The sequence below is a fragment of the Pseudomonas sp. KH_024_B2 genome (assembly GCF_057839965.1).
This window is the reverse complement of record NZ_CM174502.1, coordinates 2431015-2488247: the sequence shown is the minus strand read 5'-3', so window position 1 is coordinate 2488247 and position 57233 is coordinate 2431015. Positions and strand designations below refer to the sequence as shown.

51 protein-coding genes and 3 pseudogenes (2 of these 54 only partly in view) are annotated in these 57233 nt (G+C 60.0%); 31 read left to right on the top strand and 23 right to left on the bottom strand.

The features are described from left to right. A protein-coding gene (locus AC3I0A_RS11690; RefSeq protein WP_489377939.1) for an acyl-CoA dehydrogenase family protein crosses the window boundary here: on the bottom strand, nucleotides 1-80 show its 5' portion. It extends 1114 nt beyond the left edge of the window; 80 of the gene's 1194 nt are visible here — the first part of the coding sequence; the start codon lies at nucleotides 78-80; the stop codon falls past the left edge of the window. Continuing rightward, on the bottom strand, nucleotides 77-1249 hold the full coding sequence (locus AC3I0A_RS11685) for an acyl-CoA dehydrogenase family protein (protein ID WP_489377938.1): 1173 nt from the start codon (nucleotides 1247-1249) through the stop codon (nucleotides 77-79). Before AC3I0A_RS11685 ends, AC3I0A_RS11690 begins: the two co-directional genes overlap by 4 nt. A gap of 647 nt (nucleotides 1250-1896) precedes the next feature. Here AC3I0A_RS11685 and AC3I0A_RS11680 point away from each other — a divergent pair. After that, nucleotides 1897-2226 (top strand): hypothetical protein, encoded by a 330-nt coding sequence (locus tag AC3I0A_RS11680; protein WP_489377937.1) that lies wholly within the window; start codon nucleotides 1897-1899, stop codon nucleotides 2224-2226. An 82-nt stretch (nucleotides 2227-2308) separates the two neighbouring features. Here the strand turns inward: AC3I0A_RS11680 and AC3I0A_RS11675 are convergent, their stop codons facing one another. Then, entirely contained in the window at nucleotides 2309-4912 is a 2604-nt protein-coding gene (locus AC3I0A_RS11675; RefSeq protein WP_489378484.1) for a bifunctional diguanylate cyclase/phosphodiesterase, read from the bottom strand. A 355-nt stretch (nucleotides 4913-5267) separates the two neighbouring features. On the opposite strand from AC3I0A_RS11675, the gene AC3I0A_RS11670 reads away from it, so the two are divergent. Next, nucleotides 5268-6314: a class I SAM-dependent methyltransferase gene (locus tag AC3I0A_RS11670; protein WP_489377936.1), complete on the top strand. Its 1047-nt coding sequence runs from the start codon at nucleotides 5268-5270 to the stop codon at nucleotides 6312-6314. A gap of 77 nt (nucleotides 6315-6391) precedes the next feature. Here the strand turns inward: AC3I0A_RS11670 and AC3I0A_RS11665 are convergent, their stop codons facing one another. Further along, a complete protein-coding gene (locus AC3I0A_RS11665) occupies nucleotides 6392-7012 on the bottom strand; it encodes a hypothetical protein (protein ID WP_489377935.1) in 621 nt (206 codons plus the stop codon). Between the two features lie 165 nt (nucleotides 7013-7177). Between AC3I0A_RS11665 and AC3I0A_RS11660 the strand changes: the two genes are divergently transcribed. The 11 genes and pseudogenes from AC3I0A_RS11660 (at nucleotide 7178) to AC3I0A_RS11610 (ending at nucleotide 19750) form a co-directional block, all read left to right on the top strand. Continuing rightward, nucleotides 7178-7600, top strand: coding sequence for an anti-virulence regulator CigR family protein (locus tag AC3I0A_RS11660; RefSeq protein WP_489377934.1), 423 nt, complete (start codon nucleotides 7178-7180; stop codon nucleotides 7598-7600). 158 nt (nucleotides 7601-7758) lie between these two features. Next, complete coding sequence (locus tag AC3I0A_RS11655; protein WP_489377932.1) at nucleotides 7759-9708, top strand: DNA topoisomerase III; 1950 nt, start codon at nucleotides 7759-7761, stop codon at nucleotides 9706-9708. A 25-nt stretch (nucleotides 9709-9733) separates the two neighbouring features. Next, nucleotides 9734-9829: pseudogene (locus tag AC3I0A_RS11650) on the top strand (CPBP family intramembrane glutamate endopeptidase); the annotation flags it as partial. A gap of 471 nt (nucleotides 9830-10300) precedes the next feature. Further along, nucleotides 10301-11077, top strand: coding sequence for an ABC transporter substrate-binding protein (locus tag AC3I0A_RS11645; protein ID WP_489377931.1), 777 nt, complete (start codon nucleotides 10301-10303; stop codon nucleotides 11075-11077). A 92-nt stretch (nucleotides 11078-11169) separates the two neighbouring features. After that, nucleotides 11170-11859: an ABC transporter permease gene (locus AC3I0A_RS11640; protein WP_489377930.1), complete on the top strand. Its 690-nt coding sequence runs from the start codon at nucleotides 11170-11172 to the stop codon at nucleotides 11857-11859. Between the two features lie 14 nt (nucleotides 11860-11873). After that, nucleotides 11874-12572, top strand: a complete 699-nt coding sequence (locus tag AC3I0A_RS11635; protein ID WP_489377929.1) for an ABC transporter permease — start codon at nucleotides 11874-11876, stop codon at nucleotides 12570-12572. 8 nt (nucleotides 12573-12580) lie between these two features. Next, nucleotides 12581-13693, top strand: coding sequence for a succinylglutamate desuccinylase/aspartoacylase family protein (locus AC3I0A_RS11630; protein ID WP_489377928.1), 1113 nt, complete (start codon nucleotides 12581-12583; stop codon nucleotides 13691-13693). 18 nt (nucleotides 13694-13711) lie between these two features. Continuing rightward, nucleotides 13712-14476 carry an ABC transporter ATP-binding protein gene (locus AC3I0A_RS11625; protein ID WP_489377926.1) on the top strand — a complete coding sequence of 255 codons (765 nt, stop codon included), beginning with the start codon at nucleotides 13712-13714 and terminating at the stop codon, nucleotides 14474-14476. A 312-nt stretch (nucleotides 14477-14788) separates the two neighbouring features. Beyond that, nucleotides 14789-15697 carry a MurR/RpiR family transcriptional regulator gene (locus AC3I0A_RS11620; protein WP_489377925.1) on the top strand — a complete coding sequence of 303 codons (909 nt, stop codon included), beginning with the start codon at nucleotides 14789-14791 and terminating at the stop codon, nucleotides 15695-15697. A 591-nt stretch (nucleotides 15698-16288) separates the two neighbouring features. Next, nucleotides 16289-16420 (top strand): annotated as a pseudogene (locus AC3I0A_RS11615) (double zinc ribbon domain-containing protein); the annotation flags it as partial. A 147-nt stretch (nucleotides 16421-16567) separates the two neighbouring features. Then, complete coding sequence (locus AC3I0A_RS11610) at nucleotides 16568-19750, top strand: adenylate/guanylate cyclase domain-containing protein (protein WP_489378483.1); 3183 nt, start codon at nucleotides 16568-16570, stop codon at nucleotides 19748-19750. A gap of 60 nt (nucleotides 19751-19810) precedes the next feature. On the opposite strand, the gene AC3I0A_RS11605 is transcribed toward AC3I0A_RS11610, so the two are convergent. The 3 genes and pseudogenes from AC3I0A_RS11605 to AC3I0A_RS11595 form a co-directional block, all read right to left on the bottom strand. After that, nucleotides 19811-21256 (bottom strand): SulP family inorganic anion transporter, encoded by a 1446-nt coding sequence (locus AC3I0A_RS11605; protein ID WP_489377924.1) that lies wholly within the window; start codon nucleotides 21254-21256, stop codon nucleotides 19811-19813. 158 nt (nucleotides 21257-21414) lie between these two features. Then, nucleotides 21415-21867: pseudogene (locus AC3I0A_RS11600) on the bottom strand (GNAT family N-acetyltransferase); the annotation flags it as partial. A 101-nt stretch (nucleotides 21868-21968) separates the two neighbouring features. Then, entirely contained in the window at nucleotides 21969-22832 is an 864-nt protein-coding gene (locus AC3I0A_RS11595) for a phosphotransferase (protein WP_489377923.1), read from the bottom strand. 327 nt (nucleotides 22833-23159) lie between these two features. Here AC3I0A_RS11595 and AC3I0A_RS11590 point away from each other — a divergent pair, with 327 nt between their 5' ends. After that, nucleotides 23160-23528 carry a DUF5064 family protein gene (locus tag AC3I0A_RS11590; protein WP_489377922.1) on the top strand — a complete coding sequence of 123 codons (369 nt, stop codon included), beginning with the start codon at nucleotides 23160-23162 and terminating at the stop codon, nucleotides 23526-23528. 16 nt (nucleotides 23529-23544) lie between these two features. Here the strand turns inward: AC3I0A_RS11590 and AC3I0A_RS11585 are convergent, their stop codons facing one another. The 5 genes from AC3I0A_RS11585 to AC3I0A_RS11565 all read right to left on the bottom strand — a co-directional run bounded on the left by AC3I0A_RS11585 (nucleotide 23545) and on the right by AC3I0A_RS11565 (nucleotide 28660). After that, nucleotides 23545-25335, bottom strand: a complete 1791-nt coding sequence (locus tag AC3I0A_RS11585; RefSeq protein WP_489377920.1) for a SulP family inorganic anion transporter — start codon at nucleotides 25333-25335, stop codon at nucleotides 23545-23547. 49 nt (nucleotides 25336-25384) lie between these two features. Beyond that, nucleotides 25385-26206 carry a polyphosphate kinase 2 gene (ppk2, locus tag AC3I0A_RS11580; RefSeq protein ID WP_489377919.1) on the bottom strand — a complete coding sequence of 274 codons (822 nt, stop codon included), beginning with the start codon at nucleotides 26204-26206 and terminating at the stop codon, nucleotides 25385-25387. Between the two features lie 175 nt (nucleotides 26207-26381). Next, nucleotides 26382-27044 carry a hypothetical protein gene (locus AC3I0A_RS11575; protein WP_489377917.1) on the bottom strand — a complete coding sequence of 221 codons (663 nt, stop codon included), beginning with the start codon at nucleotides 27042-27044 and terminating at the stop codon, nucleotides 26382-26384. An 83-nt stretch (nucleotides 27045-27127) separates the two neighbouring features. After that, nucleotides 27128-27433: a panthothenate synthetase gene (locus tag AC3I0A_RS11570; protein ID WP_489377916.1), complete on the bottom strand. Its 306-nt coding sequence runs from the start codon at nucleotides 27431-27433 to the stop codon at nucleotides 27128-27130. Nucleotides 27434-27628: 195 nt separating this feature from the next. After that, nucleotides 27629-28660 (bottom strand): GlxA family transcriptional regulator, encoded by a 1032-nt coding sequence (locus AC3I0A_RS11565; protein ID WP_489377915.1) that lies wholly within the window; start codon nucleotides 28658-28660, stop codon nucleotides 27629-27631. A 26-nt stretch (nucleotides 28661-28686) separates the two neighbouring features. On the opposite strand from AC3I0A_RS11565, the gene AC3I0A_RS11560 reads away from it, so the two are divergent. Further along, complete coding sequence (locus AC3I0A_RS11560) at nucleotides 28687-29526, top strand: MBL fold metallo-hydrolase (RefSeq protein WP_489377914.1); 840 nt, start codon at nucleotides 28687-28689, stop codon at nucleotides 29524-29526. Between the two features lie 196 nt (nucleotides 29527-29722). Further along, complete coding sequence (locus AC3I0A_RS11555; protein ID WP_489377913.1) at nucleotides 29723-30124, top strand: hypothetical protein; 402 nt, start codon at nucleotides 29723-29725, stop codon at nucleotides 30122-30124. A gap of 26 nt (nucleotides 30125-30150) precedes the next feature. Here AC3I0A_RS11555 and AC3I0A_RS11550 read toward each other — a convergent pair whose 3' ends face one another. Further along, the gene (locus AC3I0A_RS11550; RefSeq protein ID WP_489377912.1) at nucleotides 30151-30345 is read right to left on the bottom strand and encodes a hypothetical protein; all 195 of its coding nucleotides are present in this window, start codon (nucleotides 30343-30345) and stop codon (nucleotides 30151-30153) included. Nucleotides 30346-30549: 204 nt separating this feature from the next. Here AC3I0A_RS11550 and AC3I0A_RS11545 point away from each other — a divergent pair, with 204 nt between their 5' ends. Next, nucleotides 30550-31176, top strand: a complete 627-nt coding sequence (locus tag AC3I0A_RS11545) for an eCIS core domain-containing protein (RefSeq protein WP_489377910.1) — start codon at nucleotides 30550-30552, stop codon at nucleotides 31174-31176. 17 nt (nucleotides 31177-31193) lie between these two features. Here the strand turns inward: AC3I0A_RS11545 and AC3I0A_RS11540 are convergent, their stop codons facing one another. From AC3I0A_RS11540 to AC3I0A_RS11525, 4 genes are all read right to left on the bottom strand, one after another. After that, nucleotides 31194-31742 carry a cupin domain-containing protein gene (locus tag AC3I0A_RS11540; RefSeq protein ID WP_489378482.1) on the bottom strand — a complete coding sequence of 183 codons (549 nt, stop codon included), beginning with the start codon at nucleotides 31740-31742 and terminating at the stop codon, nucleotides 31194-31196. Nucleotides 31743-31938: 196 nt separating this feature from the next. Next, nucleotides 31939-33222, bottom strand: coding sequence for an NAD(P)/FAD-dependent oxidoreductase (locus AC3I0A_RS11535; RefSeq protein WP_489377909.1), 1284 nt, complete (start codon nucleotides 33220-33222; stop codon nucleotides 31939-31941). Nucleotides 33223-33275: 53 nt separating this feature from the next. Further along, a complete protein-coding gene (locus AC3I0A_RS11530) occupies nucleotides 33276-34766 on the bottom strand; it encodes an aldehyde dehydrogenase (protein ID WP_489377907.1) in 1491 nt (496 codons plus the stop codon). 200 nt (nucleotides 34767-34966) lie between these two features. After that, a complete protein-coding gene (locus tag AC3I0A_RS11525; RefSeq protein ID WP_489377906.1) occupies nucleotides 34967-36343 on the bottom strand; it encodes a glutamine synthetase family protein in 1377 nt (458 codons plus the stop codon). A gap of 277 nt (nucleotides 36344-36620) precedes the next feature. Here AC3I0A_RS11525 and AC3I0A_RS11520 point away from each other — a divergent pair, with 277 nt between their 5' ends. The 6 genes from AC3I0A_RS11520 to AC3I0A_RS11495 all read left to right on the top strand — a co-directional run bounded on the left by AC3I0A_RS11520 (nucleotide 36621) and on the right by AC3I0A_RS11495 (nucleotide 42762). Then, entirely contained in the window at nucleotides 36621-37382 is a 762-nt protein-coding gene (locus tag AC3I0A_RS11520) for a gamma-glutamyl-gamma-aminobutyrate hydrolase family protein (RefSeq protein ID WP_489377905.1), read from the top strand. Nucleotides 37383-37610: 228 nt separating this feature from the next. Further along, entirely contained in the window at nucleotides 37611-38753 is a 1143-nt protein-coding gene (gene potA / locus AC3I0A_RS11515; protein ID WP_489377904.1) for a polyamine ABC transporter ATP-binding protein, read from the top strand. Between the two features lie 29 nt (nucleotides 38754-38782). Then, nucleotides 38783-39664, top strand: a complete 882-nt coding sequence (locus AC3I0A_RS11510; protein ID WP_489378481.1) for an ABC transporter permease subunit — start codon at nucleotides 38783-38785, stop codon at nucleotides 39662-39664. Beyond that, nucleotides 39661-40545, top strand: a complete 885-nt coding sequence (locus tag AC3I0A_RS11505) for an ABC transporter permease subunit (protein ID WP_489377902.1) — start codon at nucleotides 39661-39663, stop codon at nucleotides 40543-40545. Before AC3I0A_RS11510 ends, AC3I0A_RS11505 begins: the two co-directional genes overlap by 4 nt. Before the next feature lie 235 nt (nucleotides 40546-40780). Further along, on the top strand, nucleotides 40781-41893 hold the full coding sequence (locus AC3I0A_RS11500) for a polyamine ABC transporter substrate-binding protein (protein ID WP_489377901.1): 1113 nt from the start codon (nucleotides 40781-40783) through the stop codon (nucleotides 41891-41893). 167 nt (nucleotides 41894-42060) lie between these two features. Continuing rightward, nucleotides 42061-42762 carry a cyclase family protein gene (locus AC3I0A_RS11495; RefSeq protein WP_489377900.1) on the top strand — a complete coding sequence of 234 codons (702 nt, stop codon included), beginning with the start codon at nucleotides 42061-42063 and terminating at the stop codon, nucleotides 42760-42762. Between the two features lie 96 nt (nucleotides 42763-42858). Here the strand turns inward: AC3I0A_RS11495 and AC3I0A_RS11490 are convergent, their stop codons facing one another. Then, on the bottom strand, nucleotides 42859-43506 hold the full coding sequence (locus AC3I0A_RS11490) for a Vgb family protein (protein WP_489377899.1): 648 nt from the start codon (nucleotides 43504-43506) through the stop codon (nucleotides 42859-42861). A 35-nt stretch (nucleotides 43507-43541) separates the two neighbouring features. After that, a complete protein-coding gene (locus tag AC3I0A_RS11485) occupies nucleotides 43542-44762 on the bottom strand; it encodes a helix-turn-helix domain-containing protein (protein ID WP_489377897.1) in 1221 nt (406 codons plus the stop codon). Nucleotides 44763-44958: 196 nt separating this feature from the next. Here AC3I0A_RS11485 and AC3I0A_RS11480 point away from each other — a divergent pair, with 196 nt between their 5' ends. Next, a complete protein-coding gene (locus AC3I0A_RS11480; RefSeq protein WP_489377896.1) occupies nucleotides 44959-45426 on the top strand; it encodes a hypothetical protein in 468 nt (155 codons plus the stop codon). On the opposite strand, the gene AC3I0A_RS11475 is transcribed toward AC3I0A_RS11480, so the two are convergent. Further along, a complete protein-coding gene (locus AC3I0A_RS11475) occupies nucleotides 45411-46355 on the bottom strand; it encodes a LysR family transcriptional regulator (protein ID WP_489377895.1) in 945 nt (314 codons plus the stop codon). The two genes, AC3I0A_RS11480 and AC3I0A_RS11475, sit on opposite strands and share 16 nt — an antisense overlap. Before the next feature lie 141 nt (nucleotides 46356-46496). Here AC3I0A_RS11475 and AC3I0A_RS11470 point away from each other — a divergent pair, with 141 nt between their 5' ends. Both AC3I0A_RS11470 and AC3I0A_RS11465 read left to right on the top strand, forming a co-directional pair. Next, nucleotides 46497-47960, top strand: coding sequence for an MFS transporter (locus tag AC3I0A_RS11470; RefSeq protein ID WP_489377893.1), 1464 nt, complete (start codon nucleotides 46497-46499; stop codon nucleotides 47958-47960). Nucleotides 47961-48010: 50 nt separating this feature from the next. After that, on the top strand, nucleotides 48011-49285 hold the full coding sequence (locus tag AC3I0A_RS11465) for a peptidase MATCAP family protein (protein ID WP_489377892.1): 1275 nt from the start codon (nucleotides 48011-48013) through the stop codon (nucleotides 49283-49285). A 5-nt stretch (nucleotides 49286-49290) separates the two neighbouring features. Here the strand turns inward: AC3I0A_RS11465 and AC3I0A_RS11460 are convergent, their stop codons facing one another. Next, nucleotides 49291-49809, bottom strand: a complete 519-nt coding sequence (locus AC3I0A_RS11460; protein WP_489377891.1) for an SgcJ/EcaC family oxidoreductase — start codon at nucleotides 49807-49809, stop codon at nucleotides 49291-49293. 172 nt (nucleotides 49810-49981) lie between these two features. On the opposite strand from AC3I0A_RS11460, the gene AC3I0A_RS11455 reads away from it, so the two are divergent. From AC3I0A_RS11455 to AC3I0A_RS11440, 4 genes are read left to right on the top strand one after another with little or no spacing between them, the layout of a single operon-like run. Next, nucleotides 49982-51163, top strand: a complete 1182-nt coding sequence (locus AC3I0A_RS11455; protein ID WP_489377890.1) for a sensor histidine kinase — start codon at nucleotides 49982-49984, stop codon at nucleotides 51161-51163. Then, nucleotides 51163-51813 carry a response regulator gene (locus AC3I0A_RS11450; RefSeq protein ID WP_489377888.1) on the top strand — a complete coding sequence of 217 codons (651 nt, stop codon included), beginning with the start codon at nucleotides 51163-51165 and terminating at the stop codon, nucleotides 51811-51813. Before AC3I0A_RS11455 ends, AC3I0A_RS11450 begins: the two co-directional genes overlap by 1 nt. Then, on the top strand, nucleotides 51810-54137 hold the full coding sequence (locus tag AC3I0A_RS11445; protein ID WP_489377887.1) for an ATP-binding protein: 2328 nt from the start codon (nucleotides 51810-51812) through the stop codon (nucleotides 54135-54137). The genes AC3I0A_RS11450 and AC3I0A_RS11445 overlap by 4 nt, the downstream gene beginning before the upstream one ends. Beyond that, nucleotides 54134-54598, top strand: coding sequence for a response regulator (locus tag AC3I0A_RS11440; RefSeq protein WP_489377886.1), 465 nt, complete (start codon nucleotides 54134-54136; stop codon nucleotides 54596-54598). The genes AC3I0A_RS11445 and AC3I0A_RS11440 overlap by 4 nt, the downstream gene beginning before the upstream one ends. A gap of 62 nt (nucleotides 54599-54660) precedes the next feature. Here the strand turns inward: AC3I0A_RS11440 and AC3I0A_RS11435 are convergent, their stop codons facing one another. Continuing rightward, nucleotides 54661-54990, bottom strand: coding sequence for a hypothetical protein (locus tag AC3I0A_RS11435; protein ID WP_489377884.1), 330 nt, complete (start codon nucleotides 54988-54990; stop codon nucleotides 54661-54663). Nucleotides 54991-55209: 219 nt separating this feature from the next. Next, the gene (locus AC3I0A_RS11430) at nucleotides 55210-56541 is read right to left on the bottom strand and encodes an aminotransferase-like domain-containing protein (protein ID WP_489377883.1); all 1332 of its coding nucleotides are present in this window, start codon (nucleotides 56539-56541) and stop codon (nucleotides 55210-55212) included. Nucleotides 56542-56630: 89 nt separating this feature from the next. On the opposite strand from AC3I0A_RS11430, the gene AC3I0A_RS11425 reads away from it, so the two are divergent. Then, nucleotides 56631-57233: the 5' portion of a DMT family transporter gene (locus AC3I0A_RS11425; RefSeq protein WP_489377882.1), read on the top strand. Its footprint extends 291 nt past the window's final position; the window shows 603 of its 894 coding nt (coding positions 1-603); it begins with the start codon at nucleotides 56631-56633; the stop codon falls past the right edge of the window.

The window sequence follows — 57233 nt, the reverse complement described above, 5'->3', positions numbered from 1 at the left end:
TCACCGCAGAGGTTAGCGGCCAGCCAGTCGGCGACCTCCTGACGGAAGCGCTCGTCCTCCTTGCTGAAACTGATCTTCATGGCTGCTCTCCAAGAATCGCCACAGCAATCTGCTCGCGATGCCAGGCAGGTAGCCCGAGAAAGCTTTCACTGGCTCGGGCGCGTTTGAAGTAAAGATGCGGGTCGTATTCCCAGGTGAAACCGACTCCACCATGCAACTGGATCGACTCCGCCGCGCAATGGAAGTAGGTTTGCGAGCAATGCGCCTTGGCCAGCGCCGCCGCCAGCGGCAGCTCGGCGGCAACCTGCGGGTCGCCCTGAGGATCGAGTGCTTCCTGGGCCACGCAGGCCGCGTAATAACTGGCCGAGCGTGCGCATTCGACTTGCAGCATCATGTCGGCGGCGCGGTGCTTGAGCGCCTGGAAGCTGGCAATCGGTCGACCGAACTGTTGACGTTCCTGCATATAGGCGACGCTCAGGTCGAGCACCTGCTGCGCGCCACCGGTCTGCTCGGCAGCCAGGGCGATGCAGGTCAGTTGCAGAACCCGCTCCAGGTGCGGCCAACCGGCGCCGAATTCACCGAGCAGGCCATCCGCGCCGAGATACAGCCCCTTGAGCTGGATCCGTGCCTGACGGCGGGTCTGGTCCATCGTTGGCAGCATCTGGCGCTCGATGCCGGCACTGCCAGCGTCCACGGCAAACAGGCTGATTCCGGCCTCCCCGGTCGAACCGGGAAGCCGTGCGGCGATGATCAACAGGTCGGCGCTGTGTCCGTCGAGGACATAATCGAGCGCTCCATCGAGCACGAAACCCTCGCCCTCGGCGACCACCGTTGCCTGAACATCTTTGGCCGTCCAACCGTTGCCACTGGTGAAAGCCAGCGTCGCGGTGATGCTGCCGTCGGCGATCCGCGTCAGCCAGCGGTGTTTTTGTTCGAGGCTGGCGGCCAGCAGCAAAGCTGGCGTGGCCATGCAGGCGGTGGCGAAAAACGGCGAGCAGAGCAAGCGCCGCCCCATCTGCTCCAGCAGAATCGACAACTCGACAAAGCCCAGGCCAAGGCCGCCGAACGCTTCGGGAATATGGATCGCCGGCCAGTACATTTCACTGCACAGACGTTGCCAGAGCGCATCGTCATAACCTTGCTCACTGACCATCGCCGCCCGCACGGCGGCACAGTCCGATACATCGGCGAGAAATCCCTCAGCCGATGCCCGGATCATTTCCTGTTCGTCGCTGAATGCAAATTCCATCGCGGCGCCTTCTGCTCGTCTGGCGGGGCGCGCAATGGTGCTACACCCCTTTGGCCATCGAGTCTGGCGCTACCCGCACACAGCAGAATCGTTAGCCTTGCCTAGTCCGAATGGGCGATGCCGGGGCCGATCCGGCTTGAGGAGCCCTCTAGTGAGCGGCTTCGCGAGGGAAGCCGCTCATAGGTACGATTTATGTAGTGCTTTAAAATATTCACTACAAAACTATTGACGACGCCATTCCCCCCTTGCATTATCCATCTCGTCTCCCCGATCGGGAGAGTTGGCATGAGTCTTCTGAATACGCTCGACGGACCGCCGAGCTGTTCCCCTGATGTGTACTGCCCACAAGGCAGATTGATGAAGCGACCCGGCTGAACCGTCCGGTACAAGGGCGAGAAGCGCTGGCGAAACGTTCTCATGATGCTTGTGGCTGACCTGTTTATTGTCGGCATGGGCATCCTGATTTTCGCTGCTTCTCCTCGTTGTGACACTACTGCGTAGTGGCTTTTCATCAATGCTACATGCATCAAGCTCAGGGCCGGATCTGCACCTGACGGACAGGTGCTTCAGGAAACGATTGGCTGAACTGGCGACAGGTTTCAGCGAACCAACCAGACAAGATCAACGAGTGGTCAAGGGGCTTAAAAATGAATTTGAACAATCAACCAACCATTGATGAACTGGCTCGACTGTTCGCATCGCACCAGGACAACCACGACAGCCACGTACTGTGGGTTTGCAAGTCGGGCGAAGTCCATATCGATTGCCTCGCGCCCCACTCGCAGGAAAGTGAATTCGAGATGGCCCATGACAGCATGCGTGCCAGGCTGAAAATGTACCGCCGGGGCCAAGGGTATGTCGGAAAGAAAGCTGCGGCTGACAAAGACTTCATTGGCCGCGTCCTTCAAACCCTGAGCCATGAATGGCAGCTGATGCAAGATCAGTCCGGGGTGTGTCGGGTAGACAAGTACTGCTGACTATGTAGGAGCAGCCGGTCGACGCTCGATTGCTCGCGATGGGCGTTAACGATAACGCGTGCTTTCTGAATAAACGCGTCGCCTATGAGTCCATCGCGAGCAAGCTCGCTCCCACAGGGGAGCGTTGGCCCTCAGCATTTATCAGCTCGCCGATCGCTCGTGCATCCATGGGCTTACTGAAAAAATACCCTTGAACCTCATCACACCGGGCTTGCTGTAACGCCTGGAGCTGCTCCTTCGTCTCGACACCCTCCGCCGTGACGGTAAGCGACAGCGCTCGCCCCAGCCCGACGATTGCCCGAATGATCGACTGATCATCACCGCTGGCCGTCAGCCCACTGACAAAACTGCGGTCGATCTTGAGACCATCGAAGGGAAACGAACGCAGATAGCTCAATGACGAATAGCCGGTTCCAAAATCGTCCATCGCCAGACGTACGCCAAGCGCTTTCAAGCCACGCATGATGTTCAGCGCGCCCTTGGCGTCGTCCAGCATCACATTCTCGGTCAGCTCCAGTTCCAGCCGGGCCGGGTTCAACCCGGTATCCGACAATACCGCCTGAACCCTGGCCACCAGATGCCCGCGCTGAAACTCTGTCGGGGACAGGTTGACGGAGACGAAGAACTGTTCAGGCCAGGTAGACGCGGCCATGCAGGCGGTGTGCAGCACCCAGTTGCTGAGCGGCAAAATCAATCCGGTGTCTTCTGCGATGGGAATGAATATGTCGGGCCCTAACAGCCCACGCACTGGATGCTGCCAGCGCACCAGCGCTTCAGCACCGACCATCCGCCTGCCTTCAATCTGGTAACGCGGCTGGAAATGCAGGCGCAATTCATCATGTTTGATGGCATGCCGCAGGTCGCGTTCCAGTTGCCGACGATCGATTATTCGAGCGTTCATGTCACCGGCATAAAAGCGCCAGGTGTTGCGTCCCGCCTCTTTGGCTTCATACAGCGCGATGTCGGCATAGCGCAGCAACTCGTCGGCCAGCGTAGCGTCGGCGGGTGCCATGGCGATTCCGATGCTGGCACTGATGAACACCTCATGTTCGCCGACCTGGAAGGGCTGCTCGATGCGGTCGATCAGGTGCTTGCACAAGTCCTCGACTTCATCCTCAGACGCCATATCAACCAGGACCAGTACAAACTCATCCCCGCCGATCCGGGCCACCAGATCATCATTGCGCAGACATTGCCCCAGCCTTTTGGAGACTTCATTAAGCACTTGATCGCCTGCGGCATGACCCAGCAAGTCATTGACCGGCTTGAAGCGATCAAGGTCGATGCTCAGCATGACCAGCGGCTCGTCCAGGGTAGGCGCGGCCTTGAGCTTGCCATCCAGAAACTCCTGCATGCGGGTACGATTCGCCAACCCGGTCAGCGCGTCGTGCTGCGACAGGTATTCGATACGTCGGCGGGCCGCCACTTCTTCGGTGATATCGCTCGCTGTACCGCGATAGCCCTGCCCGTCCATCTCTCGAACAGACAGACGACTGATCCTGGCTTGCCCGTCCACTGCCAGGTAACTGCATTGCAAAATGGCATTGGCACGTCGGGAGTGGTTTTTCAGCCACTGGGAAAGGGGCCCCTGATCAGATACCAGCAAGTCATCAATAGGACGATCCAGGCAATTGGCTCTGAGCAGTCCCGTCACCGCCTCGAAACGCTCTGACAGGTAGGTGAAGCGCAGATCGGCATCGATTTCCCAGATCCAGTCGGATGAAGCCTCGGCGACATCACGAAACCGGGCCTCACTGGCCGCCAGTGCCGATCGGCTGACTTGCAGGGAGCTGTAATTGGCATCCATCGCGCGTGCCACAGCCGTCGTGCGCCGCAGAATCATCCAGGTCATCAGCCCCATAATCAGCCCCGCCACGCCGATCAGGGGCAAGACCAACATCATCAACCGATGACCGGGACGCGCCGGCGTCCACTGCAGAATGCCTCCTGTCCCCGCCTCCCCCAGCCGTAAAAACGGCAAGCCGGGTACGGCGCTATCGCCCGCGACAGCGCGTAGCTGGTCAATACCAAAATCGCTCCCCAGGGTGCTCAGCCTGTTGGCATCCAGCCGGGCGACGAATAACAGGACAGAGGAAGGCCTGGAATCAGCTTCGACCTGAGGATCGGTTCCAGGCGTCAAGGGCGCTGCGGCGACCAGAACGGGGGTACCGTCGACATTGAGATAGGCAGTCGTTGCCGTCTCACTGTCAGCGCCCGCACGGGCGCGTTCGATCAGCGCGGCAACAGGTTGTTTCAACCACCCTTCAGCCACCACCGATTCAAGCTTGCCATCAATGACCGAGTACACCGTTCGATCGGCCGGATCGATAACAAACACCCCCTGAAACCCGAAGCTGTCATAAAGCGTAGGACCCAGGTTCTGCCTTACAAACGCCCAATCAATATCGACCTGCTTGTGCAGGTGCTCATAGGCATCGCCCCAGAATGCATAGTCCTTGATCGTCACGCTGACGGATCTCTCGAAGGACTGAACAGCCTTTTCGGCATAAAACCGGCTGCGTGTCTCGGCATCACGGTTTTGCTCGAAGGCGATATAGATGAGCAAGACGCTGGCCAGCAGGAATATCGACAGTAAAAGGCTTGAGAAACCCATCAGTGAAATGCGGGCAACGGACAGATTGGATGTTTGCCCCCTCGCATGGGGGCCAATATTATTATTTTCCATAGTGCTCCAGGCGGTGCAGCGAAATACAGGCGGCGCCTCATCCGTCCACGGTCCGAGAAGTTGACGGGGACCCGATAGACGGGAGTGCGCTTGCGTACGTGTATCGGCCTGAATTTCGAGGTCTTGACCCTTTGCCGGTTTGCGCCTCCCATTCTCTGAATCCAGCGTCGCAGACGACCGCGCACCGCATGGCGGCGTACTACACTGAAACTTCCCCACAGCTCGCGCAGCAGACGGCTTCCCGGCACACCGCGCCTGCGCTGTCGCTCTGGTCATCCACCCGACCACCACCGAGCCGGTTGCTGCCTCGACAAGCAACACCCGTCAACGGTGGCCTTTTACAGGAAGGCACGTAATGGACGAAAGCAAACTCAATGACTTCATGGGCAAGCTGATTTCCGACATGGGCGGAGCAGCGATGCTCGCGAATATGATCCTTGGCGAGGAGCTCGGTCTATACCGGGCAATGGCCGACAGCCAGCCCGTCACTCCCGAAGCACTCGCCAGCAAGACCGGCTGCAATGCGCGCCTGCTCCGTGAATGGCTCAGCGCCCACGCGGCATCCGGCTACATGGAGCACAGCGACGGGCAGTTCCGTCTGCCAGAGGAGCAAGCCATGGCCTTGGCGATCGAGGATTCCCCGGTCTATGTGGCGGGCGGTGCCGTGGTGGTAGCGGCGTTGTTCCATGACAAGGACAAACTGGTCGCCGCCATGCGTGGCAATGGCGCCCTTTCCTGGGGCGATCACCATCCGTGCATGTTCAGCGGTACAGAGCGTTTCTTCAGGCCTGGCTATCGGGCGCATCTGGTAGCCGAGTGGCTGCCAGCGCTTACGGGAGTGGTCGACAAACTGGAAGCTGGCGCCAAGGTGGCGGATGTCGGCTGCGGGCATGGCGCGTCGACAGTGATCATGGCACAGGCCTACCCGGCATCGCGGTTTGTCGGCTTCGACTTTCATGCGCCGTCCATCAGTACCGCGACGCAACGCGCGGAGGAAGGTGGCGTGGCGGATCGCGCAAGCTTCGTCCAGGGTACAGCCAAGGACTACCCCGGCAATGATTACGACCTGATCTGCTACTTCGATTGCCTTCATGACATGGGGGATCCGGTAGGCGCTGCCCGACATGCCTATCAGTCGCTCAAACCGGACGGTACGGTGCTGCTGGTGGAGCCTTATGCCAACGACACGCTCGACGAGAACATGAACCCGGTAGGACGGCTGTTCTACGCGGCATCGACCTTTATCTGCACACCGAACTCGCTGTCTCAGGAGGTTGGTCTTGGTCTGGGTGCGCAGGCTGGCGAGAAGCGCCTGCGTGATGTTTTCACCGAAGCCGGGTTCACGCAGTTCCGCCGGGCGGCGGAAACTCCGTTCAACCTGATCCTCGAGGCACGCAAGTAACCGGGGTGATCCACACCTTGGGCATGGCGGCCAACTGCGTCAGGCGCCATGCCGGGGTGCCCCGGTCAATTCAGTGACTAGCGATCGTTCTTGATCGATGATTCGACGGCGTTGCTCAGACCTTTGGTGTTGTGCTCGCCTGGCGTAGTGCCAGCGACCGCAGCGGCCTTGGCCAAGCCTTTGGTATCAGAGTGCGCGGCTGCAGAAGTGGCCACACCATGACCATTGTCATCATTACGTACACTTCCGTAATGGTTGCCGTTGAGGCCTCTATTCCTGACGGATTTTTCAGCGTGGTCCTTACTGAGTTTCTTGCTGACGGCCTTTGGGGCATGGTCCTTGCTGACGGCCTTCCCGGCATGATCCTTACTTAGACCCTTGCTGACGGCCTTCCCGGCATGATCGCTACTCAGCCCCTTGCCCAGGCCGCCGCCCAATCCACCGGAATGACCACCGCCATTACCACCACTGTGGCCACCGCCATTACCACCACTGTGGCCACCGCCATTGCCGCCGCCGTGACCACCGCCATTACCGCCACCACCGCCACCGCCGCCACCACCACCGCCGCCACCGCCACCGCCTTCTTTGGCATAAGCAGATGAGATAGGTGATAGCTCACCGGGAAGCATGGATGCTCCTGTGAGCATCAAGGTGCATGCAGCAACGACCATCAAATTTTTCTTCTTAATAAACATGATGCCTCCCGGCGCTTCGATTCATCCCAGTGAGACAGGCATCTTGAAGTTAGGTTCTCGGCTCACGATGAATGGCAAATTGACACAGTCCATTCATGAACTTATGAATCAGCCATAATCTAATGACATGCGGGGGAATCTCCCCTTTTCAGAGGGATCTACGTCATGTCGAAAACTCGTCCGTTAATCGCTGTTTTGACCTGTATTGCGCTTGTCACGGGCTCGCCGGCTCTGCTTGCGGACCCAGGCAATGGAAAAGGCAACCCGCATAAGAGCGAGCATGGCAACAAAGGGAAAGGAAACTACGGGGATCATGGCCCGACTATCGATGTGGGCGGAGTCCGGGTCATCTTTGACGATAATCGAGAATACTGGGGTAGCGCGCAACCGCTTCCACCAGGCATTCAAAAAAACCTGGCGCGTGGCAAGCCTCTTCCACCCGGCATTGCCAAAAAGCTTGATGGCCGTATGGTTCAGCGTCTGCCCCACTATGATGGTTATGAGTGGGTCCAGGTCGGCACCGATGTGATCTTGATTGCCATTGCGACAGGCATAATCTACGAAGTGCTGCACGACGTTCTCGATTGACCGGCGACACGTCTTTCGAGCAGAAACTCCCCCTTTGCCGCTGACTAAGCAATCAGCGGCAAACCTTTATCTGTATATCCATACAGATAAAGGTTGCCCAAATCCACATCTCTGCGCATTCTGTGCACCTTCCAGATCCGTAAGAAATGATGGTGGCTATGCGGCTGTTCCTCTGTGAAAAACCTTCCCAGGCCAAAGATATCGCCGCCGTGCTCGGTGCCAACCGTCGCGGCGACGGCTGCTGGCTGGGGCCGAATGTCACAGTGACCTGGTGCATTGGCCACCTGCTGGAAACCGCACCGCCGGATGCCTACGACGCCCGTTACAAGCGCTGGGTGCTGACCGACCTGCCGATCGTCCCCGAGAAGTGGAAGATGCTGGTGAAGCCGAAAACTGCCAGTCAGTTCAAAGCCGTCAAACGCTTGCTCGGCGAGGCCCGGGAACTGGTCATCGCCACCGACGCCGACCGTGAGGGCGAGATGATTGCCCGCGAGCTGGTCGAGCATTGTCGCTATCGCGGACCGATTCAACGGCTCTGGCTTTCGGCCCTGGACGACGCATCGATACGCAAGGCATTGGCAGCGCTCAAGCCCGGCGCCGAGACCTTCAGCCTCTATCATTCGGCGCTCGGGCGTTCGCGCGCCGACTGGTTGATCGGGATGAACATGAGCCGACTGTTCACCCTGCTTGGGCGTCAGTCCGGCTATCAGGGTGTCCTTCCAGTGGGTCGTGTCCAAACGCCAACCCTGCGACTGGTAGTGGATCGCGACCGCAGCATTGCCGATTTCGTACCAGTCCCGTATTGGGCCATCGAGGTACAGCTGCTGCACGACGACAGCACTTTCACTGCCCAGTGGCGCGCGGCGCAAGACGCTTGCGACGAGCACGATCGTTGCTTGAACCAGGCGCTGGCCCAGCAAGCTGCAACGGCGATGCGCAACGCCACCAGCGCCCGGCTGATCAAGCTGCGTACCGAGCGTGTGCGCGAAGCCGCACCGCTGCCCTTCGATCTGGGCACGCTGCAGGAAGTGTGTTCGAAGAAGCTCGGGCTGGGCGCCCAGGAAACCCTGGATATTGCCCAGGCGCTGTACGAAACCCATAAAGTCATCACCTACCCGCGCAGCGATTGCGGCTATCTGCCGCTGAGCCAGCACAGTGAGGCGCCGAAGATACTGGCGGCTCTGGGGCGTGCCGATCCAGGTCTGAGCGATCTGTTCAAACACATCGAACCACAGCGCCGCTCGCGAGCCTGGAACGATGCCAAGGTCAGCGCCCACCACGGCATCATTCCGACTGGCGCAAACAAGGACCTCGAACGCCTGGCGGGCAAGCAACGCGCCGTCTACACCTTGATCCGCGCGCGCTATCTGGCGCAGTTTCTGCCCAACCACGAATACGATCGAACCCAGGCCGACTTCGACTGTGCCGGGCAGGCCTTGCGTGCGGTGGGCAAGCAGATTGTCGAGCCGGGCTGGAAGCGTGCACTCCCCGAAGCCCTGGCGCCCGCCAAAGGTCGCGAAGCGCCTGCCCCGCAAACCCTGCCGACGCTGCTCGAAGGCCGCGATTACGCGGTGGCCGGCGTGACGCTGAAGGACCTCTGGACCCAGCCGCCAAAACCTTTTACCGAGGGCGATCTGATCAAGGCGATGAAGAACGTCGCCAAACTGGTAGAAGATCCGCTGCTCAAGCAAAAACTCAAGGACACCACCGGTATCGGCACCGAGGCAACCCGTGCCGGAATCATTCAGGGACTGCTGGATCGAGGCTATCTGGTCAAACACGGCAAGGCATTGGCGGCGACCCCGGCAGCCTTCAGCCTGATCGATGCCGTTCCCCGAGCCATCGCCGATCCCGGCACCACGGCCATTTGGGAGCAAGCGCTGGACATGGTGCAGAGCGGCGAAATGAGCCTGGAGGAATTCGTTGCCAAACAGGCTGCCTGGATGAGCAAACAAGTGGGTCGCTGTGTCGGCCTGCGCCTGACCATCAGCGGCCCGGCAAGTCCGGCCGGTGCCGGTGCTGCCCCTTGGAAGAACAAGCGCAAGACCGCCAAGCGTAAGGCTGCGCCTGCGGCCAAGCGTGCGGCAAAACCGAGCAACAAGGCCTGAATCAGGCGGAAAAATATCAGGACTAGGCCTGGCCTGTGCTTTCGTGCGCATGCGCTACGGAGTGATCGCCGCCACGGCCGCACATGGGACTGCGATATTGCTCATCGCTGTGCCTGTGTGATCGATCTGCTTTTTCCTGGTGACACCTGTGAAGAATCCCGTTGCCTGATTTCAGGACCGCTCCACGGCTCAGCGGGGGGCAAGCCCCAATGCCAGTCAAATGTGGCGAGGGGGCTTGCCTCCGCTCGGCTGCGCAGCAGTCGTAGAACCTGCAAATGCGGTGTACCTGACGCAATGGGGTTGCAGATATTAGGGCCGCTGCGCGCCCCAGCGGGGGCAAGCCCCCTCGCCACAGGTTGTGTGTCCGACGCCATTTTTTTGCCACAGGCATTCCTCCAACCCCGGATCTACAGGCACGTCCAGCAATGACGAGCAGATTCAGCATGCCCCGCAATGACATTTTTATTTTCATAAATTTGATTTATGAAATAAAACGTGTCATTTATAGCCTCGCAACATCATCAGGAGCGATCCACCGCGCCAGATCGGATGGCATGCACCACCCCAACGCCCCATCCAAGGAGTCAACAATATGAACAAGACAGAACTTCTAGGTGCCCTGGCACTGTGCGCCGCAAGCTTGCTGGCCCACGCTGACGAAGACAGCCTGCGTATCGGTATCGAAGCCGCCTACCCGCCCTTCTCCTTCAAGACTCCGGAAGGCAACGTCAGCGGTTTCGACTACGACATCGGCAACGCTCTGTGCGAGGAAATGAAGGTCAAATGCCAATGGGTCATCCAGGAATTCGACGGCATGATCCCGTCGCTTAAAGTGCGCAAGATCGACGCCGTGCTGTCGTCGATGTCGATCACTGAAGATCGGATGAAGTCCGTCGACTTCAGCAAAAAGTACTACCACACGCCGGGCAAGTTCGCGATGAAGGCCGGCAACGTGCTCAACGACCCGTTGGTTGATCTCAAAGGCAAGAAAGTCGGCGTGCAACGCTCCTCGACCTACGACCGCTTCGCCACCGAACAACTTGAGAAAGCCGGGGTCCAGGTGGTGCGCTACTCCGCCCAGAATGAGGCCTTCCTTGACCTGGTCTCGGGTCGTCTGGACGCCACCCTCGCAGACATCGTCAACACCGATGAGAGTTTTATCAAAACGCCGGCGGGCCAGGGTTTCGCACTGGTAGGGCCAGACATCAACGACCCGAAATACTTCGGCCGAGGCGCCGGGATCGCCGTGCGTAAAGGCGATAGTGCGAACGCCGCGCGTCTGAGTGCTGCGATTGACGCGATCCGCGCCAATGGCAAGTACCAGCAAGTGATGGCCAAGTACTTCGCGTTCGATATCTACGGCCAATAAGCGCTTACCCGTAACCCCGGCGTCGGCCCAATGCAGGCGCCGCTTCTGGCTTGTCTCGCGCGCCTCACGGCGCTCGTTTGAGGAACTTCATCATGCTGCACGGCTACGGATCGAGCATTCTCGATGGCGCCTGGCTGACCATTAACCTGGCCCTGACCTCCATGACCATGGCCATTACCCTGGGTCTGATCGGCGCAGCCTTTCGTTTATCGCCCATCAAATGGCTGGCGATGCTCGGCGAAGGTTATACAACCCTGATTCGCGGCATCCCGGACCTGGTGTTGATCCTGCTGATCTTCTATGGCGGCCAGGATCTGGTGAACCGCATTGCCCTTGCGTTCGGTTACACCCATTACATCGACATCAATCCCTTTATCGCCGGTGTCTGCACCATGGGCTTCATTTTCGGCGCCTATCTCTCGGAAACCTTTCGCGGCGCCTTTATGGCGATCCCTAAAGGTCAGGGCGAGGCTGGCGCGGCCTACGGCATGAGTAGCGCGCAGGTGTTCTGGCGGATTCTGGTGCCGCAGATGATTCGTTTCGCCATTCCCGGGTTCACCAACAACTGGTTGGTGCTGACCAAATCTACCGCGCTGATTTCAGTGATTGGCTTGCAGGACATGATGTTCAAGGCCAAAAACGCAGCGGATGCGACCCATGAGCCGTTTACCTTTTTCCTCGCGGTGGCGGCGCTTTATCTGATGCTGACCAGCCTGTCGTTGCTGGTGCTGCGTTACCTGGAAAAACACTACTCGGTCGGCATCAAAGCCGCCGAACTGTGATTGGGAGCGAACCCATGATTCTCGACTACAACCTGATCTGGGAAAACCTGCCGCTGTATTTCAATGGCGCGTTGGTGACCCTGAAAGTGCTGCTGATTTCCCTGGCCTTTGGCCTGGTGCTGGCGATTCCGTTGGCGCTGATGCGGGTGTCCCGCTCGCCGCTGATCAATTTCCCGGCCTGGCTCTACACCTACGTGATTCGCGGCACGCCGATGCTGGTGCAGTTGTTCCTGATCTATTACGGCCTGGCGCAGTTCGAAGCGGTACGCCAAAGCGCGCTCTGGCCGTACCTGTCCAGCGCGACCTTTTGTGCCTGCCTGGCCTTCGCGATCAATACCAGTGCCTATAGCGCGGAACTCCTCGCCGGCAGTTTGAAGTCCACGGCCCACGGCGAGATCGAAGCCGCCAGGGCCATGGGCATGTCGCGCTTTACCCTGTACCGCCGCATTCTCCTGCCGTCGGCCTTGCGCCGGGCGCTGCCGCAGTACAGCAATGAAGTGCTGATGATGCTGCAAACCACCAGCCTGGCGTCGATCGTCACCCTGGTGGACATCACCGGAGCCGCGCGAACGGTCAGTGCACGGTTCTATCTGCCGTTCGAGGCGTTCATCACCGCCGGCCTCATCTACCTGGCCCTGACCTTCATCCTGGTTCGTCTGTTCAAGCTGGCCGAGCGCCGCTGGCTGGCGTATCTGGCACCGCGCAAGCACTAAGGAATTTTATGAAGCACATTCAATACCTGTTGCCGTGGAGTGCCTCGGGCACTGAACGACAGCTGTCGCTGTTTCGTTTTGGCAGCGGACCGCGCAAGGCCTATATCCAGGCCTCCCTGCATGCCGACGAATTGCCGGGCATGCGCGTCGCCGTTGAGCTCAAGCGCCGTCTACATGAACTGGAAGAACAAGGCCGCCTGACCGGGGTGATCGAGCTGGTGCCAATGGCCAATCCGATCGGCATCGCGCAGATGTTCCAGGCCACCCATCAGGGTCGCTTCGAATTTTCCAGCGGGAAGAACTTCAATCGCGACTTCCCGCAGCTGACCGAAGCCGTGGCGCGGCGACTGGAAGGTCAGCTGGGGGAAGATGCCAACGCCAACATCGCACTGATCCGTCGCGCCATGATCGATGCCCTCACCGACATGCCGGCACCAACATCGGAACTCGATGGCCTGCGTCGCTTACTGATGCAGCATGCCTGCGATGCCGATGTGGTGCTCGACCTGCACTGCGATTTCGAGTCGATCATGCTGCTTTACGCCATGCCGCAAAATTGGTCACGCCTGCGCTCGCTGGCCGCGCGCCTGAGCGCTGGCGCTGCTCTGCTGGCCGAGGGCGCGGGAGGCAACGCCTTCGATGAAGCCTGCGCGATCCCCTGGCTGCAACTGGCCGAGCGTTTCCCGAAGGCCAATATTCCACTGGCGTGTGTGGCCACCACCATTGAACTGCGCGGCATGGCCGACACCGAGCGCGAGCAATGCGCTGATAGCGCAGAGGCCATTCTCGGCTTCCTTGCCGAACAAGGCCTGATCAGCGGCGACTGGCCTGCGGCTCCACCAACCTGTTGTGAAGCGACGCCGTTCGCCGGTGCGCAGTACGCCTATGCACCGCACCCGGGGGTGGTGAGTTTTCTGCAACCGCTGGGTGCCCGGGTCAAGGTCGGTGATCCACTGTTCGAAGTGCTTGATCCGCTGACCGATCGCCACAGCGTGGTGCGCGCCAGTACCGACGGCGTCCTCTATGCCCGCGAACGCCTGCGCTTTGCCCAGCCCGGCTTGTGGCTGGCTAAGGTCGCCGGCAGTACCCCTATTCGCCAGGGTCGCTTGCTCAGCGACTGATTCAAGAGAGTGGAAACCATGTACAAACTCGAAATTCAGGATCTACACAAAAGCTACGGCACACACGAAGTGCTCAAGGGCGTGTCCCTGGAGGCGAAAGCCGGTGACGTGATCAGCATCATCGGCTCCAGTGGCTCTGGCAAAAGCACCTTCCTGCGTTGCATCAACCTGCTGGAGCAGCCCAATGCCGGCAATATCGTGCTCAATGGCGAACAACTCAAACTGACGACCAACAAACTCGGCGGGCTCAAGGCTGCCGAACCCAAGCAGCTACAACGCATGCGTTCGCGGCTGTCGATGGTGTTTCAGCACTTCAACCTCTGGTCGCACATGAGCGCCCTTGAAAACGTCATGGAAGCCCCGGTGCATGTGCAGGGCTTAGGCAAGAAAGCAGCCCGGGAAAAGGCCGAGTACTACCTGAACAAGGTCGGCGTCGCGCACCGTATGGATGCCTGGCCGGCGCATATGTCCGGCGGCGAACAGCAGCGTGTGGCGATTGCCCGTGCACTGGCCATGGAGCCGGAAGTGATGCTGTTCGATGAACCGACTTCGGCACTCGACCCCGAGCTGGTCGGCGAGGTGCTCAAAGTCATGCAGGACCTCGCCCTGGAAGGTCGCACCATGGTGGTCGTGACCCATGAAATGGGCTTTGCCCGCGAGGTATCGAACCAACTGGTGTTCCTTCACAAAGGCTTGGCCTGCGAGCGCGGCAACCCGCGCGACGTGCTGGTCAATCCACAGTCCGAACGCCTCCAGCAATTCCTGGCCGGCAGCTTGAAATAATCCTTCCCGCCCGCTCACCGTCCCTTGGTTCAGCGCTGCACACCAAGGGTCGGCTTCGGATACACTCCAGCCAAGTTATGCGGGGGTACCAGGCAAGCCCTAATGTCAGTCAGTTAAAAATAGGTAGCGCTGAGCGCAGAACCTGTGGGAGCGTGGCTTGCCCGCGAAGAACGATGACGCGCAATGCCTGAAAAACCGCGGTGTTCGCTTCGCGGGCAAGCCCGCTCCCACAGGATCTTCATCGCTCAAATCTGAACTGCCTGGCATTACAGCCAGCCCCTTCTCCAACCCTCAGGAAATGTCGAACCGGATATGCCGACCCCATCGAACAACACAACGGTCTATGCCGCACCGGTGATGCGCAAACTGGCGGAAATCGTTGCCGATTTGCAGCCGTCATTGCGCAAGGTGGCGGACTTCATCCTGCGTCATCCGCTGAGGGCCGCGACGCTGACCATCGAGGAGATGGCTCACGAAACGTCCACCTCACCCGCCGCGGTCAATCGCCTGGCCAAGGCCCTGAACCTGGGTGGCTACACCGGCATGAAAGCCGAGCTGGTGGCGACCTTGCAGCAAATGGTCTCGCCAGTCGACAAACTGCGCAACGAACTGGCGCATCGCTCCGGCGGAGCGTTTGGCCTGCATGAGCAAATCCAGAGCGCCAGCAGCAACCTCGCTACAGCAGGCACCAACAACCATGCCGACACCTTTGAAGCCTTCGTTAGCCGTCTGATCAAGGCCCGGAAAATTTATATCCTGGGCTTTGGTAACAGCGTCTACTTCGCCGGCCTCGCCGCCTCGACCCTGATGCCCTTCTGCGCCGACGCCACCGCCATCAGCATGGAGGGCGGCAACGAAAACGCCGCTTACCGCCTGGCCGCAATCACCGATCAGGACGTCCTGCTGGCGATCTCCCTGCCGCGCTATTCCCTCGACACCCTGCAACTCGCACGCTTCGCCAACGAACGTGGCGCCTCGGTGCTGGCCATCACCGACTCACCCGCCTCGCCACTGACCAGCATCGCCGAACACGTGCTATTTGCCCCCGCCGACCACCCGGTATTGACCAGCTCCAACATCGCCGTACTCGCCTTGATCGAAGGCCTGGTGGCGGGCGTAATGGCGCGCAATAAAGAAGCCGTGAAGCTGGCGACCGAACTGACCGAAAGTGTGATGTCTTACCTGCATGTGCCAGCCAGCAGTAAATCGCCGAAAAAGTGATGTCGCTCCTGGAGTAGCACCGACCCATGTTTGAGAACCGGCATCTTTGGAGGCACTGTTATGGGTAAGTGGATGGCCAAGCGCCCTCTTGCGCACCCTTCTATGCAGTGCCAGCGCTCTGTCACCTGAAAAACTGACAACTGGTATGTTCAAATGATGTTCTCTTCCCCCCGTAGGGAGACAGGGATCACATAGAAACCCCGGCAGGGCCAACCTCCGGGGTTTTGCTTTGCTTTCACCACTGTCACTGTCTTAACTGCGGTTCAACTCTTCGACCAGCACCTTGTTGAATCCAGCCGGGTCTTTGCGGCGCAGGACCTTTGCCTGCGGACTTCATCGGCGTTGAGTTTAAGCTTGCGTTGACATCACACTGCGCCATGGCACGCCCAGAGCTTTCCAGTCTTCCAGCCCGATCGGGTTGTCTTCCTCAGTAAGCGAATTTTACTTCTCGATACAACGATACAAACGTATCTTTGAAGCGGAGGGTTACAAGGCTCTCTGAACCTGCTAGCTCAATGACTTCAGTCTGTCTTTCGCCAGATCGATGTCACGTTTTCCCGTCTTTTGAGCGGTCTTCTTGAACGCGTGCAAATGGGAAGAGATCGTATGCACTGCGCAAAATGCGGATTTGAGAATCCCTCCGGGGCGAGCTTCTGTGAAGCGTGCAGCGCCAGGCTGTCTCGCAGCTGTCCGGGCTGTGGCCATAAGGTGGGCCTTGGCGCCAAATTCTGCAGTGAATGCGGCGCGCCGCTAACCGATGCGCCTGCTGCGCCATCACCGCGCCCCCGGCCTGCTTCAGGGCCTTCTCCAGCGCCCATTCATTACACGCCCCACTACCTTGCCGAGCGCATCCGCGCCGAACAGGCGGCCATGGAAGCCCGGGGCGAGACCGCCGGCGAACGCAAGACCATCACGGCGCTGTTTGCCGACATGGCCGGCTCCATGGCGCTGATCCACGACCTCGATCCGGAAGAGGCCCAGCGCCTGATCGAGCCTGTTGTTGCGATGATGATGGAAGCCGTCCACTACTACGAAGGCTACGTGGCCAAGTCGCTGGGCGATGGCATCCTCGCGCTGTTCGGCGCCCCCATCGCCCATGAGGACCATCCGCAGCGGGCGCTGTATGCGGCGCTGCGGATGCAGGAGGCGATACACCGACATGGCGACCGCATTCGTCTGGAGAAGGGCATTGCGCTGCAAATCCGCGTCGGCATCCACACCGGAGAGGTCGTCGTGCGTTCGATCCGCACGGACGATTTGCACACCGATTACGATCCGGTCGGGCACACGATCCACATTGCGTCCCGGATGGAGGGAATCGCCGCGCCATCGTCGATCCTGGTGAGCGAGTCCACCTACAAGCTGGCGGAGGGCTATTTCGAGTTCAAGGCTCTGGGGGCCACTCAGGTCAAAGGCATTCCCGAGCCGCTCGTCGTGTACGAGGTGCAGGGTCTCGGCGCGCTGCGCACGCGCCTGCAACTGGCGGCACATCGCGGGCTGGCCAGGTTCGTCGGCCGCCAGGTCGAGCTGGACCACCTGCATCAGGCGCTCGATCAGGCCAAAGCGGGCCACGGGCAGGTCGTCGCGGTGGCAGGCGAGGCCGGGGTCGGGAAGTCGCGGCTGTTCCATGAGTTCAAGGAACGCTCGCGGCGCGGCTGTCTGGTGCTGGAGACGTTCTCGGTGTCGCACGGCAAGGCCTTTGCCTGTTTTCCGCTCATCGAGCTGCTGAAAAGCTATTTTCAGATCACTGCCCTGGACGACGAGCGGCGGTGCCGGGAAAAGGTCATGGGCAAGACCCTGACGCTTGAGCGCAGCTTCGAGGAACTCGTGCCCTACCTGCTCTATCTGCTGGGTATTGGCGAACGCAATTCGGCGCTCGCGGAAATGGATCCGCAGATCCGGCGCGATCGCATCTTCGACGCGATTACTCAGCTTCTGGCGCGCGAGAGTCGCGATCAGCCGATCGAGCTGCTGTTCGAGGACCTGCAATGGCTGGACCGCGAGACCGAAGCATTCCTCGCGTACCTCATCGACCGCGTGGCGAGTGCTCCGATCCTGCTCCTGGTGAACTACCGGCCCGAGTATCAGCCTGTGTGGACGCACGCGGGCCATTGTAGCCAGCTGCGGCTCGAACCGCTGGGCCCGGCCGAAGCCCAGGGACTGCTCGGGGCCCTGCTTGGGGACGATCCGACCCTCGTCCCCCTCAAACAGCTCATCCTGGAGAAGACGGAGGGCAACCCTTTCTTCATGGAGGAAGTGGTCCAAACGCTGGTCGAGGAGAAATCGCTGCTCGGCGAACCCGGCCGTTACCGGATCGAGCAAACTCCGGCTGCGCTGCATATTCCCACCACCGTGCAGGGGGTACTCGCCGCCCGTATCGACCGGCTCCCCGTTGCGCAGAAGGAATTGCTGCAGACGCTCGCCGTCATCGGCAAGGAGTTTGTGTTCAGTCTGATCCAGCGCATCTATGATGGACGGGGCGCTCGGGTGGACGACGATTTGCGCGATCTGCTGGCCCGACTGGAGGTCGCGGAGTTCATTTACCAGCGGCCCGCATTTCCGGAGGTGGAGTATTCGTTCAAGCATGCGCTGACCCAGGAGGTCGCGGGCCACTCGCTACTCACGGAGCGGCGTAGCGCACTGCATGAACGCACGGCGCAGGCCATCGAGGCACTGTTCCCCACCCGCATCGCGGATTACTGCAGCGAACTGGCGCACCACTACAGGCTGAGCGGCAATGTCCCGAAGGCCGTGGAATACCTGCAGCGTACCGGGCAACAGGCCCTCCAGCATTGCGCCCATCTCGATGCGGTGCGGCACCTCGGCGCGGCGCTGGAATTGCTCGAGCATTTGCCCGACACGCCCGCGCGTGCTCATCAGGAGCTGACGTTGCTGCTCTGCCTGGGGCCGGCCTTGATGGCCGTGCGAGGCTATGGTGTGCCCGAGGTGGCGGCCACCTACACCCGTGCACTGGCGCTATGCGCGCAAGTAGGCGACGACGCGCTTTTCCCTGCGCTGCTGGGGCTGTTGACTTACTACGAGTTGCGTGCGCAATACTCAACGGCATGCGAACTGGCTGAACGATTGCTCAGTATTGCGCAAACTGCGCAGGATCCGGACTTGCTCGTGGAAGCCCATGCGGCACTCGGGGAGACATTGTTTTTCCAGGGGGATCTGCGCAATGCCCTTGAACACCAGGAGCAGGTGCGTGTCCTCTACAACCCGGACCGGCATCGCACACATGCCATTACGTACGGCATGGATCCGGACTACGCCCTGTCATATTCGGCCTGGAGTCTTTGGTACTTGGGTTTCCCCGATCAGGCAAGCACGCGCAGCCGGGATACCCTTGCTCTGGCCAAGGTTTCCCACCCGTTCAGCTTGGCCTTCACCCTGTCCGCTACGTCGATACTGGGACAGTTTCGGCACGACGTACAACTTGCCGAAGAGTGTGCTGATGCCGCCATCAAGCTTTCACTCGAACATGGGTTTCCGTTTTATTTGGCGTGGGGGACTATTCTCCAGGGTTGGGCTCGCGCCGAGCAGGGAAACCTGGACGAGGGTATCGCTCAGATAACCAAGGGTATCGCCACTTACCAGGCCGCCGGAGCAGAGCTTGGATGCTCTTACTTTCTGGCCCTGCTGGCCGCAGCTCACGGGCGCGCCGGGCAACCGCAGGCAGGATTGGCTGTCGTGACCGACGCTCTGGCGATGGTGAACAGAACAGGCGAGCACTTTTACGAAGCAGAACTGTACCGGCTCAAGGGAACGCTTAGCCTCCAATGTCCGGGCGAAGACAGCCAGGATTCTTCCGTGCAGCAGCAAGCGCAAGCATGCTTTCAAAAGGCGATCTCGGTCGCTCGACAACAAGGGGCAAAGTCACTCGAGCTACGAGCCACAGTGAGCCTTGCTCAGCTATGGGAAACACGCGACAAGGAGGCGGCCAGGCAGATGCTGGCCGACATCTATAGTTTCTTCACCGAAGGCTTCGACAGCGTTGATTTGCTACAAGCCAAGGCGCTGCTCGATGCATGGGCACCAAGCGGGGGGTGAACGATCGATGACGCATGGTGCTTATAGTAAGCTGCCTGAGCCTTCCGGAACGTTGATACCTCAGTCATGATCCACGCCCGCGCACTTGAGCATTTGCTTGCACCGCTCCGACAAGTGAAACACCCGCAGCTGCTTGCCAGCCTTGTCGTAGCGCTCACGCAGGGTCTTCAGCGCGGCGATGGCCGAGTAGTCGACGAAGCTCAGGTGGCGGCAATCGAGGGTCACTTGAGCGGGATCGTTGGCGGGATCGAACTGGCTGAGGAATGGCGCGGTTGACGCGAAAAACAACGTGCCATGCAGGCGGTAGAGCTTGCTGCCGTCGGTTTCCAGATGAGTGTCGGCGTACAGCTCACGCGCCTGCTGCCAGGCGAAGTTGAGCGCGGCAATGATGATCCCGCAGAGCACGGCGGTGGCCAGGTCGGTGAACACCGTGATGGTGGTCACGGCGACGATCACCAGCACATCGTTGAGCGGCACTTTGTTGATCACCCGCAGCGAGGCCCAGGCGAAGGTCTGCTGTGCTACCACGAACATCACCCCCACCAGCGCGGCCAGCGGAATGCGCTCGATCAGCGGCGAAAGAAACAGCACGAACAGCAGAACCATCACCCCGGCGACCACACCGGATAGCCGGCCACGGCCACCGGAACTGAGGTTGATCATGGTCTGACCGATCATGGCGCAGCCGCCCATGCCGCCGAACACTCCGCTGACCATGTTCGCCGCCCCCAGCGCCACACACTCGCGATCCGGGTAGCCACGGCTCTCGGTGATCTCGTCGGTCAGGTTCAGCGTCAGCAGGGTTTCCAGCAACCCGACCAGGGCCATCAATATCGCGTAAGGCGCCACGATGCGCAGGGTTTCCAGGTTCCACGGAATGTCCGGCAGAGCGAAACCCGGCAAGCCGCCGGCAATGTGCGCCATGTCACCCAGTGTGCGGGTCGGCAGGCCGAGCAAGTACACCGCCAACCCGACGCCGAGGATAGCCACCAACGCCGGCGGCACGGCACGGGTCAGGCGCGGCAGCAGGTAGACGATGGCCATCGTCAGCGCCACCAAGCCGCTCATCAGGTACAGCGCCGTGCCACTGAGCCAGGTTTCACCGCTCTTGAAGTGCTCCAACTGGGCCAGTGCAATGATGATCGCCAGGCCATTGACGAAGCCGAGCATTACCGGGTACGGCACCATGCGCACCAGTTTTCCCAGCCGCAGCAGCCCGAACGCCATCATGATCAGCCCACCCAGCAGCACGGTTGCCAGCAAGTACTGCACGCCGTGCTGCACCACCAGCGCGACGATCACCACGGCCATCGATCCGGCGGCGCCGGACACCATGCCCGGCCGACCGCCGAACAGGGCAGTCAAGGTGCAGATGATAAAAGCGCCATAAAGTCCCATCAACGGATTGAGATGGGCCACCAGGGCGAAGGCGATGCATTCGGGCAGCAAGGCGAAGGATGTGGTGAGCCCGGCCAGGGCATCGGCGCGCAGACGTTGTGGTTTCATGGCTTACCTGAAATGCAGACCGGCGAAATCGGCCGCAGGGAGTCGCGGGAAAAGAGGGTTGCGGATGTTACGGAATTGAAGGCGGCACGGCCAGTGACTGGATGGCGACTCAGCGCTGACAGACTCGACCGGGCCCTCAGCGCGCAGATTGAACGGGGCTATTTCAACCTTGGGATCAGCCCCCGCTTCAAATCGAGGCAATAGGTGTAATAACCCGTATCCCGCACATAGCCCAATGACTCATACAAGCGCTGCGCACCGTGATTGTCGGTCGCCGTTTCCAGCACCAGCCCCTTGGCACCGGTGGACAGCGCAAAAGCTCGGGCGGTGTTCATCAGCAACGTCCCTACCCCTCGCCCCCTCGCGGCGGGCGTGGTGAAGAGGTCGTTGAGCAGCCAGGTGCGGTGGGCGTCGATGGAGGAAAACGTCGGGTACAACTGGACGAAACCCAGCGCGGCGCCGCCGGCGTCCAGGGCCAGGAAGATCGCTGACTCATCCTGGGCAATGCGCTCGGCGATGAAGTCCCGGGACTGCTGCAGGTTCGAGGGCTGGCCGTAGAAAATTCGGTAGGCGTCGAAGAGACTGGCGACCTGGTCGAGGTGGCTTGCGTCGGTGTCGCCATAGGCGCAGCAATCGCGTCCAGTTCCTTAATAACGTCGTTTCGACGTGTAATTTTATCGATAGTCACACAGTACACTGCGCGAAGGAAGTGTCATTTATTTAGTTCATGAATAAGCTCCGCTTGAGCTTTTGGACAAGTAAGTGCGCTGTAACGTGTGGTACGCGAAATTTTGCGATCTTGAAAGCGATGATAGACCGGCTGGAATACAGCTCGGTTTAAATCAGGGTGCTCTTGCTCTAAATAGCGCTCGCAGCAGATGTCGTAATCTTCACGCGCGATGAACTTGTGGCACCAGAAATAGTAGAAGTAGCCCAGCAGGAAGCCCAAGCTGAAGTCGTGATCGATCACGGAGTGCGCGCAGCATTCAAAGTCGATCAGCCGCAGCCGACCATCGGGGGCGATCAGAATGTTCTTGGGGTGCGGGTCCATATGCACGAAACCCTCGACAAGCATCTGACCAAACAGTTTGAAGACTTCCAGAAGCAGCGTTTTAGCCTGTTCGGGATGGGAGCGCAGACGATCATCTACACTGCAATGGTTCTCATAAAAACCGACGAGCAAATATTCATCTTTGAGGAACGGAAACTGTCCCTTGTAGCCAAAAGCGGCCACTCTTGGTGTGAATTCTGACTTATCGGCTACCGTGGACAAGTTGATAAATTCATTGGTCAGGTCATGCAGTCCAAAGACCCGTTTTAGACCCAGGAAATTCGTTAATTGCTTTTTCCAGTGTGTCAGGCGGTTGTGCTTCAACACCCATTTGCTCTGCCCTTCCAGCAGGAATACGCCCCGAGTTTCTTCGGGAATATCGAGCATGGCATGCTGATCCGGTGCAGCAAAAAAACCTTCTATCAATGTGACCAATTCACCCTGATGTGATGAATCAAAATGAAAAGTCACCCCAGCTATTTTCTGCTGACTCATTTTCGACGTAAGGTATTTCAGGTGACGCATTTTTTACTCCTATCGAACTTCGGATCCAAAAATGGCGTCCCTCTACTGACCCGGCCCCGCTTTTGAGGGCAGGGCTTGGGGTGTATCCGGGCGGGTTTTCCGCCCGTCGGATTTCGGGGTTGACGCATGATAGCGGCGGCGCTGAAGAGCGGCACTAAACATCATGTCATCATCCGCCTTGCAGCCGCTCAACTGCCCGCTAAGCTTACTAAAGGCCTGTGAAAAGGCCCGGACATCCTGAGGGAGGCTTGGCAACCAGCCCAAACCAGAAGCCCGAAGTAAGGGGCACTACTGGACTCACTGAAACGGACGGAACAGGAGCATCACATGTTCACTCCCGGTCACCTTCATCGCTCCAATACTCCCGGCAATCCCGGAATACCGGAATACAACATCGACGTCTTCTATGAAGTTCGTCGCGACCCCAAGGAAGGAATGCTGATGCACTTCAAGATGGTCGGACAGGTATCAGGCCGAGAGTTCATCGAAGAATTCGATATGCACCGCGACACTGCCTTCAACTTTGCCAGCCGGGTGGCCAAGGCCGCGGTCAAGCATGGGGTGCCCGCCAATGCCAGTCTCATCATGCGTGGTCACGCTGAATACGACGTTATGTTCGAGGATATTCGCGACAAGCTCGGCGTCCAGCCGGGCGATCCGGTAAACATGGATAACGTTGATAAAGACCGTCGCTGAGTGGCTCCGATGCCGCTCAGCGATCCTCGTCCTCCAGACTCGCCCAATCCACCGGATGAATCACGAGATAGCTGTCGACGGCATCGCCAATTGTTGGAAAGAACGCCGTTTCGCCAAGCCGCGCGAAAAGCCCGAATCGCTTCAGCTTGTCCTTGACCGGGTCCTTCATCTCGGCCACGCACAACTTGATGCCCGCCGCGTGCAAGGTTTCGTCCAGCTCAGCCAACATGTCGGCAGAGGTCACGTCCACACTGGTGACGGGTTCCGCCGCAACGACCAACCAGCGCACTGGCGTTGGCGATGCAGCCACTGCGTCCAGCACTCGGTCATGGAACAACTCGCCGTTGGCGAAAAACAAGGGCGCATCCCAGCGAAACAGGACCAGGCCGGGTATAAGGCGCGCGTCGGGATAACGCGTGATGTCGTGGTAACCCTTGACGCCTTCCGCGCGCCCCAGTATGGCGGAATACGGCCGCCAGCCATCCCACAGGAATTCGATGACGGCTATCACGATGGCCAGCCCGATGCCCTCAATCGCGCCCAGCACGGCCACGCCGACGGTGCAAACGATCGACAGCCAGAACTCCCAACGCTGAATTCGATAAATTCGTCGCAGGTCAGTGACCTCAATCAGGCCGATAGCCGATGCGATCACCACCGCAGCCAGTGCGCTGGTGGGTAAATCCTCCAACAGGTCCGGCGCCACCACCAGCAGTATGGCAACGGAAAGCGCGCCGATGACTCCGGTCAGCTGGGTTTTGGCACCTGCGGCCTCGGCCACGGGCGTACGTGACGAACTGCTGCTGATCGCAAAGCCCTGAAAAAATCCGCCGGCCAGGTTGGCAACACCGAGCCCCACCATTTCCTGATTCGGGTCGACATAGGTATGGGTCCGCGCCGCATAGACACGAGAGAGCACGCTGGTGTCAGCGAACGAGACAAGGGCGACGGCGCAACCGCCGATGAGGACGGGGACAATATCGGCGCGGGTGATCCAAGGGATGGCGAACGCAGGCAAACCTTGTGGAAGAGAGCCGAGGACCGACACACCAGCGCGCGCGGCAAGGTCCAGCACACCAACGGCGACGGTCGCTCCTGCCACGGCGATCAGAATGCTCGGCACGCGCTTGTTGCCCTTGAGCAGCAGGATCACCGCCAGGGTGGCTGCGCCAACCATGAACGTGGTCCAGTTGGTTTTCCCATCCATCACTGCTGTGGCGATGGCCCATATGTTTCTCAGCGGGCCGTCGGACTCAATCGAAAAGCCGAAAAACTTGGGCAGTTGGCTGATCAATACCGTCAGTGCGATCCCGTTCATGTACCCGTAGCGGATCGGTTTGGAAAGAAGCTCCGTGACGAAACCCAGGCGCGCGATGCCCGCCAGGATGCATACCGCCCCCGACACGATCGCCATCATCCCCGCAAGGGCGACTGCACGATGCGGGTCGCCGCCAGACAGTGGCAGGACGACAGCGAGGATGACGGCAGCCAGCGAGGAATCCGGCCCCAGCACCAGAATCCGGCTGGGTCCGAACAGCGCATAGGCGAGCAGCGGAACGATGGTCGCGTAGAGACCATAGATGCCGGGTACGCCCGATGCCACCGCGTAGGCGATGCCGACGGGCACCAGCATCGTGGTCAGCACCAGTCCGGCCACCAGGTCGTGCCGCAACCAGGCCATTTGGTATCCGCGCAGCGTACGCAGTCCCGGCAGCCAGCGGCTCCAGCCGGCCTTATCGTCGCCAGTATCCCGACGTGCAATCCGGCCCGGTTCCGGGACGGGAGGCGAAGAATCCGAATTGCTCATAGGACTGTGGTCCTTTGGTGTACAGCACAGATTCGCTTAAACGTGCCGGTCAGAATTTTTCTGGAATTCGCCGGAACGGATAATCCGGTTCACGATAGCCGCCTGGTTTCTGCCGCTTGGGCAAAATCACCTTCTCGCGCGGTACATTCTTGTAGGGAATGCGGCTGAGCACATCAGAGATGATGTTGAGCCGTGCCCGCCGCTTGTCGTTCGAGTTGGCCACAAGCCACGGAGCATGTTCGGTGTCAGTCATCTTGAACATGTCGTCACGTGCGCGCGAGTAGTCATACCAGCGGCTGTATGACTTCAGATCCATCGGGCTTAGCTTCCAGATTTTGCGGCCATCCTTGATCCGCGCCTCGAGCCGGCGGGTCTGCTCCTCTTGACTGACTTCCAACCAGTATTTGAGGAGAATAACTCCCGAGTCGACGATCGCACGCTCCACGTGGGGGACTGCCTTCAGGAAACCGGCAACCTGCTCTTCGCTGCAGAACCCCATCACACGCTCGACCCCCGAGCGGTTGTACCAACTGCGATCGAAGATCACCACCTCACCAGCAGCGGGCAGGTGCGGCAGGTAGCGCTGCACATACATCTGGCTCTTCTCGCGCTCGGTCGGTGCAGGTAGCGCCACCACCCGAAAGACCCGCGGGCTCACCCGTTCGGTGAGCGCCTTGATCGTCCCGCCCTTGCCGGCACCGTCGCGCCCCTCGAAGACGATACAGACCTTGATGCCCTTTTGTTTCACCCACTCCTGCAACTTGACCAGTTCGACATGCAGTCGGCGCAACTGATCAAGATAGTCTTTGTTCGTCAGTTTCAAACTTTCAGCGGAATTACTCTCAGGGGCTTTCTTCTTGTCCTTTGCCATGACCAAGACCTCACAAATGCCAGTCGCTGACTACCGATAGATAGACCCAGCAGGTTCAGCTATCAGCGTGCAGATCGCGCATTGCTTCGAGCAAAACTGGCGTCAGTCGTGGACGGCCCCTCTGCTCTTGACGTTTAACTCCATTACTAACCGCGTGAGTCTAGTCCACGATCCATCATCCGCCGAGTGCGATGATCGCGGTGATCAGCACAGCGCCGGTGACTGCCAACGCAATTGCGCCTTGCCACGGTTTTGCGCCCGCGTATCGCGCAAGCAGCCAACCGGCGATGAATAGCACTCCGAGTCCGACCAGGTTAGACACGCGTATTGCCAGCTCCGTCTGGTCGAGCAACAGGAACGGCACCACGAGCGGGAATGTCGAAGACACTACCAACAGGAAAACGCCGAGTGCGCCCTTGAAATCATCCCAACCGAGGCGCGGCTTTACCGACCTGTCCGGGTACTCGACCAAGCGGCGGCGCAGCAATTCCAGCCCATCGGTGCCGGCCGCCGCCGCGAGACCCGGCGGTAACGCTTTAGCAATGAGCGCCTGCCCGGTAGCGGCGTCCGCCCCGCCGCACAGGCTTGCAAGTAGCGTGCGGTTGCGCGTGCGCTCGGTCAGGGTTCGCAGTAAATACATCATCGCGTCCGCGAGTCCCCAGGCGAGGTTGCAGCCGAGCGCGGCGATCATCATCGTACGTTCCGCCTCCTGACCAGCCGTCGCCACGCTGATCGTTCCGGTGAAGGTCATCGCCATGAGCAGGCCGAAGATGACCTCCGTGACACGCTCGACCGGATTGAGCACAGGTGCCCGCTTTTGCTCTCCAGTGTTTTGCATGCATCTTTCCTCGCCGGGTCCGCGCCGGGGTCAGTGGGCGACCAGGGTCGTACGTTACCGACCGACCCCATACAGACCGTTTCTCACCCCCACTTTTGCCCGAGCGCTTCCAGACCGGCCTTTTGCAGATCCTGCGGGCTCATGACAATACGGAACTTGCAGGTGGCATTGAAGTTGAGAAAAAAGGGTTCCGCAAAAGTCGGGACGTCGGATGGCTCTTGTACGTCGACCAGGAAGACCGCACCGCGCTTTCCATCCTGCTCGGTAAAGTACGCAGCCTCCGGCTTGATGCTTTCCAGGATACGCTCGACCACCTCACCCACCTTCCCGGCTCTGACGAGGGTGTTGAAGGGTTCATTAGGGCATTCGACCATCAGTAACATCTTCATCGTTCAATCCTCTGTTCAACTTGCCGCGCTGTAGCCAGACCTTTGCCTCTGGCGCTCTTGCCGCCTGACATGCGTTCAACAGTCCCCGGCGGTTCGTGTCGTTAAGAATAGCGAAGCGTGCGCCAACCCTCGTGCAGGGTTACGGGCGGTCATGAGGCATGCAAAGCGGTCAATAACGAGGTGCCGCAAACCGGGTCATAAACGCCCGAACCGCTGCCTGTACTCCAGGGGCGTCAGCTTCGTAAGTTCCTTGAACATGCGCCGCATGTTCGAATCGCTGCTGAATCCCAATTCGGCGCAGATAGCGCTGACCGACGATGAGGTGAGAATCAGACGTTCGCTGGCCTGATTCAATTTGATGCGGCGCGCATAGGTGGCAATCGAAGTCCCGGTGGTGTCCATCACCTTGCGCGCGAGGGTGCGTTGAGCCATGCCGAGTCGTTCAGCCAACCGCTGCACCGTGATCTCTTGTGCCGGCAATTGCTCGACCAGCCCATGCAACTTGCGCAACAACACAGAGGACTGCTCGATCATGCTCATGGCTTGAAAGATGCCATGGGTCTGCACGGGACGCGGGAGCACCATCAACTTGATCAGTTGATGCAACGCGTCCGGGCTGACATAGCGCTCTACCAAGGCCTGGGCAATGGGCTGGTGGCCATTTACGCCAGATGCCGTGGCGGTACGTTCGTTGACAATGCAGTTCTGCTCGGTCTGCCATTTCACCTTTTTATAACGCTGGGCCATCGTCTCTGCCAGCCACCAGGTCACGGTCGCAGACTGTCCGTTGAGCCCACCGCTCGCCGCCAAAAGACTTACGCCACTGCAATAACTCCAGAGCATCGACGTGTTGGCGCGCGTCGCCAACGCCGATATCAGGGCTGCACTTTCGCCGATCATCGCCTCGACCTGCGATGCCGATTCAGCCCAGAAGCCGGGTACCAGAATCGCGTCCAGATCAGCATGCTCAAGCGTTTCGCTCACTTGCAACGAGACGCCTTGAGCGCACTCGACCAACCCTGTCTGCAATGCGACAAAGCGAGTTTCAAAAAGCGTACGGCCCACTTGCCGGTTGGCTGCGTTAAGCAAGTCTGAAAATGCAAACAACCCTGCCGGCATGCAGCGCGGAAAAAGCAGCAAGCCGATTCGAAGTATTTTGCTCATGGCATAAAATGAACTGATTATGTCTGAATGTGCCATTCTCCGCCGTTGAACGTAAAGACACAATCAAGCCTCTTCCAAGAGGCTATGCCATGCACATCCATCAACTTCGCAACGCGACCATCATTGTCGAATTCGGACCCCATCGAATTCTGATCGATCCTATGCTCGCGCCTAAAAACAGACTGCCGCCCTTGCGTATCTTCCGCGCAAGACAACGTAACCCCCTTGTCGAGTTGCCGGCATCCGCGGAGCAAGCGCTCGAATCGGTCACCCATTGCTTGATCACCCACTGCCAGAAAGGCCATTTCGACCATCTCGATCGAGCCGCGAAAAAGTGGTTACGAGAGACCCAAATCCCGGTGATCTGCACGCCACACGATGCCGGCTATCTGACCGAGCGCGGCTTGAACGTCCAACCCTTGCCGCACAATCATGAGCAACCGAATCCATTTTTCGGCGGCCAGATCCGAACCGTCCGTTGCACCCATGGACGTGGGCTGATGGGCAAACTGATGGAACATGGTGTTGGATATCTGATCGAAATACCGGACGAACCCAGTCTCTACCTCGCCGGGGATACGGTATTTTCGTCAACTGTCAGGGAGTTCGTGGCGCGGCATCGGCCACACCTATGCGTGATTCCTGCCGGCGGTGCCCGACTCGATCTGGGAGGCGACATCATCATGGGCATCGATGAAGCGCTCGAGTTCACCAAACTGGCGTCGGGCCTGGTAATCGCCAACCATCTGGAAGCACTCAGCCATTGCCCTGTGACCCGCACTACGTTGGCCGATGCGGCACGGCAAGCAGGTATTGATTCACGCTTGTGCATTCCGGCAGATGGCGAGCGATTGAACTTCACGCTTTCCGACTGTGAGGCGCAAAGGCCTGTGTTCATGGACCCTGGTGAAAAGCGAGCACGTGCTTGATGCAAAAAAAATCCAATGTGGGAGCGACGGTGCGGCGATCCGACCTGCTCGCGATGCGCCGGGGTCGCGCTCGACCGACTCGGTCTGTCTGTAACACCGAGGTGATGCCATCGCGAGCAGGCTCGCTCCCACACTCGATCTGTGAAACTAAGCCCCAATAGGCAAAGGCGATCATGGTTGGCTATGATTGGAATCCATGACGCCCTCTCTCCAGATCCGCCAGCCCTGTCCACCCGGTGCCTGCAATTGCGGGCGTGAGCGCTTGCTGGACACACCCGGCACCGATCTGCGCATCCTGAGCCTGTCCCGCCCGGAGGAAAAGCGCCTGCTCGACCGACTGGAAAATATTCAGAGTTTGACCGACCTCGAGCATATGCAACGCCGGATGTACGAGCAGTTGGGCATCCGCCTGGAAATCGCCCCAAGCTTCAACGAAGTGCGAACCATGCGCGGCATCAGTATTCAGATCGACGAACTGCCCGGACTGTGTCGTAAAACCCGCCAGTCGATCCCGGCAGCGATTCGCCGTGGATTGGAGAAGCGCCCGGAGATCGCCTACAAGCTGCTTGATGCCCACGACCTCTTGCGCGATGCCTGAGGTGCACCCATTGCTCAGACGCAAGGTCAATCTGTCTGCGTAGTGATCCGACAGCTCTTGCGGTTACGGATCTGTTCTTCCGAGGGCCGTTCTTTCACGAACTCGAAGCGCGGCTCCCCCTCGCTGTAGGTTACCAGCCAGCCCCACTCCAATTCAGACTCATCCTGACCAGGTTTCGGTGGCGCAGCCCACCAGGGTTCTTTGTTAACGATCTGGCGCATACCCCCTCCCGTTAATTCGGATCACCTCAACTATAACGTGCATGCCTGAGTCTGTTGACCTTTGGTGCCGATCGCGACCCGCCAAGTGGTTGATTCGTCGGATTCAGGGTAACGAAAGGTGGCCGCAACGGTCCAACACCTAGACAACGCACACGGCAATGCTCAAGGTGTCGCCTGCTGATTGCCATTGCCTTTGGAGTACCAATGCCCGCTGTATTTTTACGCCCGTTTTTCCGGTTAGCCGTACTGATCTTCTCCCTGGGCACGTCATTCTCTGCGTCCTCTGCGCCCGCCTGTCCGGCAGGGCAGTCCCAAGTCTGCGTGGGCGCCTGTTTTTGTGCTCCAGGCTCCAAAGAGGAGATAGGGCCGCTCTTCGAAAACATGAGCAAAATGGCTGCCTCTGGATTACAGGCGTGGATAGTGCAATCGCGCAACACCGCGGCAGCTGGCGATATTCAGCCCATCCCGCTGAATATCCGCGCCCAGCTCGAACCCTACTATGACATCCAGGTGCTCGATACGGCCCGCTACAAAGTCGGTGATGATGAGGAGCTGAATACCGCAAACACCATGCTGCAGAATCCCGATGTGGAGGCGGTCACTCTGGTGGACATCATCGTCTTTCGAAACCCCGATGACGCCCTGAACAATGCCGCGCTCTGGGCGCATGAGTTGAAGCACGTGCAGCAGTACCTGCAATGGGGCGTTGGCGAATTTGCCGCTCGCTATACCCGTGACTACAACGCCATCGAGGCACCGGCCTACGAGATTCAGGCCCGGGTGGCCAGAGCGCTGAAAACCAGCGTGACTCAGTCCGGGCCGCATCGGTAAACCCTGGCACTCGCCAATCAGAAGTTCGCGGGGGTGTTCGCGCTGATGATCTCTGCCTCATCCTGGCCGATATTGCGGAAGCGATGAGGCAAGGTGGTGGGAAAGTAGTAGCCGTCTCCGGCATTGAGCACACTGACCTGTCCATCGATCGTCAACTCGACGGTGCCACGTGTCACCAGCCCGCACTCCTCGCCTTCGGCGTGCATGATGGGCTCCTCGCCGGAACTCGCTCCTGGCGCGTATTGCTCACGCAGAAAGCGCATCTGCCGGTTCGGCACGACCGCCCCCACGAGCAACAGGCGCACCCCATGGCGGCCCAGATCGGGCTGCTCACTGGAGCGGAAGACGTAACGGTCTTCCCGAGGGGGCTGGTCGAAGGTGAAGAAATCCGCCAACGACATGGGAATGCTTTCGAGCAGTTTCTTGAGAGAGCTGACTGAAGGGCTGACGCGATTCTGCTCAATCAAGGAGATCGTGGCATTGGTGACGCCGCTACGCCTGGCCAGCTCGCGCTGAGACAGCTTATAGCTCTCGCGCACTAATTTGAGTCGTGTGCCCGTGTCCATGACAGCCTTATGTGAAAAATACTCAAGGGCACTGTGGAAGGGATGGTGGGCGTCGAACAATCACCGTTTCCCTGCCCCAGATACGTGGAAGCCAAGTATTAAATCACGTTTGTTCGCACAGCTCAGCAGGTTACCTGAATGACCGACATAAAAAGCCGGCGGCCGGCACCTGGCCGGCCGCCGCCGTCAGTTCCAGCTAGATCCCGAAGCGGTCACGCATCGCGTAATAAGCGGCGCCCATGGCGGTGAGCGGAGCCTGGAAGGTTCTGCCACCGATCATCGGCATGTGCGGCAGCGAGGCAAACGCATCGAAGCGCTCCGCGTCACCGCGGATCATTTCCGAAATCAGTTTCCCGGCCAGGTGCGAACAGGTCACACCATGCCCGCTATAGCCCTGCATGTAGTAGGCATTCTTTTCGATGCGCCCGAATTGCGGCATACGTGACATGGTCAGCAGGAAGTTGCCGGTCCAGCGGTAATCGATCTTCACGCCTTTGAGTTGCGGGAAGGTCTTGAGGATTTTCGGCAGGATCAGTTGTTCGATGTCATCGGGCTCGCGGGCACCGTAGACAACACCACCGCCATAAAGCAGGCGGTTGTCGGCCGTGAGCCGGAAGTAGTCGAGCAGGTAGTTACAGTCTTCGACGCAGTAGTTGTTGGCGATCAGACGCTTGGCGACACTCGAAGGCAACGGCTCGGTCACGACGATCTGTGAGCCGCACGGCATGCTCTTGCGAGTCACCCGCGGGTCCAGATCCTGGTTCAGATAGGCGTTGCCGGCGATCAGCAAATACTTCGCCCGCACCACGCCTTTGGCCGTGCGGACGGTAATCGGCTCACCGTAGGTGATTTCCACAGCGGCCGACTGTTCGAAGATTTTCCCGCCCAGACCAATGATGGCTGCCGCCTCGCCCAATGCCAGGTTCAACGGATGCACGTGACCGCCTTGCATGTCCAGCAGGCCGCCAACATAGTTGTCCGAGCCCACTTCCCTGGCGATGTCTGCCGCATCGAGCATTTTCAGCTGCTGGTTACCATAACGCTCCCAGCCGCTTTTCTGCTCGGCAAGACCTTTGAGTTGCTTCTTGTTGAGCGCCGCAAAAATCCCGCCGGGGCGGTAATCGCACTGGATGTCGTATTGCTTGATTCGTTGGCGAATGATGTCCGCGCCTTCGAAGATCATGCTCCCGAGTATTTCTGCGGTCTTGTCGCCGTAGCGCTGCTCGATGACATCGACGTCACGGCTATAGGAATTGACCAGTTGACCGCCGTTGCGACCGCTGGCGCCGAAGCCCACTTTGGCGGCCTCCAGCACCGTCACGCTGTAGCCCGCTTCAGCGAGAAACAGCGCCGATGACAAGCCGGTGTACCCCGCGCCGATCACGCAGACATCACACTCGACCCGCTGATCGAGGATTGGAAAATCGGCCACGGTGTTGCGGGTCGCGGCGTAGTAGCTATTGACATGTGTTTGCATCATTGAATTCCCGAGCGGCCGCACGCTGACGCCTGCGACCGCCGCTGTGAAATGACTTAAAGCTTGATCCAGGTCGCTTTGAGTTCGGTGTATTTATCGAACGCATGCAGTGACTTGTCGCGACCGTTACCCGACTGTTTGAAACCGCCAAAGGGCGCGGTCATGTCGCCACCGTCGTACTGATTGACCCAGACACTGCCCGCCCGAAGGCCTCGGGCAAAGGTGTGGGCCTTGCTCAGATCGCTGGTCCAGACGCCGGCGGCCAGGCCGAAGATGCTGTCGTTGGCGATCTGCAATGCTTCTTCAGCCGTATCGAAGGTGATGACCGACAGCACCGGGCCGAAGATCTCTTCCCGGGCAATCGTCATCGCGTTGGTCACGCCATCGAAAATCGCCGGCTCGACGTACAGGCCACCCGTGTCCTCAAGGGTGCGATTGCCGCCGGCGATCAACCGGGCGCCCTGCTCCTTGCCGACCTCGATGTACCTGAGCACGGATTCCAGCTGCCGTGCATCGACGACCGCGCCAACGCGCGTTTCCGGGTCCAGCGCATGTCCGGGCTTCCAGGCCTTCAACGCATCGACCAGCAACGGGATGAACTGATCCCTGATCGAACGCTCGACCAGCAGCCGGGAACCCGCCGTGCAGACTTCGCCCTGGTTGAAGGCGATGGCGCTGGCAGCAGCCTGCGCCGCCGCTTGCAAGTCCGGCGCATCGGCAAACACCACGTTGGGGCTTTTGCCGCCCGCCTCCAGCCATACGCGCTTCATGTTGCTTTGCCCGGAGTAGATCAGCAGTTGCTTGGCCACCGCGGTCGAGCCGGTAAATGCCAGTACATCGACATCCTGATGCAGCGCCAGCGCCTTGCCGACCGTGTGACCGAAGCCAGGCAGTACGTTGAAGACCCCCTTGGGGATCCCCGCGTCCAGCGCCAGTTGGGCAATCCGGATCGCCGTGAGCGGCGACTTCTCCGACGGCTTGAGGATGAATGAGTTACCCGCTGCCAGCGCCGGTGCGAACTTCCAGCTGGCCATGATCAGCGGAAAATTCCACGGCACGATCGCCGCCACCACGCCCGCTGGTTCACGGGTAATGAGCCCGAGCTGATCCACCGGCGTCGGTGCGACCTCATCGTAGAGCTTGTCGATCGCCTCGGCGCTCCAGCGGATCGCATTGGCGGTCGCCGGTACGTCGATGGCCAGGGAGTCGCTGATGGGCTTGCCCATGTCGAGGGTTTCCAGCAGCGCCAGTTCCTCCTGGTTCGCCAGAATCAGATCGGCGAAACGAATCAGAATGCGCTTGCGCTCGGCCGGGGCCAGTTTGGCCCAGATGCCGGATTCGAATGCCTGGCGCGCGACGATCACCGCCGCATTCGCGTCGGCCTCATCGGTGCTGGCAACGTTCGCCAGAAAGCGACCGTCCACCGGGCTGATGCATTCGAAGGTGTCGCCGCTGAGTGCCGAGCGGTATTGGCCGTCAATGAATGCCCGGCCTTCTAGTGTCAAGGACTGAAAGCGTTGCTCCCAGTCGCTGCGAGTGTTTGCCATGATTGTGACTCGACGCAGAGAAATAGTTGATCGTCTGGCTAATGCCAAAGAATCAGAAAACAGCACTCCCTGTGGGAGCGAGCTTGCTCGCGATAGCGGTGTGTCAGGCACCATCAATGTTGACTTTGCCGACCTCATCGCGAGCAAGCTCGCTCCCACATTGGATTGGTGTTTCGCCTTAACTGACTGGTATTAGCCAATCAGACCGTGTGCAAGTACCAGTTGTACTCAAGGTCTGAAATGGAGTTTTCAAACTCGGCGAGTTCGCTTTCCTTGCACGCCACAAACACATCGATGTACAGCGGATCGATGTAGCGAGCCATGACTTCGCTGTCGTCCAGCTCGCGCAGGGCATCGCGCAGGTTGTTCGGCAAGCTCTGCTCGTTCTGTTCGTAGGAGTTGCCTTCGACCGGCGCGCCAGGTTCGATCTGGTTGGTCAGACCGTGGTGAATGCCGGTCAGTACCGAAGCCATCAACAGGTACGGGTTGGCATCGGCACCGGCGACCCGATGCTCGATACGCACGGCATCGGCGGAGCCGGTCGGTACGCGCACCGCGACGGTACGGTTATCGATACCCCAGCTCGGCGAGTTCGGCACGTAGAACTGTGCGCCGAAACGACGGTACGAGTTGACGTTCGGGCAAAGGAAGGCCATCTGCGCCGGCAGGGTCTCGAGCACACCGCCGATCGCATGACGCAGTGCGGCGTTCTGCTCGGGATCCTCACTGGCAAAGATGTTATTGCCTTCTTTATCAAGGATCGAGATATGCACGTGCAGACCATTACCTGCCTGGCCCGGGTAAGGCTTGGCCATGAAGGTGGTGTCCATTTCATGGTCGTAGGCGATGTTCTTGACCAGGCGCTTGAGCAGCACCGCGTAATCACAGGCTTTGATCGGGTCGGCGACGTGGTGCAGGTTCACTTCGAACTGCGCCGGAGCACTTTCCTTGACGATCGCATCGGCAGGGATGCCTTGCTCTTTCGCACCTTCCAGAATGTCCTGGAGGCAATCGACGTATTCGTCCAGATCGTCGATCAGGTAGACCTGGGTCGAATGCGGGCGTTTGCCGGAGATTGGCGAGCGTGGTGACTGAGGCCGTCCGTTCACGTTGTCCTGGTCGATCAGGTAGAACTCCAGCTCGAACGCGGCGCAGATGGTCAGGCCCATGTCATCGAACTTGCTCACGACCCGACGCAGCACTTCCCGAGGATCGGCGAAGAACGGCTGCCCTTCGAGCTCGTGCATGGTCATTAACAGTTGCGCGGTCGGGCGCTTCTGCCAGGGCTCCACGCAAAGGGTGTCGGGGATCGGATAACAGATTCGGTCGGAGTCACCGATGTCCAGACCCAGACCGGTGCTTTCCACTGTAGAGCCGTTGATATCCAGGGCAAACAGGGAAGCCGGGAGGTTGATACCTTTTTCGTAGACCTTGTGGAGACTGGTGCGCTCGATGCGCTTGCCGCGCACCACGCCGTTCATATCCGCAATCAGAAGGTCAACGTACAAAACCTCAGGATGTTTCTTAAGGAATGCGTTCGCTTCGTTGAGCTGAACGGCACGCAGGGGTACCGACATGATGCACCTATTATGTTAATTATAATTTTCACCGCCCTTTCACCACTTCAGTCAATCCGAAAGGCAGAGTGAAGTCAATAGCGAACAAAAGGCCTCGTCATTGAATTTTTTGTCCAGTACAGCACCATTATGGTGCGCTACATCGCCAAATGCTGACCCATATAGGCAAAGTCACTTCGAAGCCGTCCATAATTTTTTACATGGCAGTTGTTAAATAAAATCAACAAGGCTAAGCTCCGAAAAAGCTCGTTCAAGTGCATTTTTCGAGGTGATAAAAATGGCAATCAAGCCATTGATCGGCGTTACTGCGTGCGTCAAAGAGATTGGGCTGCATCCCTATCATGTGAGCGCAGACAAGTACTTGCGTGCTGTCAGCGTTGCCGCACAGGGGCTCCCCGTCATCATCCCTTCCCTGGCTGAACTGACGGAGATAGACGGGCTGCTCAAGCATCTGGACGGTCTGCTGTTTACCGGCTCGCCCTCCAATGTGGAGCCGTTCCACTATCAGGGCGCCGCGAGCGAAGCGGGCACTGCACACGATCCGCAGCGCGACCGCACCACCCTTCCCCTGTTACGCGCAGCTGTCGCTGCCGGCATTCCGGTGCTTGGCATTTGCCGCGGTTTCCAGGAAATGAACGTGGCATTCGGCGGCAGTCTTCACCAGAAGGTGCACGAGACGGGCACGTTCATGGATCACCGCGAAGCCGATCACCCCAGCCTCGACGTCCAGTACGCGGCGGCCCATGCGGTCCATGTCCAGCCTGGCGGTGTGCTTGCAGCGCTGGACCTGCCCCCTGTGATTCAGGTCAATTCCATTCATGCCCAAGGCATCGACAGGCTGGCACCCGGTTTACGGGCCGAAGCCATCGCCCCCGATGGATTGATCGAAGCGATCTCAATAGAGGGCAGCAAGGCGTTCGCAGTCGGCGTGCAATGGCACCCGGAATGGCAGGTGCTATCGAACCCTCCTTACCTGAGTATTTTCCAGGCGTTTGGCGACGCGTGCCGGCAACGCGCCGCACATCGCAACGCACGCTGACAGCGGCTGCCCCGGCAAGACAACACCCAATGATTCCCACGCCACTGTGTCCAGGACGGTGCGCCAACGCGCACCACAGACAGCGGCCAGAACCTGTTCACGAAAACAAGAAGCAACGTTGAGCGGCCAGGAGGCTGCACGGAATAAACCCGCCCGGTGCGGGTTTGTCATCCACCTATTAAGTCAGGCCGCTTTGGCCCGGCTACTAATACCTGTTGGGAGTTTCACATGGCAAACGCCTCCAGCACTTACAGGAAGGCTCTTGAAGGCAACCCGCACCCCAAGAAGGTGCTGGTTAAAGTCGACCGCGTAACCAAGAAATTTGACGAGACAACGGCCGTGGACGATGTGTCCCTGGAAATCCACCAGGGCGAAATCTTCGCCATGCTGGGTGGCTCCGGCTCAGGCAAGTCGACACTCCTGCGCATGCTGGCAGGCTTCGAGCGCCCGACCGAAGGGCGCATTTACCTCGATGGCGTAGACATCACCGACATGCCGCCCTATGAGCGGCCCATCAACATGATGTTCCAGTCCTATGCTCTGTTCCCGCACATGACCGTGGCCCAGAACATTGCCTTTGGCCTGAAGCAGGATCGGCTTCCCAACGGCGAAATCGAAGCCCGCGTCGAGGAAATGCTCAAGCTGGTGCATATGACCCAGTACGCCAGACGCAAGCCGCACCAACTGTCCGGTGGCCAGCGTCAGCGCGTGGCCCTGGCACGTTCGCTGGCCAAGCGGCCCAAGCTGCTGTTGCTCGACGAACCGATGGGGGCACTGGATAAAAAGCTGCGCTCGCAGATGCAGCTCGAACTGGTCGAGATCATCGAGCGGGTCGGCGTGACCTGCGTGATGGTGACCCACGATCAGGAAGAGGCCATGACCATGGCCCAGCGCATCGCGATCATGCACCTGGGCTGGATTGCCCAGATCGGCAGTCCGGTCGATATCTACGAAGCACCTGTCAGCCGCATGGTGTGCGAATTCATCGGCAACGTGAATGCCTTCGACGGTTTCGTCACCGAAGACCAGGAAGGTCACGCGATCATTCAGAGCCCGGACCTTGAGCAGCATATTTATGTGGGCCACGGCGTCAGTACGTCGGTAGAAGACAAGTCCGTCACCTATGCCATTCGCCCGGAGAAACTGCTGGTCACCACGGTCAAGCCCGATGCCCGGTACAACTGGTCCAAAGGCAAGGTGCACGACATTGCCTACCTGGGTGGGCATTCGGTGTTTTATGTGCAACTGCCCGCTGGCAAGATCGTTCAGGCGTTCATGGCCAACGCCGAACGCCGGGGCGCACGCCCGACCTGGGACGATGAAGTCTATGTGTGGTGGGAAGACGACAGCGGCGTGGTACTGCGCTCATGACCACTCTTAATCAGCGGATTCAAAGCCTGATACCGAGTGGTCGTAAAGTCGTCATCGGTATTCCCTTCCTGTGGCTGTGCCTGTTCTTCATGCTGCCGTTCTTCCTGGTGATGAAGATCAGCTTCTCCGAAGCAGCCTTGGCCATTCCTCCCTACTCGGAAATCTACAGCTTCGCCGAACAGAAATTCCAACTGCTGCTGAACGTCGGTAACTATGCACTGTTGGCCGATGATGACCTGTACATCTCGGCCTACCTTGGCTCGCTGAAAGTCGCCTTTTTCAGCACGCTGATCTGCCTGTTGGTTGGCTTCCCGATGGCCTATGGCATCTCCAAGGCCCGCAAGGAAGCGCAGACCGTGCTGATACTGCTGATCATGATGCCGACCTGGACGGCGATCCTGATCCGCGTATATGCGTGGATGGGTATCTTGAGCAATAACGGTCTGCTGAATGCATTCTTGTTGTGGGCCGGCCTCATTCAGAACCCCATAGAAATATTGAACACCAACATCGCGGTGTATATCGGGGTGGTGTATGCCTACCTCCCCTTCATGGTCCTGCCGCTCTACGCCAACCTGGTCAAGCATGATCAGAGTCTGCTGGAAGCCGCATCGGACCTGGGGTCGAGCACCCTCAACAGCTTCTGGAAAATCACCGTGCCGCTGGCCAGGAACGGCATCATCGCAGGCAGCATGCTGGTGTTCATTCCGGTGGTCGGTGAATTCGTGATCCCGGAACTGCTCGGCGGACCGGAAACCCTGATGATCGGCCGCGTGCTGTGGCAGGAGTTCTTCAACAACCGTGGCTGGCCGGTGGCGTCCGCCCTGGCGGTGGTGATGCTGGCGATCCTGATTGTGCCGATCATCCTGTTCAACCGCAGCCAAGCCAAAGAGATGGAGGGACGGGCATGAACCGTTTCGGATTTTCACGATTGATGCTGGTGCTCGGCCTGATGTTCATCTATCTGCCGATGCTGATTCTGGTGATCTACTCGTTCAACGCCTCCAAGCTGGTGACGGTCTGGGGCGGATGGTCGGTGAAGTGGTACGTCGGCCTGCTGGACAATTCGCAGCTGATGGGCTCGGTGGGCCGTTCGCTGGAAATCGCCTGCTACACGGCGGTGGCGGCGGTGGCGCTGGGTACGCTGGCGGCTTTCGTGCTGACCCGCGTGACCCGCTTCAAGGGTCGCACGCTGTTTGGTGGCCTGGTCACCGCGCCGCTGGTGATGCCCGAAGTGATCACCGGCCTGTCGCTGTTGCTGCTGTTCGTGGCCATGGCGCAGCTGATCGGCTGGCCGATGGAGCGAGGCATTGTCACCATCTGGATCGCCCACACCACGTTCTGTGCGGCCTATGTGGCGGTGGTGGTTTCGGCACGCTTGCGCGAGCTGGACCTGTCCATCGAAGAAGCCGCCATGGACCTGGGGGCGCGGCCGTGGAAGGTGTTCTTCCTGATCACCATCCCGATGATCGCGCCATCGCTGGGAGCGGGCGGCATGATGTCCTTCGCCCTGTCGCTGGATGACCTGGTGTTGGCCAGCTTCGTCTCGGGTCCGGGCTCGACGACCTTGCCGATGGAAGTCTTCTCGGCAGTACGTCTGGGCGTGAAACCCGAGATCAACGCCGTGGCCAGTTTGATTCTGCTGGTGGTGTCACTGGTGACCTTCCTGGTCTGGTATTTCAGCCGCAAGGCCGAAGCCAATCGCAAACGCGCGATCCAGGAAGCCATGGACCAGACCGCGAGCGAATCGTGGAAGCAACCCGAGCAACAACTGGCGGGCGCGGCGGCATAGGTCCAGTTAACGAAAACCTATGGCCTGGTGATCAATTGTGGCGAGGGAGCTTGCTCCCGCTGGAGTGCGCAGCACTCCCAAACCCTGCGAATGCGGTATGTCTGAAGTTATGCGGTGGCAGGTTTTGGGGTCGCTTCGCAACCCAGCGGGAGCAAGCTCCCTCGCCACAGGTTTTGTGTTCGACGAGATTCACCAAAGCTGCAGAAAATCACAAGAAAAAAACGGAGTTGTACGGATGAAAATGTTTGGCAGGACTCTGCTCACGCTGTCCTTTTTGAGCGTGTCCTTTTTCAGCACGATCGCTACCTGCGCCCAGGCCAATGACAAGGTGCTGCGCGTCTACAACTGGTCGGACTACATTGCACCGGACACGGTCAAAAAATTCGAAGACGAAACCGGTATCCGGGTCGTCTACGACGTGTTCGACAGCAATGAAACCCTTGAAGCCAGGTTGCTCGCAGGCAAGTCGGGTTACGACATCGTCGTTCCCTCCAACAGCTTTCTGGCCAAACAGATCAAGGCCGGGGTCTACCAGACGCTGGACAAGTCGAAGTTGCCCAACTGGAAAAATCTCAACCCGACACTGTTGAAGAACGCCGCCGCCAGCGACACCGATAACGGCCACGCCTTTCCCTACATGTGGGGCTCGATTGGTATCGGCTTCAACCCGGACAAGGTCAGGCAAGCCTTGGGCACAGACGCACCGGTGAACTCCTGGGATCTGCTGTTCAAACCGGAAAATGCGGAAAAACTGAAATCCTGCGGCATCAGCTTCCTCGACTCGCCGACCGAAATGCTGCCGCTCGCCCTGCACTATCTGGGCTACCCGGTGAACTCCCAGGACAAACAGCAGATCGCCGAAGCTGAAGCACTGTTCATGAAAATCCGCCCATCGGTGACCTACTTCCATTCATCCAAGTACATCTCGGACCTTGCCAACGGCAACATCTGCGTAGCCGTTGGTTACTCCGGCGATGTGTTCCAGGCCAAGGCGCGCGCCGAGGAAGTCGGTGGCAGGGTGAAAATCGACTACAGCATTCCGAAAGAAGGTGCGGGCAGTTTCTATGACATGGTCGCCATCCCCAGTGACGCGGCAAACGTCGAAGGTGCCTACCAGTTCATGAACTTCCTGATGCGCCCGGAGATCATGGCCGAGATCACCAACAGTGTGGGTTACAGCAATGCCAACTCGGCGGCCACACCTTTAGTCGACGAGGCGATTCGTGACGATCCAGGCTTGTACCCGCCGCAAGCTGTCATGGCCACCCTCTATGCAATCCCCGACCTGCCGATCGCCACCCAACGCTTGATGACACGCGGCTGGACGCGGGTAAAACTCGGCAAATAGACATCCCGCGCCCCTTGCGGGCGCGACACGGAACTGTGGGAGCGCAGCGTTCGCTTAACTGAACGGCCCCCCTCGCCACAAGATTGTTTATCCCTTCTAACTGGCCGCGTTACTATCAATAGGTGCGGCTAACGGTTTCTTTCGCAGAGGGCAAGGGAATCAAAGGAATGCAGAGTATTCAGTTTCGAAAGGTCATCGACCTCAGTCATATCATCACACCGACTATCCCGGTTTGGCCTCACGACCCTGCGGTCGAGTTCGAGGTGGTGGCCTCACAGAAAAAAGACGGTTACTACCTGCGGCGGTTCAGCATGGGTGAGCACAGTGCAACCCATATGAACGCGCCCAATAGTTTCCATCCCAATGCCATCGGGATCGATGGCTATCAACCGGAGTCCCTGGTGCGGCCCGCCGCCGTGATCGATCTGCGAGCGCAAACCCGGGACAACCCTGACTATGTGATCGGCGTACAAGACATAGACAACTGGGAGCGAGATCACGGGCGCATCGACCAAGGTTCTATTGTGCTGTTTTACACCGGGTGGCAAGCCCTGTGGAACGATCCCAAGGGTTTTTTCAATGAAGACACCCTGGGCTTACACTTTCCAGGTGTCGGCGCTTCAACTACGAAATTTCTGCTTGAACAACGCCAGATCGCGGGTGTCGGTATCGATACGCACGGAATAGATCCAGGGCAGGACAGGGTATTCGCCACCAACAGTCAGGTTCTGGCGAAAAATGGCATCGTTCTGGAGTGTCTGACCAACCTCGATCAACTGCCAGCAAAAGGCGCAACACTGGTTATTGGCGTGCTTCGGCTGAAAGAAGGGTCGGGCTCCCCTGCTTCCGTGATGGCGTTTGTGCCCTGACCGCTGTTTAACTCGACGGCAAAAAAATTGATGTGAGCCTGTTTCAATGCTTGAGGCCCCGGGCATAAGTCACAGCCCGGGCGCTCCCAAGTTCGATTATTGGCTCTTGGCGCCTGATCCGGGTCGGCGGACAGCTCTCACCTTCCCGCTGCTTCCGCCTCCGCAGAAGAACTGATCGCCGCCATCGGATTCGAGCCCCGATACGCCGACTCCAGGCGGCATCTTGAGGCTCTCCATGACCTCTCCCGTTCGAGAGTCGACATGCCTCAATTCACTCTCGTCACCTTCCCAGGTGCCGTGCCAGAGTTCTCCGTCAATCCAGGTGACGCCGGTGACGAAGCGGTTGGACTCGATGGTGCGAAGCATCGTCCCGGTCTGGGGATCGATCTGATGAATCTTCCGGTCCCGAAACTCGCCCACCCAGAGTGTCCCTTCGGCCCACGTGAGCCCCGAGTCACTGCCGCCGGGCGCCGGGATCGTGGCGAGCACACGGCCGGTCTTGGGATCGATTTTCTGGATGCGATCCTCGGCGATCTGAAACAGGTGTTTACCGTCGAAGGCCGTTCCTGCATGGGCGGCGACGTCAATCGAGCGCAGCGTCTTCCCGCTCGCCGGATCGAGGGCGTTCAGTTTGTCTCCGGAAGCGAACCAGACGCGCTGACCGTCATAGGTAACGCCATGCACGTTGTCGATACCCGGAAAGGGTCCATATTCACGGAGGATTTCAGCTGCTGATCGTTTCATGTGTGCTTCCTCGTCGCGGGTTAGTGGAGTGCAGCCTACTCACTCGGCAGTGGAACGGGGAGTAACAAAGTGGTCGCGAATCCCGACACCGGTGGGGTCATCCAGCGACACGCTCGCCCGCGACCAAACGCCTGCACCTTGTTTGCCGCCGCCAGCGAATCGAGTGCACGCTGCACGGTGCGCTGGCTGGTGCCAAGCGCAAGCGCCAGCGCCGAGCTCGACCACGACTCACCGTCGGCGAGGAAGGCAAGCACCGCCGCATGCTGCTCTTCGACGGGCCGCGCCAGCACGACCACCTCGTGTGCGCCGCGTGGCACCAGGGCAAACCCGCGCTTGGTCGCGGTTACCCCGGCGAGCGGTCGAAGCGCCGCGCGAAGCCGCCCGACTTCGACGCGCAATCGCGCGCGATGGGACTCATCGACGAGCTTCAAGCGAAACGCTCGGGCGATGAGCGTTTCCCTCGGCACGTCTGCGGGCCACGCTTCGCCCAGCACCCGTGCGAGCACGAACAACACCGGGCGCCTGGCGAGCGAGACCAGAGTGCCTGCGTCACGCACGACATGACGGCACGCGTCCACGACGAGCGCGTTGGACACCAGTAACGCTTCAACCTCGTCGAGCAAAAGGGGTCGCTCTTCGCCGCGGGTAATCAGGCGCGCCGCGGGGGTGTTCAGAACGAGGGCTGCGCCTTCGACTTCCGCTGTCAGCGCAGGGATGCCGGCGTGGCGTGCAGCGTGCTCGGCCCGAGCCAGGGCCGCACGCGCCGCCTTCGTCCGCAGGCGTCGCAGTGCGATCCCCGCAACGACCAGTTCGTGAGCGGCGCGCAATGCGGGCGACAACGGTGTGGGGTCGAGCTCGGCGAGCCGACCCTCGGCCTCGTCAAGGCGCCCGATCAGAAGCAAGCGCCGGATGTCGAGATACCGTGCATGCGCGGCGTTCAGCCGGTCGCCGTGTTCCTCGAGCGTCGCCCGCGCTGCGTCGAGCGCTTTCGTCGGCCAGTCCAGATCGCGCGAGGCGAGCGCGATCTCGGCCTCGGCGACGACACACCGCGCGCGGGCCAAGGCCTCTTTCGGACCGAAGGCACGCGCCGCACTTCGCACCAGAGCCTTCGCGCGAACAAAGTCGCCGAGCTGCGCCATCGCGATGCCTCGAAGCGCGAGCGCCGGCGCATCATCGCGCAAGGCGACCCGGTTCAGTGCGCCGAGGGGATCACCCGCCGCGAGCGCACGCGCCGCGGCCGTAATCAGCGAGTCCATCTGAATCCCGCCACGCTTGTCACTCCCACCGTTCGGAGCCCGGTGCTTAGTCTATCTCACGACCACAGACCAGCACGTCGTATCGGAAATTGAACGAAAGAAGCCAATCTTGCCGCACGTCCTTCTGGAGGCCCTTGGTCGAGATGCCAAGCTAAACTGCAAGATCCAAAGCCCTCTGAATAGCAGTGGAGTCTTTATGAAAACGTCCATCTCCCCCTGCGTAGCTACGCTCCTCTCCATGTTTTGCCTTTGCGCCACTGCCGAGACAGTAACGCCGCTCAAAGGGCAGTCTCCCGAAACCGTCCAGCAGGACATCAGTGCCTGCCAGGCTCAGGCCGGCACCACCAGCAGCGCCAGCACCGATAGCTCGCAGTCTGGTGGACGCGCCCGTGGTGCCGCTACCGGCGCAGTAGCCGGTGCGGCGGTTGCCGGGGCGCGCGGCCGTCAGCACGATGAGGTCTATGACCGGGTGGACGAGGATGTCAAACAAGAGTACCGACAGAACCAGGCCAAGGATGCTGCGGTGGCAGGAATGGTGGTGGGCGGATCTCGGCAGCGCCAGGATCGTCGTGAGGATCGGCGAACGACGGAACAGACCCAGGCGGCCACTTCCTCCGCCTATGGCAATTGCATGCAGCAGCGTGGTTATCAGGTGACTCCCTGAACCTGGACAGCGCTTGCCTCTGTAGACGAATCGATGCGCTGTTGCGCGCAAACGTCCCGCAGGCAGCCACGCAACCAGCGATGCGCCAGATCGGCATCCAGCCGTGGATGCCAGAGCATTGAGACGGTGAACGTCGGCATGGAGAGCGCAAGCGAAAAGCTGTGCATGCCGATGCGCAGGCTCGCGGTGTGCCGTTCGGGAACACTGGCGATCAGGTCGGTGGTCCGGGCGAGCGCCAGCGCGGTTGAAAAGCCTGGGACGATCGTCACTATCTCCCGCGTAAGCTCGAGCGGCTTCAGGGCGTCATCGATAGGTCCCTTGTCGAGCCCCCGCCGGGAGACGCTGATGTGCCTGCCCGCCGCATAACGGGAGGGCGTGATCTCGCCCTGGCTCAGTGGGTGGCCCATTCGCACCACGCCAATGAAACGGTCGCGGAACAATGCCTGCGTACGTAGCTCCGGGCCAGCGGTTTTGCCTATGACACCCGTTTCCAGATCGACGGTCCCGTCGCGAAGTGGCGTGCTGTCTTTATCTGACTTGTGCACGAAGCGCAGCCGCACGCCAGGCGCTTGCTCGTCGACGCGCGCAATAAGGTCCGCTGCGAAGTTCTCCACAAAGCCTTCACTGGTGCGCAGCGTGAAGGTTCGGACCAGCTGTTTCAGGTCGAGCTTCTCAACAGGGCGCAGGACCGCTTCGGCGTCCTGCACCAGCTGACTGACCCGCTCGCGCAGTTCCAGCGCTCGGGGAGTGGGAACCAGACCGCGTCCGGCTCTGACCAACAGCGGATCGCCGGTCGTTTCACGCAATCGCGCCAGTGCCCGACTCATCGCCGACGGGCTAAGCCGCAACCGCTGCGCTGCGCGCGCGACGCTACCTTCTGCGAGCAGCACATCCAGGGTAACCAGCAAATTGAGATCAGGTGTCGACATGCATCGCCTCTGGCATGGCGTAATCGGGATATGGCGTCAAACGCACTAATAAAATGCAAATAGTGCGCCTTCCGCCATGTTATGCGCAGGCGTAGATTTCTGATAGCTCCGTTTCGTGAGTCGCCAAAAACAGGGGACATGATGAAGTTAAATTTTGCAGTAGCAGCCAGTGCGCAACGGACTCCCGCAGTTCGCTGGGCGCTCGCCTGCCTCTCGCTATCCATGTTGCTGTCCTCGCTCGGCACCAGCATCGCCAATGTTGGCTTGCCGACCTTGGCACAGGCGTTCAACGCCTCCTTCCAGCAAGTCCAGTGGATCGTCATCGCTTATCTCCTCGCCATCACCACCCTGATCGTCAGCGTCGGACGGCTCGGTGACATCATCGGCCGTCGGCGGCTGTTACTGGCCGGTATCTTCTTGTTCACCCTGGCCTCGGCCCTGTGCGGCTTCGCGCCCACCCTCTGGCTGCTGATTGGCGCCCGGGGGCTGCAAGGCCTCGGCGCGGCCATAATGATGGCCCTGACCATGGCCTTTGTCGGCGAGACGGTTCCCAAGGCAAAGACCGGTAGCGCCATGGGGTTGCTCGGGACGATGTCCGCGACGGGCACCGCTATGGGGCCGCCGCTCGGTGGAATTCTGATTGCCGGACTCGGCTGGCAGGCCATCTTCCTCGTCACCGTACCCCTGGGTATCCTGACTTTTGTTCTCGCCCATCGTTACCTGCCCGCCGATCGCCCCACGCCGAAGGCCAATCTCCAGGCACCGAAGACCGATCGGGCCGGCTTCGACTCTGTGGGCACGCTGCTGCTGGCGCTGACGCTCGCGGCTTATGCGCTCGCCATGACGATGGGTCGCGGCAGTTTCGGCCCGCTCAACATGGCCCTGCTGTTGACTGCCGGCTTAGGCGCCGGCCTGTTCGTGCTCGTCGAAGCGCAAGTCGCATCACCGTTGATTCGATTGGCGATGTTCCGCAATCCGCTGCTGAGTGGCAGCCTCGCCATGAGTGCGCTGGTCTCGACGGTGATGATGGCGACGCTAGTGGTCGGGCCCTTCTATCTCGCGCACGCGCTCGGGCTTGACGCCGCGCTTGTTGGCCTGGTCCTGGCGGTCGGGCCGTTTTTCGCTGCACTGACGGGTGTGCCCGCAGGTCGCATTGCCGACCGTTTTGGCGCCCGACGCATGACCCTCTTCGGGCTCATCGGAATGGCGGCCGGCTGCCTCATTCTCTCGGTGATGCCGGAGACCCTCGGCATCTGCGGCTACATCGCCCCCATCGTCGTCATCACCATCAGCTATGCACTGTTCCAGACGGCCAATAACACTGCGGTCATGACGGATATTCGCCCGGACCAACGGGGCGTCATCTCCGGCATGCTCAACCTGTCGCGAAATCTGGGGCTCATCACCGGCGCATCCGCGTTGGGCGCGGTGTTCGCCTTTGCATCGGCGACGACCGACATCACCACGGCGCATCCCGAGGCTGTTGCCGCCGGTATGCGGATCACCTTCGCAGTCGCGCTGGCCCTGATCGCAGCCGCATTCGCCATCGCGCTTGGAAGCCGCGCCCCAGCAATGCGCCCTTCGCTCCGGGGAGACAGCGACTAAGCTTTTGAGATTGCGCCACGCCTCCCAACACGCCTCCCAAGGAGATGCCTGTGAGCACCGCACCCCTGTCCGAACTCGATGCCGCTCTGCCCGGTCTGGCCCGCAAGATCCGCGTACTGGATGCCCTGGCCTGGCCGGATGGGGTCGAGGAGGTATTCCTGGCGCATTGGCGCGCCGGGCATGCAGAACTGCCCAAGGTCGAGCTGCGCCCACGCGAGCACAGCGCCGACATCGCCGCCCTGGAAGCATTCACCGGCCGCTGCGATGAGGGGCATCCGGCCGGGCGCTACCTCGCCATGACGGCGCGCAGCTATGCCACGGCCGGGCGCATGCTTGGGGCCATTGGCACAGCCGATTTCACCCGGTATTCGTCAGCGCTGTACCGGCGCCCGGACTTCTACTACCCGAGCCAGCAGCTGAGCATGCTGGACGCGGCCCATTTCTTCCTCAACACCACCGACGCCCTTCTGGGGGGGGCGCGGATTCCATCGAGCCAGGCCGAGATTCCGGCCGAGGTCTTTGCCGCCTGGATGCAGCCGGAACTGGACCGCTTCTTCGGCCCGGGGCGGATCACGGTTGTGCTCGATCCGACCCTGGCCGCCAAGGCCATCGCCGGGGCGAGCCGCATTCGCCTGCGTGCCAGCGCCCTGTTCTCTGAATTGGACAAGAACCAGCTATTGCAGCATGAGGCCTTCGTGCATGTCGCCACGGCACAAAACGGCGCGCTCCAACCCAACCTGAAAAGCCTGGGCCTGGGTGCGCCACGCACGACCCAGACTCAGGAGGGCATCGCCACGCTGGCCGAGCTGTTCACCGGCAGCATGGACATCAACCGTCTGCGCCGCCTCGCCCTGCGCGTGCTCGCAGTCCAGCAGGCACTGGATGGCGCCGATTTCATTCAGGTATTCGAAGGTTTCCTGGCTGCCGGTCAGTCGCAGGAGGAGTCCTTCCGCTCGACCCAACGGGTTTTCCGCGGCGCCGACCTGCGCGGCGGTTCGGCGTTCACCAAGGATGCTGCCTACCTGACCGGTTTGCTCGGCGTCCATACCCTGCTGCGCATCGCGATCCGCGACAACCGGCCGGAACTGGTGGGCCACTTGTTTGCGGGGCGCCTCAGCCTGGGTGATACCGTACGCCTGGCCCCGCTTTTCGAGTCCGGCTGGCTCCAGGGGCCGGTCCATGTCCCGGCCTGGGCCAGCGATCTGCGTCTGCTCGCCGCCAACCTGGCCTTCTCCGCCTTTATCGCCCGGATCAAGCTGGAGGTGCTCGATCTGGAGGTGCTCATGGCCTTCGCCGACGAGCATGAGGCCGATGCCAGCGCCTGACTCGGTCATTTCCCGGTGTGCAGCTCTTGCGCTTGCGGCATCGCCGAAGAGTGGTGGTTGAGGATCTTCCACTGACCGCCAATCTGCTCGTAGACGAAGGTGTAGCGCGCCTGCACCAGACGGGTCTTGCCATCCGCTTCGGTCAAGGTAAAGGTGTAGACGCCACTGTCCATTGCTGCGTTGGTGCCCAGTTGGCGGATCTCACGGTAGTTGATCTGACCCACCGGCTTGAGCGCCATGAAGTGATCGAAGTAGTCCTTGATCTGCGCTGGAGTCGTGCGTACCTGATTGGAAACCGTCGGCTGCAGCACGGCGTTCGGTGCATACAGATCGACCACGCTCTGAACATTGCCGCTCTTCAACGCGCTGTTCCAACGGTCGAACAGTCCGGCAATTTCGCGATCTTTCACGTTGCCTGGTTGTTCGGCCACGCTGGTGTAAACGTAAGGGGCCGTCTCGAGTGCCTGAGCCAACGGGGCAGTCAGGGCGAACAACAGAACGATGGCCGAGGTGTTAAATTTCATTGCGATACTCCAGTGGTGGTCGGTGAGCACACTGTGCCGATCCGGACGCTGCCCGCCATCGGCCAACCGGAGTCAATTGCCTATGCCATTCGGCAGATAGCCCCCTACCCCATTAACGAGGTTTAATGACGCCCCCGCCCGAACGGACATGCCTCAGCGCCGGAGCTATACCATGCAAAGCCCGACCCATGACCCCGGTAGCGCCCTGGCCATTCGCACCCAATATCGACAATCGCAAAGTCGCGCTGCGCGGCTGCGGTTACTGGTGGATGCCGGGCAGGAGTTGACCCAACTGGCCCCCGAAGCCATGCGCCAACGCGTGCTGCAACGGGCCTGCGCCTTCCTGGCGATGGACCATGCGCTACTGCTGGAATGGGACGTGGATGCGCAGGTCCGCACGACCGCCAGTCACGGCAACAGCGATCGTTTACACAGCCTCGAGCGCCGCGCCGATACCGCGATGCACACCCCGCAATGGCAGGAACACCCGAGTGCGGTCCTGCCCAATGTGCTACGGGTACCCTTGCGCGGCGGCGATGGCGCTGCCTTCGGCGCTTTGGTCCTGGCCAACAGCGTCAGCATCAGTGCACCGGACAGCGAGGACATCGAATCCCTGCAGTTGCTCGCCACCCTGCTGGCCGCGCACCTTGAAAACCAGCGTCTGCTGGACACACTGGTGGCGCGCGAGCGCACCATGTCCGATCTGGTCCACAGGCTGTTCAGGGCACAGGAAGACGAACGTAAACGCATGGCCTATGACCTGCACGACGGTCTGGCACAAACCCTCGCCGGATTGCATCAGCGCCTGCAAGGTTTTGCCGGCCGCTGCCCGACACTGCCTGACGAGCTGGGGGCGGATTTGCAGACCATTCTTGCGCTGGCCCAGCATTGCGTGGGTGAAGGCCGGCAGTTGATCAGCGGTCTGCGCCCGACGGTACTCGACGACTTTGGCTTGCTGAAGGCGGTCGACAAAGAGGCGGATCGCCTGCGCGAAGCCGGGATCAAAGTGAACTGGAGTGCGCGTTGCGAAGCACGCTTGCCCAGTCAGGTGGAGATCGCCCTGTTCAGGATTGCCCAGGAAGGTATCAATAACATTCTCAAACATGCACAGGCCAGCCACGTACTACTGGCACTGGAACTGCACGAAGGACAGGCCTCGCTGCGAGTGGAAGACAACGGCAAAGGCTTTGCCCTGGAGCAACGGCTCGACAGCGGCGGCGCCCGGCATCTGGGGCTTGCTGCGATGCAGGAACGCGCGAGCCTGTTGGCTGGTCGTTTCACCTGCGTCAGCGATGCACACGGCGGAACGCAACTGCGAGTCACCGTCCCCTCCGACCTCAATGGAACAGCTTAATGACTGAAGTTTTACGTCTGGTTCTGGCGGACGATCATGAGGTCACCCGAACCGGCTTCGTCTCGCTGCTGGCAGGACTTGCGCAATTCGAAGTGGTCGGCCAGGCGTGCAATGGCCAGGAGGCGGTGGACGTGTGCGAGCGCCTGCTGCCCGACATCGTCATCCTCGACATTCGCATGCCCGTGCTCAACGGGCTGGGCGCGGCACGCATGCTTCAACAGCGCCTGCCGGCCCTGAAAGTGATGATGTTCACCATGGACGACAGCCCGGATCATCTCGAAGCCGCGATAAATGCCGGCGCCGTGGGCTATCTGCTCAAGGATGCCAGCCGCCATGAGGTGATCGACGCGTTGCAACGTGTCGCCGCCGGCGAGCAAGCCCTCAACAGCTCGGTCAGTGCCCAGCTGCTGCGCCGAATGACCGAGCGCAATGCCAGTGGCACAACCCCCGAAACCTTGACCCCACGGGAACGCCAGGTACTGGGGCTGGTGGCCAGCGGCTGCAGCAACCGGGAAATCGGCGAGAAACTCGGCATTACCACGGGCACAGCGAAAGCCCATGTGGAACGGGTCATCGGCAAACTCGGCGCCGCCGATCGAACCCAGGCCGCTGTTCGCGGAATCGCGCTGGGCCTGGTATCGCAGCCATGAAGCTGTTTTACGTCAGACGCTGGACCGACCTGCCGCTGCGGGGCAAAGCGCTGGTGGTGATTTCCCTGCCGCTGGTGATCCTGTTGCTGTCACTGGTATTGATCTACATCACCGAACGTCAGACCGCCCGCGCGGAAGAGGACGTGCGACGCGTGTTGCTGGTGCAGGGCGATATCCAGGCCGTACACACCCTGCTCGCGGAAGCCGCCGCCAGCGTGCGTGGTTATCTGCTGACGCGTCGGGAGGATTTCCTGCCGAGTTATCTGAAAGCCAGGCCCCTGATCGAATCGGCGCTGCGTCGGCTGGACAGTAATGTGCGGGACAAGCGCGTACGCGAGCAGCTGGAAGCCATCAGGCCGCTGATCGACAGCAAAGTCGAGGGCCTGGTGGAAATGCTCGAAGATCGCAACGCAAAACCCGAGACGATTACCACGATCCTGATCAACAACAAGCACATCCTCGACGAGCTGCGCGAGCGCATCACCACCATGCGCACCCTGGAGGACACGCTGCTGGCCGAGCGCACCGCTGCGGCCGCCTCCACCCGCCAGCGTCTGCTGCTCTCCACCTGGCTGGCCGCGATCTGCGGGCTGTTCGGCGCCATCGTTGCGGTGCTGTTCCTGTCCAAGGGCATCGTCGCCCGGGTGCAGCAGGTTCAAGGCAACGCCCAACGCCTGGCCCTCGGTCAGCCGCTGCTGCCGCAACCACCGGAGAACGATGAGATCGGTCAATTGGGCACCCGTCTGGTGGAGGCCGGGCTGCTGCTGGCCGAACGTGAGCGGGCGTTGCGCGATAACGAAGAGCGCTTGCGGCTGATCATCGACGGCGTGAAGGATTACGGGATTTTCGCCCTCGATATAGCGGGCTACGTCACCAGCTGGAACGCTGGCGCGGAACGGATCAAGGGCTACACCGAACAGGAAATCATCGGCCAGCATTTCTCGGTGTTCTATCTGTCGCAAGAGTGCCCGCAACACCCCGAGATGGCGCTGCGTGAGGCCACTCGCGATGGTCATTACATGGAAGAGGCCTGGCGTTGCCGCAAGGATGGCAGCCGCTTCTGGGCCAGTGTGGTCATCACCGCGCAATATGACAGCAGCGGCGCCCTGCGTGGGTTCTCCAAGATCACTCGGGACATTACGGATCGCCGTGCTGCCGAGATGGCGCTGCGCACTGCGCGCGAAGAAGCGGAGCGCGCCAGCCGCGCCAAAAGCGAATTCCTGTCGCGCATGAGCCACGAATTGCGCACACCGCTTAACTCCATTCTGGGCTTTGCGCAATTGCTGGACATGGACGCGCCCTCTGCTCAGAAATCGCAGATCGGCCATATTTTGCGCGCAGGCCAGCACCTGCTGACCCTGATCAACGAAGTGCTGGACATCGCCAAGATCGAAGCTGGACGCCTGCCGCTGAATGTCGAATCCGTGCCCTTGGTGGTGGTTCTGCAAGAGGCGCTGACGCTGGTCTCGCCGATGGCCGCCGACGCCGGTATCCGTCTGGTTGAGCTGCCTGCGCTGGCCGCTGACAGCGGGATCGTCGCCGATCGACAACGTCTGGTCCAGGTGCTGCTGAACCTGCTGTCCAACGCGATCAAATACAACCGGCCTCAGGGGCAGGTGCACATCGACGTCAAGGTTCATCAACAGCGGATTGCCGTGTCCGTCAGCGATACCGGCAAGGGCATCGCGGCCGATCGCCAGGAGCAACTGTTCAAGCCGTTCGAGCGCCTGGAGACCGATCCGAACGTGGAAGGAACCGGCCTGGGCCTGGCACTGAGCAAGAGTCTGCTGGAAATGATGAATGGCAGTCTGACCGTGCAAAGCCAGCCGGGCGAAGGCGCAAGCTTTACGCTGGAACTGCCCTTTGTGCGCCTGCAGCAAGCCCCCGAACCACCCTCTGCGGGAATCGGCAAAGGGACGGCACCCCCCGTCCTTGCCTACCCTGACTACCAGGGCAAGGTGCTGTGCATCGAGGACAATCTCTCGAGCCTGGCCCTGATCGAAACACTGCTGCAACGCCGACCGGGGATCCAGTTGCTCTCAAGCATGCAAGGACAAATGGGCCTGGACCTGGCCCGTCAACATGCACCCCAGCTGATTCTGCTGGATGTCGCCCTCCCGGATATCGATGGACTCAACGTCCTGCGGCGCTTACGCCAGTCCCCTATCACCAGGACCACGCCGGTGCTGATGGTCACCGCCGACGCCAGCGACCTCACGCATCTGGCATTGTGCAAAGCGGGAGCGACCGCAGTGCTGACCAAGCCGATTCATGTTCCTTCGTTCCTCGCCCATCTTGACCAGTACCTACCGGAGCCCGTGTGAACACCGACCTGCGCATTCTGATCATCGACGACCAACGGCCTAACCTCGATCTGATGGAGCAGCTGCTGGCTCGTGAGGGACTGACCAACGTACTGAGCAGCACCCAGCCGTTGCGAACCCTGGACCTGTTCAACAGCTTCGAGCCGGACCTGGTTATTCTCGACCTGCACATGCCGGAGTTCGACGGATTCGCCGTACTTGAACAACTCAACCGGCGCATCCCGAGCGGCGAGTATCTGCCGATCCTCGTGCTCACCGCCGACGCTACCCGAGACACCCGACTGCGAGCACTGGCCCTCGGTGCCAAGGATTTCATCAGCAAGCCACTGGACGCTCTGGAAACCATGCTGCGGGTCTGGAACCTGCTTGAAACCCGCGCACTGTACAAGACCCTGCGCACGCTGGTGCCAGCGGATCAAATCGATTTGTTGCGCCAACGTGTAGAGAAGTTACCGGGCTGAATGCCATTCGCGTGGTATCCAGAGTGCTGAAAATCAGCCGGCCCAAGCGATCTCGTCCCGATCTAACGGCGCGCTAACTCATGCTTGATGCAGCCCTCGTAGTACGCTTGCTTGACGCTGGCAGGTTTCATACGCGAAGCGCTGTTATAGGTTTGCTCGGTGATGCCCATCGCCATCATTCGCATCCAGGGCTGAGTAAACTTGCGCGCCTGGAGCTTTCGTCGCGCGCCATAAAGGCTCACTCCGGAAAGCTTGGTTTCCTGTGCAACTCCAGCGATTCCAGAACCCCAACTGCACACGAACCGATCGTTTTTACTCAACTCCTTTGCCTGTGCCGAAAGCGCCGCGCCAGCCAGGACGCATGTTGCCAGGGTAAACACAAAGATCCGCATGCTGACACGCCTAACCTGCTGAAAAGAAAGCAAGTTTGACAACAAGTCCGAGGCCAAAGGGCCAGCAATGTGCCAATACCTGTAGGAGCGAGCTTGCTCGCGATGGACTCGAGGGCGACGCGTTTATTCAGACAACACGCGTTATCGTTAACGTTCATCGCGAGCAAGCTCGCTCCTACAGGGAAAATCGAAAGCCGGGTCGTTAATGGCGCGAGGTCTCTATGAATAAGCACCAATAATCCACTTCACTTTTTCAAGCGCCTCCCGAAGTGCGCCCATCTGCGCTGAGCCCAGCGCCAGGCGGATCGCATGCGGTACATGGGCGGAGGTTGCAAAAGGCTCGGCGGTTGAAACCGAAATTTTTTCACGCATCAACGCCATGGCGATCTGGTCGGCCCTGGCATCTTCGGACAAAGGCAACCAAAGAAAATAGGAAGATGGGTGGCCTACGCACCGAAGCCCCGCCAGCACTTCAGCGGCCAGGGCTTGCCTGGCCTGCGCATCCCGGCGCTTTTCAGCTTCCAGCTGCATAACGGTACCATCGTCGAGCCACGCACTCGCGATCGCAGTCAACACGCCCGGGGTATTCCATGTGGTCGCCCTGATCGTTCGCTCCAACACGGACACTTTTTCGGCGGGGGCTGCGATGAAACCTACGCGTAATCCGGTGGCTACGCTCTTGGATAACCCTGAAACGTAAACAGTCCTCTCTGGTGCGAGTTCCGCCAACGGTGCAGGTGGCTCCTCGGCAAGGAAGGCGTAAGCCGCGTCCTCAATGATGAGCAACCCATGCCTGCGCGCAATCGTCACCAAGTACTCGCGTTGATCGGCACTCATCACCCATCCCAGCGGATTGTGCAGCGTCGGCATCGTATACACAGCCCGGACGCGTCGATTCCGGCACAGGCTTTCCAACGCATCCAGATCAGGTCCATGATCGAGCACGGGAATGGGCACGACTTCAAGGTGCAGTGCTTCGGCCAGCACCTTGAATCCTGAATAGGTCAACGCATCAGCTGCAACCACATCACCGGGTTGCAGCAGCGCCATCATCGTCACGGCCAGCCCATGCTGAGCACCACTGACGATTAACACTTGCTCAGCCTCAACCGTCAGCCCTCGGGCGCGCAGATGGCGTGCCACAGAGGCGCGCTCATGCAGACGCCCTGCGTGTGGCTGGTAGCGCAGCAGTGACTCCAGGTCACCGGCCGACGCGAGCTGGCGCAGAGCACTTCGCAACAGTTCTGCCTGTCCTGGAAGCGCTGGATAGTTGAAGTTGAGATCGGTCATTCCAGCTGCAACGTCTTGCTGGTCGATACCCAGGCCAGGAGGTAACGAAGTCTCCCTCACGAAAGTGCCTCGTCCCGTCTCCCCACTGACCAGCCCCATGGCTTCGAGCTCTGCATAGACCCGGGTTGCAGTCACCAGCGCCAGTCCTTCTGTAGCCGCCAGCTGGCGGTGCGTCGGCAAGCGCGTGCCCGGCAAGAGTCGTCCTGAGCGGATATCAGCCGCAAACGCATCAACCAATGACTTGTATCGTGAGCGAGACATGTGCAGATGTATCCATGACGATTTTTTGATTGTATTGAGTTTCGATCATACGATGCCTCCCATGCAACCTGAGCATGGAGTGACCCTGAATGGAACGTATATCGAACCTGCAAAACACCACGGAAAAGACCGCGAGCGGATGGCTCAACGGGTTCATCGGCGTACTCATTTTCAGCGGCTCGCTGCCAGCGACACGGGTGGCCGTCCTGGAATTCGACCCGGTCTTCCTGACGGTTGCCCGAGCAACCATTGCTGGAATCCTGGCACTTTGCATGCTTGTGCTCTTTAAAGAAAAGCGTCCTGCCAGGCGTCAGCTTCTACCCTTGGCTATCGTGGCAATGGGCGTTGTATTAGGGTTTCCTCTGCTGACTGCGCTGGCACTACAGTATGTGACGTCTGCGCACTCCATCGTCTTCCTTGGCCTGTTGCCGCTCGCCACCGCTGCGTTCGGTGTTTTGCGCGATGGCGAACGTCCGCGGCCGGTGTTCTGGCTCTTCTCGGTCCTGGGAAGCGTGCTGGTTGTGGGGTTTGCGGTCTCCCAAGGCCTGACAGCAAATCCTGCGGGGGACATGCTGATGTTGCTGGCAATCCTCGTCTGCGGACTTGGCTATGCAGAAGGTGCGAAGCTTTCAAGGACACTTGGCGGCTGGCAGGTGATCTCCTGGGCATTGGTTCTGTCGCTGCCCGTCATG

Coding starts and splice junctions, on each gene's coding strand:
- AC3I0A_RS11645 (WP_489377931.1), top strand. CDS start 10,301: ATGAACAAGACAGAACTTCTAGGTGCCCTGGCACTGTGCGCCGCAAGC.
- AC3I0A_RS11665 (WP_489377935.1), bottom strand. CDS start 7,012: ATGTTTATTAAGAAGAAAAATTTGATGGTCGTTGCTGCATGCACCTTG.
- ppk2 (WP_489377919.1), bottom strand. CDS start 26,206: ATGGCAAAGGACAAGAAGAAAGCCCCTGAGAGTAATTCCGCTGAAAGT.
- AC3I0A_RS11520 (WP_489377905.1), top strand. CDS start 36,621: ATGGCAATCAAGCCATTGATCGGCGTTACTGCGTGCGTCAAAGAGATT.
- AC3I0A_RS11535 (WP_489377909.1), bottom strand. CDS start 33,222: ATGATGCAAACACATGTCAATAGCTACTACGCCGCGACCCGCAACACC.
- AC3I0A_RS11685 (WP_489377938.1), bottom strand. CDS start 1,249: ATGGAATTTGCATTCAGCGACGAACAGGAAATGATCCGGGCATCGGCT.
- AC3I0A_RS11470 (WP_489377893.1), top strand. CDS start 46,497: ATGAAGTTAAATTTTGCAGTAGCAGCCAGTGCGCAACGGACTCCCGCA.
- AC3I0A_RS11585 (WP_489377920.1), bottom strand. CDS start 25,335: ATGAGCAATTCGGATTCTTCGCCTCCCGTCCCGGAACCGGGCCGGATT.
- AC3I0A_RS11620 (WP_489377925.1), top strand. CDS start 14,789: ATGCCGACCCCATCGAACAACACAACGGTCTATGCCGCACCGGTGATG.
- AC3I0A_RS11540 (WP_489378482.1), bottom strand. CDS start 31,742: ATGGACACGGGCACACGACTCAAATTAGTGCGCGAGAGCTATAAGCTG.
- AC3I0A_RS11445 (WP_489377887.1), top strand. CDS start 51,810: ATGAAGCTGTTTTACGTCAGACGCTGGACCGACCTGCCGCTGCGGGGC.
- AC3I0A_RS11525 (WP_489377906.1), bottom strand. CDS start 36,343: ATGTCGGTACCCCTGCGTGCCGTTCAGCTCAACGAAGCGAACGCATTC.
- potA (WP_489377904.1), top strand. CDS start 37,611: ATGGCAAACGCCTCCAGCACTTACAGGAAGGCTCTTGAAGGCAACCCG.
- AC3I0A_RS11605 (WP_489377924.1), bottom strand. CDS start 21,256: ATGAAACCACAACGTCTGCGCGCCGATGCCCTGGCCGGGCTCACCACA.
- AC3I0A_RS11490 (WP_489377899.1), bottom strand. CDS start 43,506: ATGAAACGATCAGCAGCTGAAATCCTCCGTGAATATGGACCCTTTCCG.
- AC3I0A_RS11555 (WP_489377913.1), top strand. CDS start 29,723: ATGACGCCCTCTCTCCAGATCCGCCAGCCCTGTCCACCCGGTGCCTGC.
- AC3I0A_RS11660 (WP_489377934.1), top strand. CDS start 7,178: ATGTCGAAAACTCGTCCGTTAATCGCTGTTTTGACCTGTATTGCGCTT.
- AC3I0A_RS11575 (WP_489377917.1), bottom strand. CDS start 27,044: ATGCAAAACACTGGAGAGCAAAAGCGGGCACCTGTGCTCAATCCGGTC.
- AC3I0A_RS11530 (WP_489377907.1), bottom strand. CDS start 34,766: ATGGCAAACACTCGCAGCGACTGGGAGCAACGCTTTCAGTCCTTGACA.
- AC3I0A_RS11590 (WP_489377922.1), top strand. CDS start 23,160: ATGTTCACTCCCGGTCACCTTCATCGCTCCAATACTCCCGGCAATCCC.
- AC3I0A_RS11625 (WP_489377926.1), top strand. CDS start 13,712: ATGTACAAACTCGAAATTCAGGATCTACACAAAAGCTACGGCACACAC.
- AC3I0A_RS11480 (WP_489377896.1), top strand. CDS start 44,959: ATGAAAACGTCCATCTCCCCCTGCGTAGCTACGCTCCTCTCCATGTTT.
- AC3I0A_RS11570 (WP_489377916.1), bottom strand. CDS start 27,433: ATGAAGATGTTACTGATGGTCGAATGCCCTAATGAACCCTTCAACACC.
- AC3I0A_RS11475 (WP_489377895.1), bottom strand. CDS start 46,355: ATGTCGACACCTGATCTCAATTTGCTGGTTACCCTGGATGTGCTGCTC.
- AC3I0A_RS11630 (WP_489377928.1), top strand. CDS start 12,581: ATGAAGCACATTCAATACCTGTTGCCGTGGAGTGCCTCGGGCACTGAA.
- AC3I0A_RS11560 (WP_489377914.1), top strand. CDS start 28,687: ATGCACATCCATCAACTTCGCAACGCGACCATCATTGTCGAATTCGGA.
- AC3I0A_RS11450 (WP_489377888.1), top strand. CDS start 51,163: ATGACTGAAGTTTTACGTCTGGTTCTGGCGGACGATCATGAGGTCACC.
- AC3I0A_RS11550 (WP_489377912.1), bottom strand. CDS start 30,345: ATGCGCCAGATCGTTAACAAAGAACCCTGGTGGGCTGCGCCACCGAAA.
- AC3I0A_RS11675 (WP_489378484.1), bottom strand. CDS start 4,912: ATGGAAAATAATAATATTGGCCCCCATGCGAGGGGGCAAACATCCAAT.
- AC3I0A_RS11680 (WP_489377937.1), top strand. CDS start 1,897: ATGAATTTGAACAATCAACCAACCATTGATGAACTGGCTCGACTGTTC.
- AC3I0A_RS11485 (WP_489377897.1), bottom strand. CDS start 44,762: ATGGACTCGCTGATTACGGCCGCGGCGCGTGCGCTCGCGGCGGGTGAT.
- AC3I0A_RS11655 (WP_489377932.1), top strand. CDS start 7,759: ATGCGGCTGTTCCTCTGTGAAAAACCTTCCCAGGCCAAAGATATCGCC.
- AC3I0A_RS11500 (WP_489377901.1), top strand. CDS start 40,781: ATGAAAATGTTTGGCAGGACTCTGCTCACGCTGTCCTTTTTGAGCGTG.
- AC3I0A_RS11505 (WP_489377902.1), top strand. CDS start 39,661: ATGAACCGTTTCGGATTTTCACGATTGATGCTGGTGCTCGGCCTGATG.
- AC3I0A_RS11545 (WP_489377910.1), top strand. CDS start 30,550: ATGCCCGCTGTATTTTTACGCCCGTTTTTCCGGTTAGCCGTACTGATC.
- AC3I0A_RS11460 (WP_489377891.1), bottom strand. CDS start 49,809: ATGAAATTTAACACCTCGGCCATCGTTCTGTTGTTCGCCCTGACTGCC.
- AC3I0A_RS11640 (WP_489377930.1), top strand. CDS start 11,170: ATGCTGCACGGCTACGGATCGAGCATTCTCGATGGCGCCTGGCTGACC.
- AC3I0A_RS11635 (WP_489377929.1), top strand. CDS start 11,874: ATGATTCTCGACTACAACCTGATCTGGGAAAACCTGCCGCTGTATTTC.
- AC3I0A_RS11435 (WP_489377884.1), bottom strand. CDS start 54,990: ATGCGGATCTTTGTGTTTACCCTGGCAACATGCGTCCTGGCTGGCGCG.
- AC3I0A_RS11430 (WP_489377883.1), bottom strand. CDS start 56,541: ATGTCTCGCTCACGATACAAGTCATTGGTTGATGCGTTTGCGGCTGAT.
- AC3I0A_RS11455 (WP_489377890.1), top strand. CDS start 49,982: ATGCAAAGCCCGACCCATGACCCCGGTAGCGCCCTGGCCATTCGCACC.
- AC3I0A_RS11495 (WP_489377900.1), top strand. CDS start 42,061: ATGCAGAGTATTCAGTTTCGAAAGGTCATCGACCTCAGTCATATCATC.
- AC3I0A_RS11670 (WP_489377936.1), top strand. CDS start 5,268: ATGGACGAAAGCAAACTCAATGACTTCATGGGCAAGCTGATTTCCGAC.
- AC3I0A_RS11595 (WP_489377923.1), bottom strand. CDS start 22,832: ATGCGTCACCTGAAATACCTTACGTCGAAAATGAGTCAGCAGAAAATA.
- AC3I0A_RS11610 (WP_489378483.1), top strand. CDS start 16,568: ATGGAAGCCCGGGGCGAGACCGCCGGCGAACGCAAGACCATCACGGCG.